At 71.9% G+C, this 56,462-nt stretch carries 51 protein-coding genes (2 of these 51 cut by a window edge); 24 read left to right on the forward strand and 27 right to left on the reverse strand.

What is annotated here, in order from left to right:
* The 4 genes from qcrB to ctaE all read right to left on the reverse strand — a co-directional run.
* Positions 1-431: the 5' portion of a cytochrome bc1 complex cytochrome b subunit gene (gene qcrB, locus ABZ948_RS02875; protein ID WP_359756638.1), read on the reverse strand. The gene continues 1,192 nt to the left of window position 1, outside the view; the window shows 431 of its 1,623 coding nt (coding positions 1-431); it begins with the start codon at positions 429-431; its stop codon lies off the left edge, out of view.
* A complete protein-coding gene (gene qcrA, locus ABZ948_RS02880) occupies positions 428-1,501 on the reverse strand; it encodes a cytochrome bc1 complex Rieske iron-sulfur subunit (RefSeq protein ID WP_359756640.1) in 1,074 nt (357 codons plus the stop codon). Before qcrA ends, qcrB begins: the two co-directional genes overlap by 4 nt.
* A complete protein-coding gene (qcrC, locus tag ABZ948_RS02885) occupies positions 1,498-2,310 on the reverse strand; it encodes a cytochrome bc1 complex diheme cytochrome c subunit (protein WP_359756642.1) in 813 nt (270 codons plus the stop codon). The genes qcrA and qcrC overlap by 4 nt, the downstream gene beginning before the upstream one ends.
* 81 nt (positions 2,311-2,391) lie before the next feature.
* On the reverse strand, positions 2,392-3,012 hold the full coding sequence (gene ctaE, locus ABZ948_RS02890) for an aa3-type cytochrome oxidase subunit III (protein WP_031115828.1): 621 nt from the start codon (positions 3,010-3,012) through the stop codon (positions 2,392-2,394).
* Between the two features lie 145 nt (positions 3,013-3,157).
* On the opposite strand from ctaE, the gene ABZ948_RS02895 reads away from it, so the two are divergent.
* Entirely contained in the window at positions 3,158-3,559 is a 402-nt protein-coding gene (locus ABZ948_RS02895) for a response regulator (RefSeq protein WP_359756644.1), read from the forward strand.
* Between the two features lie 102 nt (positions 3,560-3,661).
* On the opposite strand, the gene ABZ948_RS02900 is transcribed toward ABZ948_RS02895, so the two are convergent.
* The 4 genes from ABZ948_RS02900 to ctaC all read right to left on the reverse strand — a co-directional run bounded on the left by ABZ948_RS02900 (position 3,662) and on the right by ctaC (position 8,142).
* Positions 3,662-4,918, reverse strand: a complete 1,257-nt coding sequence (locus tag ABZ948_RS02900; RefSeq protein WP_359756646.1) for a L,D-transpeptidase — start codon at positions 4,916-4,918, stop codon at positions 3,662-3,664.
* Positions 4,919-5,048: 130 nt separating this feature from the next.
* Positions 5,049-5,447 (reverse strand): cytochrome c oxidase subunit 4, encoded by a 399-nt coding sequence (locus ABZ948_RS02905; RefSeq protein ID WP_359756648.1) that lies wholly within the window; start codon positions 5,445-5,447, stop codon positions 5,049-5,051.
* A complete protein-coding gene (gene ctaD, locus ABZ948_RS02910) occupies positions 5,444-7,180 on the reverse strand; it encodes an aa3-type cytochrome oxidase subunit I (protein WP_359756650.1) in 1,737 nt (578 codons plus the stop codon). Before ctaD ends, ABZ948_RS02905 begins: the two co-directional genes overlap by 4 nt.
* A complete protein-coding gene (ctaC, locus tag ABZ948_RS02915) occupies positions 7,177-8,142 on the reverse strand; it encodes an aa3-type cytochrome oxidase subunit II (RefSeq protein WP_359756652.1) in 966 nt (321 codons plus the stop codon). Before ctaC ends, ctaD begins: the two co-directional genes overlap by 4 nt.
* Before the next feature lie 264 nt (positions 8,143-8,406).
* Between ctaC and ABZ948_RS02920 the strand changes: the two genes are divergently transcribed.
* Complete coding sequence (locus ABZ948_RS02920; protein WP_359756654.1) at positions 8,407-9,786, forward strand: cysteine desulfurase/sulfurtransferase TusA family protein; 1,380 nt, start codon at positions 8,407-8,409, stop codon at positions 9,784-9,786.
* A gap of 65 nt (positions 9,787-9,851) precedes the next feature.
* On the opposite strand, the gene ABZ948_RS02925 is transcribed toward ABZ948_RS02920, so the two are convergent.
* Positions 9,852-10,826: a carbohydrate kinase family protein gene (locus ABZ948_RS02925; RefSeq protein ID WP_359756656.1), complete on the reverse strand. Its 975-nt coding sequence runs from the start codon at positions 10,824-10,826 to the stop codon at positions 9,852-9,854.
* A 132-nt stretch (positions 10,827-10,958) separates the two neighbouring features.
* Between ABZ948_RS02925 and ABZ948_RS02930 the strand changes: the two genes are divergently transcribed.
* Both ABZ948_RS02930 and ABZ948_RS02935 read left to right on the forward strand, forming a co-directional pair.
* Positions 10,959-11,168 carry a hypothetical protein gene (locus ABZ948_RS02930; RefSeq protein ID WP_359756658.1) on the forward strand — a complete coding sequence of 70 codons (210 nt, stop codon included), beginning with the start codon at positions 10,959-10,961 and terminating at the stop codon, positions 11,166-11,168.
* A 146-nt stretch (positions 11,169-11,314) separates the two neighbouring features.
* The gene (locus tag ABZ948_RS02935; protein WP_359756660.1) at positions 11,315-13,216 is read left to right on the forward strand and encodes a hypothetical protein; all 1,902 of its coding nucleotides are present in this window, start codon (positions 11,315-11,317) and stop codon (positions 13,214-13,216) included.
* Between the two features lie 89 nt (positions 13,217-13,305).
* Here ABZ948_RS02935 and ABZ948_RS02940 read toward each other — a convergent pair whose 3' ends face one another.
* Complete coding sequence (locus ABZ948_RS02940; RefSeq protein ID WP_003989692.1) at positions 13,306-13,662, reverse strand: HesB/IscA family protein; 357 nt, start codon at positions 13,660-13,662, stop codon at positions 13,306-13,308.
* Positions 13,663-13,955: 293 nt separating this feature from the next.
* Here ABZ948_RS02940 and nadA point away from each other — a divergent pair, with 293 nt between their 5' ends.
* Positions 13,956-15,140: a quinolinate synthase NadA gene (nadA, locus tag ABZ948_RS02945; protein ID WP_359756662.1), complete on the forward strand. Its 1,185-nt coding sequence runs from the start codon at positions 13,956-13,958 to the stop codon at positions 15,138-15,140.
* Between the two features lie 180 nt (positions 15,141-15,320).
* Here nadA and ABZ948_RS02950 read toward each other — a convergent pair whose 3' ends face one another.
* The 5 genes from ABZ948_RS02950 to ABZ948_RS02970 all read right to left on the reverse strand — a co-directional run bounded on the left by ABZ948_RS02950 (position 15,321) and on the right by ABZ948_RS02970 (position 21,650).
* Positions 15,321-18,437, reverse strand: a complete 3,117-nt coding sequence (locus ABZ948_RS02950) for an efflux RND transporter permease subunit (protein ID WP_359756664.1) — start codon at positions 18,435-18,437, stop codon at positions 15,321-15,323.
* 160 nt (positions 18,438-18,597) lie between these two features.
* Positions 18,598-19,281, reverse strand: a complete 684-nt coding sequence (locus tag ABZ948_RS02955; RefSeq protein WP_359756665.1) for a response regulator — start codon at positions 19,279-19,281, stop codon at positions 18,598-18,600.
* The gene (locus ABZ948_RS02960) at positions 19,278-20,498 is read right to left on the reverse strand and encodes a sensor histidine kinase (protein ID WP_359756667.1); all 1,221 of its coding nucleotides are present in this window, start codon (positions 20,496-20,498) and stop codon (positions 19,278-19,280) included. The genes ABZ948_RS02955 and ABZ948_RS02960 overlap by 4 nt, the downstream gene beginning before the upstream one ends.
* 64 nt (positions 20,499-20,562) lie before the next feature.
* Positions 20,563-20,841 (reverse strand): PspA-associated protein PspAA, encoded by a 279-nt coding sequence (gene pspAA / locus ABZ948_RS02965; RefSeq protein ID WP_359756668.1) that lies wholly within the window; start codon positions 20,839-20,841, stop codon positions 20,563-20,565.
* 23 nt (positions 20,842-20,864) lie between these two features.
* Complete coding sequence (locus tag ABZ948_RS02970) at positions 20,865-21,650, reverse strand: PspA/IM30 family protein (protein ID WP_359756669.1); 786 nt, start codon at positions 21,648-21,650, stop codon at positions 20,865-20,867.
* Between the two features lie 318 nt (positions 21,651-21,968).
* Here ABZ948_RS02970 and ABZ948_RS02975 point away from each other — a divergent pair, with 318 nt between their 5' ends.
* Together ABZ948_RS02975 and ABZ948_RS02980 are read left to right on the forward strand one after the other, a co-directional pair.
* Positions 21,969-22,568 (forward strand): DUF3043 domain-containing protein, encoded by a 600-nt coding sequence (locus tag ABZ948_RS02975; RefSeq protein WP_359756670.1) that lies wholly within the window; start codon positions 21,969-21,971, stop codon positions 22,566-22,568.
* 83 nt (positions 22,569-22,651) lie between these two features.
* Positions 22,652-23,389 (forward strand): class I SAM-dependent methyltransferase, encoded by a 738-nt coding sequence (locus tag ABZ948_RS02980; RefSeq protein WP_359756672.1) that lies wholly within the window; start codon positions 22,652-22,654, stop codon positions 23,387-23,389.
* A 52-nt stretch (positions 23,390-23,441) separates the two neighbouring features.
* Here the strand turns inward: ABZ948_RS02980 and ABZ948_RS02985 are convergent, their stop codons facing one another.
* On the reverse strand, positions 23,442-23,654 hold the full coding sequence (locus tag ABZ948_RS02985) for a hypothetical protein (protein WP_031115848.1): 213 nt from the start codon (positions 23,652-23,654) through the stop codon (positions 23,442-23,444).
* A 223-nt stretch (positions 23,655-23,877) separates the two neighbouring features.
* Here ABZ948_RS02985 and ABZ948_RS02990 point away from each other — a divergent pair, with 223 nt between their 5' ends.
* A complete protein-coding gene (locus ABZ948_RS02990) occupies positions 23,878-25,077 on the forward strand; it encodes a bifunctional adenosylcobinamide kinase/adenosylcobinamide-phosphate guanylyltransferase (protein ID WP_359756674.1) in 1,200 nt (399 codons plus the stop codon).
* 35 nt (positions 25,078-25,112) lie between these two features.
* Here ABZ948_RS02990 and ABZ948_RS02995 read toward each other — a convergent pair whose 3' ends face one another.
* Positions 25,113-26,159, reverse strand: coding sequence for a class I SAM-dependent methyltransferase (locus ABZ948_RS02995; protein ID WP_359756676.1), 1,047 nt, complete (start codon positions 26,157-26,159; stop codon positions 25,113-25,115).
* Between the two features lie 175 nt (positions 26,160-26,334).
* Here ABZ948_RS02995 and cobT point away from each other — a divergent pair, with 175 nt between their 5' ends.
* Entirely contained in the window at positions 26,335-27,462 is a 1,128-nt protein-coding gene (cobT, locus tag ABZ948_RS03000) for a nicotinate-nucleotide--dimethylbenzimidazole phosphoribosyltransferase (protein ID WP_359756678.1), read from the forward strand.
* Positions 27,463-27,605: 143 nt separating this feature from the next.
* Positions 27,606-28,304 carry a hypothetical protein gene (locus ABZ948_RS03005; protein ID WP_359756680.1) on the forward strand — a complete coding sequence of 233 codons (699 nt, stop codon included), beginning with the start codon at positions 27,606-27,608 and terminating at the stop codon, positions 28,302-28,304.
* On the opposite strand, the gene ABZ948_RS03010 is transcribed toward ABZ948_RS03005, so the two are convergent.
* On the reverse strand, positions 28,244-29,008 hold the full coding sequence (locus tag ABZ948_RS03010) for a hypothetical protein (protein WP_359756681.1): 765 nt from the start codon (positions 29,006-29,008) through the stop codon (positions 28,244-28,246). The two genes, ABZ948_RS03005 and ABZ948_RS03010, sit on opposite strands and share 61 nt — an antisense overlap.
* 60 nt (positions 29,009-29,068) lie before the next feature.
* Between ABZ948_RS03010 and ABZ948_RS03015 the strand changes: the two genes are divergently transcribed.
* Positions 29,069-29,851, forward strand: a complete 783-nt coding sequence (locus ABZ948_RS03015) for an adenosylcobinamide-GDP ribazoletransferase (protein WP_359756682.1) — start codon at positions 29,069-29,071, stop codon at positions 29,849-29,851.
* A gap of 207 nt (positions 29,852-30,058) precedes the next feature.
* On the opposite strand, the gene ABZ948_RS03020 is transcribed toward ABZ948_RS03015, so the two are convergent.
* From ABZ948_RS03020 to ABZ948_RS03040, 5 genes are all read right to left on the reverse strand, one after another.
* On the reverse strand, positions 30,059-30,853 hold the full coding sequence (locus tag ABZ948_RS03020; protein ID WP_359756683.1) for an endo alpha-1,4 polygalactosaminidase: 795 nt from the start codon (positions 30,851-30,853) through the stop codon (positions 30,059-30,061).
* Positions 30,854-30,871: 18 nt separating this feature from the next.
* Positions 30,872-31,519: a spherulation-specific family 4 protein gene (locus tag ABZ948_RS03025; protein WP_359756684.1), complete on the reverse strand. Its 648-nt coding sequence runs from the start codon at positions 31,517-31,519 to the stop codon at positions 30,872-30,874.
* Positions 31,516-33,024 carry a hypothetical protein gene (locus ABZ948_RS03030; RefSeq protein ID WP_359756685.1) on the reverse strand — a complete coding sequence of 503 codons (1,509 nt, stop codon included), beginning with the start codon at positions 33,022-33,024 and terminating at the stop codon, positions 31,516-31,518. The genes ABZ948_RS03025 and ABZ948_RS03030 overlap by 4 nt, the downstream gene beginning before the upstream one ends.
* Entirely contained in the window at positions 33,021-34,544 is a 1,524-nt protein-coding gene (pelF, locus tag ABZ948_RS03035; protein WP_359756687.1) for a GT4 family glycosyltransferase PelF, read from the reverse strand. Before pelF ends, ABZ948_RS03030 begins: the two co-directional genes overlap by 4 nt.
* 98 nt (positions 34,545-34,642) lie before the next feature.
* Positions 34,643-36,676: a hypothetical protein gene (locus ABZ948_RS03040; protein WP_359756689.1), complete on the reverse strand. Its 2,034-nt coding sequence runs from the start codon at positions 36,674-36,676 to the stop codon at positions 34,643-34,645.
* 55 nt (positions 36,677-36,731) lie between these two features.
* Between ABZ948_RS03040 and ABZ948_RS03045 the strand changes: the two genes are divergently transcribed.
* The 8 genes from ABZ948_RS03045 to ABZ948_RS03080 all read left to right on the forward strand — a co-directional run bounded on the left by ABZ948_RS03045 (position 36,732) and on the right by ABZ948_RS03080 (position 47,822).
* Complete coding sequence (locus ABZ948_RS03045) at positions 36,732-36,857, forward strand: hypothetical protein (RefSeq protein WP_359756690.1); 126 nt, start codon at positions 36,732-36,734, stop codon at positions 36,855-36,857.
* Positions 36,858-37,196: 339 nt separating this feature from the next.
* Positions 37,197-38,723 (forward strand): leucyl aminopeptidase, encoded by a 1,527-nt coding sequence (locus ABZ948_RS03050; protein WP_359756691.1) that lies wholly within the window; start codon positions 37,197-37,199, stop codon positions 38,721-38,723.
* A gap of 362 nt (positions 38,724-39,085) precedes the next feature.
* Positions 39,086-40,474, forward strand: a complete 1,389-nt coding sequence (lpdA, locus tag ABZ948_RS03055) for a dihydrolipoyl dehydrogenase (RefSeq protein ID WP_359756693.1) — start codon at positions 39,086-39,088, stop codon at positions 40,472-40,474.
* Positions 40,475-40,536: 62 nt separating this feature from the next.
* Positions 40,537-42,342 carry a 2-oxoglutarate dehydrogenase, E2 component, dihydrolipoamide succinyltransferase gene (gene sucB / locus ABZ948_RS03060; RefSeq protein ID WP_359756694.1) on the forward strand — a complete coding sequence of 602 codons (1,806 nt, stop codon included), beginning with the start codon at positions 40,537-40,539 and terminating at the stop codon, positions 42,340-42,342.
* Between the two features lie 263 nt (positions 42,343-42,605).
* Positions 42,606-43,229, forward strand: coding sequence for a GntR family transcriptional regulator (locus ABZ948_RS03065; protein ID WP_359756696.1), 624 nt, complete (start codon positions 42,606-42,608; stop codon positions 43,227-43,229).
* A gap of 269 nt (positions 43,230-43,498) precedes the next feature.
* Complete coding sequence (aceE, locus tag ABZ948_RS03070) at positions 43,499-46,201, forward strand: pyruvate dehydrogenase (acetyl-transferring), homodimeric type (RefSeq protein WP_359756697.1); 2,703 nt, start codon at positions 43,499-43,501, stop codon at positions 46,199-46,201.
* A gap of 59 nt (positions 46,202-46,260) precedes the next feature.
* On the forward strand, positions 46,261-47,247 hold the full coding sequence (locus ABZ948_RS03075) for a helix-turn-helix transcriptional regulator (RefSeq protein ID WP_359756699.1): 987 nt from the start codon (positions 46,261-46,263) through the stop codon (positions 47,245-47,247).
* Positions 47,248-47,303: 56 nt separating this feature from the next.
* Positions 47,304-47,822 (forward strand): DUF4240 domain-containing protein, encoded by a 519-nt coding sequence (locus ABZ948_RS03080; protein WP_359756723.1) that lies wholly within the window; start codon positions 47,304-47,306, stop codon positions 47,820-47,822.
* Here the strand turns inward: ABZ948_RS03080 and ABZ948_RS03085 are convergent, their stop codons facing one another.
* Positions 47,823-48,047: a hypothetical protein gene (locus ABZ948_RS03085; RefSeq protein WP_359756701.1), complete on the reverse strand. Its 225-nt coding sequence runs from the start codon at positions 48,045-48,047 to the stop codon at positions 47,823-47,825.
* Positions 48,044-48,964 (reverse strand): peptidoglycan recognition protein family protein, encoded by a 921-nt coding sequence (locus ABZ948_RS03090; RefSeq protein WP_435857450.1) that lies wholly within the window; start codon positions 48,962-48,964, stop codon positions 48,044-48,046. The genes ABZ948_RS03085 and ABZ948_RS03090 overlap by 4 nt, the downstream gene beginning before the upstream one ends.
* Before the next feature lie 191 nt (positions 48,965-49,155).
* Between ABZ948_RS03090 and ABZ948_RS03095 the strand changes: the two genes are divergently transcribed.
* Entirely contained in the window at positions 49,156-50,340 is a 1,185-nt protein-coding gene (locus ABZ948_RS03095; protein WP_359756703.1) for a MarP family serine protease, read from the forward strand.
* A 16-nt stretch (positions 50,341-50,356) separates the two neighbouring features.
* Here ABZ948_RS03095 and ABZ948_RS03100 read toward each other — a convergent pair whose 3' ends face one another.
* Positions 50,357-50,845: a GNAT family N-acetyltransferase gene (locus ABZ948_RS03100; protein WP_359756705.1), complete on the reverse strand. Its 489-nt coding sequence runs from the start codon at positions 50,843-50,845 to the stop codon at positions 50,357-50,359.
* 71 nt (positions 50,846-50,916) lie between these two features.
* Here ABZ948_RS03100 and ABZ948_RS03105 point away from each other — a divergent pair, with 71 nt between their 5' ends.
* Together ABZ948_RS03105 and ABZ948_RS03110 are read left to right on the forward strand one after the other, a co-directional pair.
* A complete protein-coding gene (locus ABZ948_RS03105) occupies positions 50,917-51,813 on the forward strand; it encodes a TIGR01777 family oxidoreductase (RefSeq protein ID WP_359756707.1) in 897 nt (298 codons plus the stop codon).
* A gap of 214 nt (positions 51,814-52,027) precedes the next feature.
* A complete protein-coding gene (locus ABZ948_RS03110; protein ID WP_359756709.1) occupies positions 52,028-53,434 on the forward strand; it encodes an NAD(P)/FAD-dependent oxidoreductase in 1,407 nt (468 codons plus the stop codon).
* Between the two features lie 84 nt (positions 53,435-53,518).
* On the opposite strand, the gene ABZ948_RS03115 is transcribed toward ABZ948_RS03110, so the two are convergent.
* On the reverse strand, positions 53,519-54,991 hold the full coding sequence (locus tag ABZ948_RS03115) for an NsdA family TPR-like regulatory protein (protein ID WP_359756710.1): 1,473 nt from the start codon (positions 54,989-54,991) through the stop codon (positions 53,519-53,521).
* A 237-nt stretch (positions 54,992-55,228) separates the two neighbouring features.
* Between ABZ948_RS03115 and lipB the strand changes: the two genes are divergently transcribed.
* Both lipB and lipA read left to right on the forward strand, forming a co-directional pair.
* On the forward strand, positions 55,229-56,029 hold the full coding sequence (lipB, locus tag ABZ948_RS03120; RefSeq protein ID WP_359756712.1) for a lipoyl(octanoyl) transferase LipB: 801 nt from the start codon (positions 55,229-55,231) through the stop codon (positions 56,027-56,029).
* A gap of 95 nt (positions 56,030-56,124) precedes the next feature.
* Positions 56,125-56,462: the 5' portion of a lipoyl synthase gene (gene lipA, locus ABZ948_RS03125; RefSeq protein ID WP_359756713.1), read on the forward strand. Its footprint extends 628 nt past the window's final position; 338 of the gene's 966 nt are visible here — the first part of the coding sequence; it begins with the start codon at positions 56,125-56,127; its stop codon lies off the right edge, out of view.

A 56,462-nucleotide genomic window follows, 5' to 3' on the forward strand; every position in this document is an offset into this window, starting at 1 on the left:
TTGATCTCGCGCGGCTTGCGGAACGCGCCCGTGAAGAAGACGCGCATCATGTGCACGAACATGCCGGCGAGGAAGATGATCGCCGCCCAGTGGTGGATCTGCCGGATGAGCAGACCACCGCGCACGTCGAAGCTGATGTCCAGCGTGGAGGCGAACGCCTCCGACATCAGCTGCCCCTGGAGCGGGACGTAACTGCCGTGGTACTCCACCTCGTTCATCGACGGGTGGAAGAACAGCGTCAGGTACACACCCGTCAGGATGATGATGATGAAGCTGTAGAGGCAGATCTCACCCAGCATGAAGGACCAGTGGTCCGGGAAGATCTTGCGCATGTTGGCCTTGGCCAGGGAGTAGATCCCCAGGCGGCCGTCGGCCCAGTCGGCGACCCGCTCTCCGGCGGGCGCCTTGCGGCGTGTCTGTGCAGTGCTCATCCGCGCTCCCAGAAAGCAGGGCCGACGGGCTCGTCGAAGTCGCCGAGCGCCTGAAGATAGCCCTCGTCGTTCACGCCGATGCGGAGCTGCGGCAGGGCGTGACCGGCGGGACCGAAGATCACTCGGGCACCGTCGGAGAGGTCGAAGGTGGACTGGTGGCAGGGGCAGAGCACGTGGTGCGTCTGCTGCTCGTACAGGGAGATCGGGCAACCGACGTGGGTGCAGATCTTCGAGTACGCGACGATGCCCTCGTGCGACCACTCGAGTTCGCGCTTGTCCTTGATGTTCTCCGGCTGGATCCGGACGATCATCAGGGCGGCCTTGGCGATCTCGTTCTGGAACTCGTGGTCGTGCTCCTCCAGGCCCTCGGGCTTGGCGAAGGTCAGCGAACCGACCGCGACATCCGAGGGGCGCAGCGGCTGGTTCGTGTTCATGTTCACGAGCAGCTTGCCCTTGGACCACAGCGTGTGGCGGAGCTTGGTGCCGGGCAGCGGGCCGAGGTCGCGCAGCAGCACGACGCCGGAGAGCGGCACCAGCGTGAGCGCGCCGAGCATGGTGTTGCGGATCAGCTTGCGGCGGCCGAGCGCCGACTCCTTGGCGCCCTGCTTGAAGTCCGCGAAGACCTTCTCGCGGACCTCGGGCTCCGCCTCGATCGGGTGCCGCTCGTCGGCGATCTCCACGTCCGACATCAGGGTGCGCGCCCAGTGGACGGCGCCCGCGCCGATGCAGAACAGCGCGATGCCGAGCGTCATGCCCAGCGCGAAGTTCAGGGCGCTGATGTGGCCGAGCGGGAAGATGTAGACCGACTTGTCGACCGGGATCGCCACGAACGCGGCGATGAAGGCGATGGTGGCCAGCATCGACACCGTGAACATCAGGGCGACCGAGCGCTCGGACCGCTTGGCGGCCCGCTCGTCGACGTCCTGGATCCGGTGCTCGTGGGGCGGCAGGCCCGGGTCGGCGAACGGGTGCTTGTCGTCCGCGACGCTCACCGCGCCGTGCCCGTGCTCGTCATGCCCTGCGGACTGCGCGGCAGGCAGGTTCTCTTCTGGAATGTCTTGGCTACTCATGACTTCTTGGCCTTTGCGGTCCGGGCGGCGACCCACACGGCGACGGCGATCAGCCCGCCGAGACCGAAGACCCAGCCGAACAGGCCTTCACTGACCGGTCCGAGACCGCCCAGCTCGAGGCCGCCGGGGCTCTCGGTCTTCTCGCTGTTGACCGCGTCGAGGTACGCGATGATGTCCTTCTTGTTCTTCTCCGACAGCGTGGTGTCGGGGAAGGACGGCATGTTCTGCGGGCCGGTCTGCATGGCCTCGTAGATGTGCTTCTCGGAGACGCCCTCCAGGCTCGGCGCGTACTTGCCGTGCGTCAGGGCGCCACCCTTGCCCGTGAAGTTGTGGCACTGCGCGCAGTTGGTGCGGAACAGCTCACCGCCCTTGGCGATGTCCGCGCCCTCGGGGCTGTACTGGTCCTTCGTCGGGATGGACGGACCGGCACCCAGCGAGGCGATGTACGCCGCGAGCTGGTCGATCTCGGCCTGGGTGTAGATGTTCTTCTTCTTCGGGACCTGCGGGCCCTGCGAGGTGGCGGCCGGCATACGGCCCGTGCCCACCTGGAAGTCGACGGACGCGGCGCCCACGCCCACCAGGCTCGGCCCGTCGGAGGTGCCCTGACCGCCGGTGCCGTGGCAACTGGCGCAGCCGACCGAGTAGAGCTTCTTGCCCTCCTCGATGGCGAGGGACTGGGCGGTTGTGTCGGCCTCGGCCTTGCTCGTGGGCGCGAACACGGCGTACAGCCCCCCGCTGAAGCACAGCGCGAGGAGTAGGACGACGAGCGCCGCCATCGGATGGCGTCGTCGTGCGGAGAGCTTTTTCACGGATTACCCCGGTGTCAGGATCTTCTGCGTCGATGCTTCTGGGATGCGCGCTTCGTCGAGCACGCGCGGATGCTGGCCCTGCTACTTGATCATGTAGATCGTGGCGAAGAGGCCGATCCAGACGACATCGACGAAGTGCCAGTAGTAGGACACGACGATCGCGGCGGTCGCCTGCTCGTGGGTGAACCTCCGGGCCGCGTATGTCCGGCCCAGGACCAGCAGGAAGGCGATGAGACCGCCCGTCACGTGCAGGCCGTGGAAGCCGGTGGTCAGGTAGAAGACCGAGCCGTACGGGTCGGACGAGAGCGACAGGCCCTCGTGCTTGACCAGCTCGGTGTACTCGAAGACCTGACCGCCGATGAAGATCGCACCCATGATGAAGGTGACGATGAACCACATCCGGAGCTTCTTCACGTCACCGCGCTCGGCGGCGAAGACGCCGAGCTGGCAGGTGAGGGAGGAGAGCACCAGGATCGTGGTGTTCGTCGCCGAGAACGGGAAGTTCAGGGCGTCGGCCTTCTCATGCCAGAAGTCAGGACCGGTCACCGATCGCAGGGTGAAGTACATCGCGAAGAGGGCCGCGAAGAACATCAGCTCGGAACTCAACCAGATGATGGTTCCGACGCTGGTGAGGTTCGGCCGGTTGACCGACGGGTGCGCGTGCCCGGTTTCTACTGTCGTTGCTGTCGCCACGACCGACATTATGTCGGTCGCTTATCCCGCCCTCACTCCGGGGGGTGCCGTTCGGAGTGTCTTCGCCGGTCGTACCGCTGTTGACGTGGTGTTCAAGGGAGTAGCATCCGGCCCAACGGGCCTGTCCTTACGACGCTGACGTCACGGAGGAACAATGCAGCCGACCGCCACGGTGCTGGTCTACAGCGACGACTCCAACACCCGCGAGCAGGTGCGGCTCGCCACGGGACGGCGGCCGGCGCCGGACGTTCCCGTGGTGGAGTTCGTGGAGTGTGCGACTCCGGGGGCGGTGGTCAAGGAGCTGGACCGGGGTGGGATCGACGTCTGTGTGCTGGACGGCGAGGCCGTGCCGATGGGAGGCATGGGGGTCTGCCGGCAGATCAAGGACGAGGTGTTCGACTGTCCGCCGGTGCTGCTGCTGATCGGGCGGCCGCAGGACGCGTGGCTGGCGACGTGGAGCCGGGCGGAGGCGGCGGTGACGTTGCCGGTGGAGCCGGTGGAGTTCGCCGCCGCGCTGGCGTCCCTGTTGCGGGAGAAGGCGGCTTTGAACGCCTAGAAGCCCGGGACGTCCGGTTGTGTGGCGACCTGCGGGTGCGTGGGGGTTGTTCGCGCCCACGCGGCGGAGCCGCATATCCGATACAGCCCCGCGCCCCTTGGGTCAGACGCTCTGAGGGCGTAGACGGGCCCTGTCCGCCGGGGTGGGGCCCTCGGGGGTGCCGCCGATGAGGGCGCTGCCGGTGCGCCACTTCGACCAGTCGAGGTTCCAGTCGCCGTAGCCGTTGCCGAAGGGCGCCATCGTGTCGCCGGCGGAGTTGATGACCTTGACGATGTCGCCCTCGCGGACGTTCTCGTAGAACCACGCGGCGTTCGCGGTGCTCATGCCGGTGCAGCCGTGGCTGACGTTGGCGTAGCCCTGGGAGCCGACGGACCAGGGGGCGGCGTGGACGTACTCGCCGCTGTTGGTGACGCGGACCGAGTGGTGCACGATCAGGTCGTAGAAGTCCGAGGCGCCGATGCTGGCGCTGGTCATGCGGACGGTGCCCTCCTTGGCCAGGATGACCTTGACGCCGTTGCGCGTGTCGTAGCCGGGCATGCCCGTGGTGACCGGTATCTGGCGGACGATCTCGTCGTTCTTGTAGACGGTCATCTGGTGGGCGGCGGCGTCCGTGACGGCGATGACCTTGTCGGCCGTGGTGATGGTCAGCGGCTTGGCCTTGCCGCCCCACATGCGGTCGCCGATCTTGATGCCCTGCAGGTTGCTGCGGACCTGGATGGTGGCCTGCGTGGGCCAGTACTCCTTGGGGCGGTAGTGGAGCTTCTTGTCGTCCACCCAGTGCCAGGCGCCGTCCGTGGCGGGCGTGGAGGAGACCTTGAGGGCGCGTTCGACGACGGCCCGCTGGGCCCGGTCCTGGACCGGCTGGCTCAGCTCGGCCGTGATGGGCTGGCCGACGCCGTAGGTGCCCTTCTTGGGGCCGAAGGTGACGTCCAGGCGCTTCTTGGTGGCGGGCTTGCCGGTGTCGAAGGTGAGGACCTTGCGGCCGGGTGCGCCGTCCTCGTCCTCGGTGCTCACGCGGACCGTGTAGCTGGCGTTGGCGGCGAGCGGTGAGGTGCTGTGCCAGCGGCCTCCGTCGGCGGCGAGTTCGCCGGCCACGTGGCGTCCGGAGGCGTCGTAGGCCGTGACGTCCGTGATGCGCCCGTCGGAGTCCTCGGCGACCACTTCCAGGGGCTTGTCCGGGTCGGCCTTCTTGCGGCCCTCGGTGGGGGCGTTGAAGGAGATCTGGTCCGCCGCGTCGTAGGGGCGGGCGGAGAGCGGGTTGCCGTCCGAGCCGCAGGCGGTGACGCCCGCGCAGAGGGCTATCACCAGCAGTGTGCAGCTGACGGCGGTGCGGGGGCGGGAGATCGCTGTGAGGCTCATGACCTCACGCTAGGAAGCCGCGTCAATGGCGGCACGCCGGGAGACTCGTACGAGTGACAAAGATTGCGGCACAAGCAGGGCCCGGACCCTCCCCACGGAGTGTCCGGGCCCTTGATGCGCTCGGCGTGTGTTACTGGGTGCGGTTCTCACCGCGGTAGTACTCGAAGACCCAGCCCCAGATGCCGATCAGGATGATCGGCAGCGAGAAGTACATCAGCCACCAGCCGATGGCGACGGCCAGGAAGGCCAGGGCGCCACCGATGGCCAGGGAGAGCGGCTGCCAGCTGTGCGGGCTGAAGAACCCGACCTCGCCGGCGTCGTCCGCGACGTCCGCCTCCTTGTTGTCCTGTGCGCCGACGTCCACCCGCTTGGCCGTGAAGCCGAGGTAGAAGCCGATCATGATGCACAGGCCGAAGGCCAGGAAGAGGGCCGTGGTACCGGCCGGCTCCTTCGACCACACGCCATAGACGACCGCCATGACGAGCACGAAGGCGCTCAGCCACATGAACATCTTGCCCTGGATCTTCACTTGCCGGCCTCCTTGCCGCCAGCCAGAGCCTTGTCGCCGTGGCCCACGTTCTCGAGCTGGTCGAGGGCGGCGATCTCCGGGTGGTGCAGGTCGAACGCCGGGGATTCACTGCGGATCCGCGGCATGGTGATGAAGTTGTGCCGCGGCGGCGGGCAGGAGGTGGCCCACTCCAGGGAGCGGCCGTAGCCCCACGGGTCGTCGACGCCGACCGGCTTGCCGTACTTGGCCGTCTTCCAGACGTTGTAGAAGAACGGCAGGATCGACATGCCGAGCAGGAACGAGCTGATCGTCGAGATCGTGTTCAGCGCGGTGAAGCCGTCGGCCGCCAGGTAGTCGGCGTAACGGCGCGGCATGCCCTCGGCGCCCAGCCAGTGCTGGACGAGGAACGTGCCGTGGAAGCCGATGAACAGCGTCCAGAAGGTGATCTTGCCGAGGCGCTCGTCGAGCATCTTGCCGGTCCACTTCGGCCACCAGAAGTGGAAGCCGGAGAACATCGCGAAGACCACGGTGCCGAAGACGACGTAGTGGAAGTGGGCCACCACGAAGTACGAGTCGGAGACGTGGAAGTCCATCGGCGGCGAGGCCAGGATGACACCGGTCAGACCACCGAAGGTGAAGGTGATCAGGAAGCCGGTCGCCCAGAGCATCGGCGTCTCGAAGGACAGCGAGCCCTTCCACATCGTGCCGATCCAGTTGAAGAACTTCACACCGGTCGGGACCGCGATGAGGAACGTCATGAAGGAGAAGAACGGCAGCAGCACACCGCCGGTGACGTACATGTGGTGCGCCCACACCGTCACGGACAGACCCGCGATCGCGATGGTCGCGCCGATCAGACCCGTGTAACCGAACATCGGCTTGCGGGAGAAGACCGGGATGACCTCACTGATGATGCCGAAGAACGGCAGGGCGATGATGTACACCTCTGGATGGCCGAAGAACCAGAAGAGGTGTTGCCACAGCAACGCGCCGCCGTTGGCGGAGTCGAAGACGTGGGCGCCGAACTTGCGGTCCGCCTCCAGGGCGAACAGGGCCGCGGCCAGGACCGGGAAGGCCAGCAGGACCAGCACACCGGTCAGCAGCACGTTCCAGGTGAAGATCGGCATGCGGAACATCGTCATGCCCGGGGCGCGCATGCAGATGATCGTGGTGATGAAGTTGACCGAGCCGAGGATGGTGCCGAAGCCGGAGAAGGCCAGACCCATGATCCACATGTCGGCGCCGATGCCCGGCGAGCGGACCGCGTCCGAGAGCGGGCTGTAGGCGAACCAGCCGAAGTCGGCCGCGCCCTGCGGGGTGAGGAAGCCGCCCACCGCGATGAGCGAGCCGAACAGGTACAGCCAGTAGGCGAACATGTTCAGCCGCGGGAACGCCACGTCCGGCGCGCCGATCTGCAGCGGCATGATCCAGTTCGCGAAGCCCGCGAACAGCGGCGTCGCGAACATCAGCAGCATGATCGTGCCGTGCATCGTGAACGCCTGGTTGAACTGCTCGTTCGACATGATCTGCAGACCAGGCCGGGCGAGCTCGGCGCGCATGAACAGCGCCATCACGCCACCGATGACGAAGAACGCGAACGACGTCGCCAGGTACAGCGTGCCGATCGTCTTGTGGTCCGTCGTCGTCAGCCACTTGACCACGACACTGCCGCGGTTCTGGCGCCGGACCGGCAGCTCGTCCTGGTAGTGGGACCCTGCCGCCGCGGCACCCTGGGGTTCGTTGAGGATGCTCACAGGTTGTTCGTCTCCCGGTTCTTCTCGTGGCTCGTCTGCGCGATGCCGGCAGGAACGTAACCGTTCTGCTGCTTGTCCACGAGGTCCTTGAGGTGCTGCTCGTAGCGCTCGGGGGAGACCACCTTCACGTTGAACAGCATCCGAGAGTGGTCGACGCCGCAGAGCTCGGCGCACTTGCCCATGAAGGTGCCCTCCTTGTTGGGGGTCACCTCGAAGGCGTTGGTGTGGCCCGGGATGACGTCCTGCTTCATCAGGAACGGCACCACCCAGAAGGAGTGGATGACGTCACGCGAGGTGAGGACGAAGCGGACCGTCTTGCCCTTGGGCAGCCACAGGGTCGGGCCCGGGTTGCCGTTCTGCGGGTTCCGCGTGCCGGGGGTGCCGCAGTCGTGGACGCCGCCGGCGCCTGCCGGGAAGTCCTCCTTGAACCGGTCCGGGATCGCGTCCAGCTCCGGGGCCTTCTTGGCGTCACCCGTCGAACCGGCGACCGGCTCGATGTAGTTGAAGCACCAGCTCCACTGGAAGCCGACCACGTTCACCGTGACGTCCGGCTTCTTCTTGAGGCTGAGCAGCTCGGACTCGTCGCGGGCGGTGAAGTAGAACAGCACCGAGACGATGATGAGCGGGACGACCGTGTACAGCGCCTCGATGGGCATGTTGTACCGGGTCTGCGGAGGAACCTCGACCTTGGTGCGGCTGCGCCGGTGGAAGAAAGCACTCCACAGGATCAGACCCCACACCAGCACGCCGACGGCGAGCGCAGCCGCCCAGGACCCCTGCCACAGGGAGAGGATCCGCGGAGCCTCTTCCGTGGTCGGGGTGGGCATACCAAGGCGGGGGAAGTCTTCCCAGTTGTACGAGCAACCGGTGGCTGTCGCCAAGACCAGGCCCGCGGTCAGTGCCTGCAGCAGCTTCCGCCGCATCGGGCGCCGCGGCGAGCGGTCGGAGCCGTTGGGACTCACGTAGCGCCTTCCCGAGAGTCTCGCCCGCGCGGATCGGCTGCGGCCTGGCCTTCTCGCTGGTCGGTCGCCGCCCTGCGTCGGGCAGGGGTTTGGATGTTTATGCGGACCAAACCCTAGCCGACGCCCTCCGGGGGTTCTCGGGGAGGGGTGCCTACTCACCCGGGGGGTTCGCTGAATTGGCGGCTGCGGGTGGTTTGTGGTTGTTCGCACAGTTCCCCGCGCCCCTTGGGGACGCTGACCCGCTCGGCGTTCTAGCGTTGCCGTGTGGGTTACTTCGATGCTGCTTCCGCTGCTCCGCTTCATCCGATCGCGCGGCAGGCCCTCCAGGCCTCGCTCGACGAGGGGTGGGCTGATCCCGCGCGCCTGTACAGGGAGGGGCGGCGGGCCCGGGTCCTGCTGGACGCGGCGCGGGAGGCCGCCGCCGAGGCGGTGGGCTGCCGGCCGGACGAGCTGGCCTTCACCTCGTCCGGAACCCGTGCCGTGCACTCGGGGATCGCCGGGGCGCTGGCCGGGCGGAGGCGGGTGGGGCGCCACCTGATCGTGTCAGCGGTCGAACACTCCTCCGTACTTCATTCGGCGGAGCTTCTCGAGGCCTCCGGGGGGACCGTCACACAGGTCCCGGTGGACCGCGCCGGACGGGTGAAGCCGTCGGCTTACGGCGAAGCCCTGCGCGCGGACACCGCGCTGGCCTGTCTCCAGTCGGCCAACCACGAGGTGGGGACCGAGCAGCCGGTGGCCGAGGTGGCCGAGGTGTGCCGGGCGGCCGGGGTGCCCTTGCTGGTGGACGCGGCGCAGTCGCTGGGGTGGGCGCGGGTGGACGGGGACTGGTCGTTGCTGACGGCGAGCGCCCACAAGTGGGGCGGGCCGTCCGGGGTCGGGCTGCTCGTCGTCCGCAAGGGCGTGCGGTTCGCCCCGCAAGGTCCGGTGGACGAGCGGGAGTCGGGTCGGGCGGCCGGTTTCGAGAACATCCCGGCGATCGTGGCGGCGGCCGCCTCGTTGCGGGCGGTGCGGGCCGAGGCGGCGGCGGAGGCCGCGCGGCTGCGGGAGCTGACGGAACGGATCCGGGCTCGGGTTCCGCACCTGGTGCCCGACGTCGAGGTGGTCGGCGATCCGGTGCGCCGGCTGCCCGGGGTGGTCACCTTCTCCTGTCTCTATGTCGACGGGGAGGCGCTGCTGCACGAGCTGGACCGGGAGGGTTTCTCCGTCTCGTCCGGATCGTCCTGCACGAGCAGCACGCTGACGCCGAGCCATGTGCTGCGGGCGATGGGCGTGCTGAGTGAGGGGAACGTGCGGGTTTCGCTGCCGGCGGGGGTGGCGGAGGAGGACGTGGAGCGGTTCCTGACCGTTCTTCCCGGGGCTGTGGCGGCGGTGCGGGAGAAGCTGGGGGCGCCGGCCGCCTCGGTGGTGGCCCGCGAGGAGGACGTCCTGGTGGTGGACTCCTTGGGCAAGCGGTGCCCGATCCCGGTCATCGAGCTGGCCAAGGTGATCGGCGACGTGCCGGTGGGCGGCCTGGTCCGGGTCCTGTCGGACGACGAGGCGGCTCGGCTGGACATCCCGGCGTGGTGCGAGATGAGGGACCAGGAGTACGTGGGGGAAGAGCCGGCGGACCAAGGAACCGCATACTTGATCCGCCGAGCGAGCTGAGTAACCCAGGGGCGCGGGGAGCTGCGCGACCAGCCCCCACGCGCCCGCAGACGAACAGCCGGTTCTCAGGCCAGGTGCGCCTGAACCTCCTGCGCGGCCTCGTCCCCGTACGCCTTGGTGAACCGCTCCATGAAGTGCCCGCGGCGCAACTGGTACTCCTGCGTCCCCACCGTCTCGATGACGAGGGTCGCCAGCATGCAGCCGACCTGCGCGGCACGCTCCAGCGAGACGCCCCAGGCCAGACCCGAGAGGAACCCGGCGCGGAAGGCGTCGCCGACACCGGTCGGGTCGGCCTTGCGCTCCTCGTCCGGCGTGCCGACCTCGATCGGGTCCGCGCCGGCACGCTCGATCCGCACGCCGCGCGCGCCGAGCGTGGTCACACGGTGGCCGACCCGCGAGAGGATCTCGGCATCGCTCCAGCCGGTCTTGGACTCGATGAGGCCCTTTTCGTACTCGTTGGAGAAGAGGTACGTCGCCCCGTCCAGCAGGATGCGGATCTCCTCGCCGTCCATGCGGGCGATCTGCTGCGAGAAGTCGGCGGCGAACGGGATGGACCGGGAGCGGCACTCCTCGGTGTGGCGGAGCATGGCCTCCGGGTCGTCCGCGCCGATGGAGACCAGGTCGAGACCGCCGACCCGGTCGGCGACGGTCTTCAGCTCGATGAGGCGGGCCTCGCTCATGGCGCCCGTGTAGAACGAGCCGATCTGGTTGTGGTCGGCGTCGGTCGTGCACACGAAGCGGGCCGTGTGCAGGGTGTCGGAGATGCGGACGGAGTCGGTGTCGACGCCGTGCCGCTCCAGCCAGGCGCGGTACTCGTCGAAGTCCGCGCCGGCGGCGCCGACCAGGATCGGCCGGGTGCCGAGCTGTCCCATGCCGAACGCGATGTTCGCGGCGACGCCGCCGCGGCGGACGTCGAGCTTGTCGACCAGGAACGACAGCGAGACCGTGTGCAGCTGGTCCGCTACGAGCTGGTCGGCGAAGCGGCCGGGGAAGGTCATGAGGTGGTCGGTGGCGATGGAGCCGGTGACTGCGATGCGCACGGCGTGGATTCTCCTGAGGGAGGCGGACCTTGACGCTTCACGCTATCGGGTGGGCGGGGCCGCTCTGAAGGCAACTAAACTACCCGATAGTAGATCTTTCTCCGCCGACTCGACCGTGCATACGGTGCCGCTATGACGAACCTCGAGGTCCAGGCCCCCACTCCCGTCGACGTCGAAGGCGACCTCGCGTCGCTCCCGGGCGACGGGGCCCGGATGGCTCCGCACTGGGCGGTTCCCGACCGGGGCGCCTCCCGGCCGGTCTCCCCGGCCCTGATCCACGGCGTGACCGTACCCCCGGCGTCGGCCCGGCTGCTCGACGCCATGTCGGACTACGGCGACTGAGCGGCGCACGCCCGGGAACCGCGAGCTCCCCCGCTGCGTCCCATCGCTGTCCCCCGTAAAGGGGAGGCGGGATACGACCCACCAGCGGCCCGAATCCGACCGGGCCGGGTCCCATGGGACAGCTGTGCAGCCGAAGGAGCGATGCGGTGAACACCGAGCGACCCGACCACGACGACGAGGCCACGGAATCGGGCGGCGCCGGCACGGCCGACGCCCCGGAGGCCGGGGCGCGGGGCTCGGCCGACGCCGGGGCTTCGGCGAAGGCCGAGGCGTCGGCGGGGGCCGCGGAGTCTGCCGGGGCTGACAAGGCCGGGGATTCGGAGGAGGCCGGTGGTGCCGCCGAGGCTCGCGGTTCTCAAGAGGCCGGTGAGTCCGACGAGGCTGTCAGTGAAGAACCCGGCAACTCCGACGAGACCGCGGACGCTTCCGACAAGGCAGAGGTTTCCGACACAGCCGCGGTCGCTTCCGACAAGGCCGTAGAGGGCTCCAAGCCCGCAGCGGCTTCCGCCACCTCGCCTGACGGCACGCCGGTCTCGGAGGCGGAGCCGGCCGGGGACGACGCGGCCCCGGAAAATCCTCCCGCATCGGACAGCGACGTCCCCCGCGACCACGAGGTCCTGGTCGGTCACGGTGGCGGGCGTCCCCGGACCCCCGCGATCATCGCCTCCGTCGCCGCCGCCGTGCTGCTGATCGGCGGTGGCGGGGCCTGGCTCGCCGCCAACGCGTCGGGCGGGTCGGGCGGCGGGACGACGTCCGGCGCGCCCGGCGGGGACGACACTCCCCCGCCGCTCGCGCTCGACGGCTACTCCGAGAGCGGCGGGAACGGCATCGCGCCCGGTGAGCCCAACCCCTACGGCGCCACCTACCGGGTCGACGGCACGCTGCCGGGCGGCCCCGGCGAGGCCCCGGTGTACCGGGCGCGGGGCGAGGTCACCAAGGCGGACGTGGCCCGGCTGGCGAAGGCCCTCGGGGTCGAGGGGACGCCGGTGGCCGAGGGCGAGGCGTGGAAGGTCGGGGCCGGTCAGGACGGTTCGGGCCCGAGTCTCCAGGTGAACAGGCAGGCACCGGGGACCTGGACGTTCAGCCGGTACGCGCCGGGCACCGACAACTGCAAGGGCACGGACACCTGCACGGCCCCGGGGAGCGACGACACCCCGGTGAGCGAGGCGGCGGCGAAGCAGGCCGCGGCGCCCGTGCTGAAGGCGGTGGGTCAGGATGACGCGAAGCAGGACGCGAGCCAGGTCATGGGCGCCCGGCGGGTGGTGAACGCCGCTCCCGAGGTCGGCGGTCTGCCCACGCACGGCTGGACGACCGACGTCACGGTCGGGTCCGACGGTGAGGTCGTCGCCGGCAGCGGTCAGCTGGCGGTCCCCGTGAAGGGGGACACCTACCCCGTGGTCAGCGCCCGGAAGGCGCTGGAGCTGATGGAAGGGCGGCCGACGAGCGACCACCGCATGGGCATAGGCGGCTGCGCGAGTGCCGTGCCGCACAAGGACCGGCTGGAGCAGCCCTGCGACTCGTCGGCGAGCGGCGCTCCGCGGCAGGACACCGTCACGGTCGAGAACGCGGTGTTCGGGCTGGCCGCGCACTTCGTGGACGGCCGTCAGGCGCTGGTGCCGTCGTGGCTGTTCGAGGTGACGGCGCCGGGTGCGAAGGACCCGTTCACGGTGACGTACCCGGCGGTCGACCCGAAGTACCTGGCCTCCCCCACGCCGAGCGGGCCGAGTGACGGGCCGACGCAGGCGCCCGGGCCGCGCGAGGTCAAGGTGGACGGCTACCGGTCCGAGGGCGCGGAGCTGACCGTGACCTTCACGGGCGGGGTGTGCGCCGACTACGACGTGCGGGCGAGCGAGGAGGGCGACGAGGTGACGGTCACGGTGACGTCGACCCCGTGGCCGGACAAGGTCTGCATCCTGATCGCCAAGCAGTTCCAGCAGACCGTGCAGCTGGACGAGCCGCTCGGTGACCGGAAGGTCGTCGGCGAGGACGGCAAGGCCGTTCCGCTGGCCAAGGAGGGCGCGCGGCTGCCGGCTCCCCCGCAGCGGTAGCGCCACCGGGTACGGCGAAGGCGGCGGCCCCGTCGGAGGGGGTCGCCGCCTTCGTCATGTCCGCTGCCGCCCGCGGCGGCCCGGCGGGCTCAGCTGAAGGAGTCGCCGCAGGCGCAGGAGCCGGTCGCGTTGGGGTTGTCGATCGTGAAGCCCTGCTTCTCGATCGTGTCCACGAAGTCGATCGTGGCGCCGCCCAGGTACGGGGCGCTCATGCGGTCGGTGACGACCTTCACACCGCCGAAGTCCTTCTCGACGTCGCCGTCGAGGGAACGCTCGTCGAAGAAGAGCTGGTAGCGCAGGCCGGAGCAGCCGCCGGGCTGGACGGCGACGCGCAGCGCGAGGTCGTCGCGGCCTTCCTGGTCGAGCAGGGTCTTGACCTTGTCCGCGGCGGCGTCGGTCAGGATGATGCCGTCGCTGACGGTGGTGGTCTCGTCCGATACGGACATCTACATCTCTCCCGGGTTGTACGGAGACTGCTTGCCGACGGGTCCAACCGGCGGGGCCGCGGATTCATTCCGGGCCGGGCGCTCGATCTCGGCTCCTTTTCATGCTCGCACACGCGCCGGGAACCGGAAAACGGCTCTTTCCCGGTCTTCGCGGGCTTTCCCGGGAATGAACGGCGGCTCACCGGGATTCACGTCACACAGACGCTATGGCCATCGTCAAAGTGACGTGAAGCAGTTATGATAGATAGCGTCAATTCGACGAAAAGTCGCCGGAAACAGAAAGGGTGCGTGTCGTGACCACCGCCCAGACCCAGGAGCTCGACGTACAGCCGACGCCCCTCGCCCTGCTGCTCCTCGGCCGTGAGGCCGACCCGAGGAGCGAGCGCGGCGTGGAGTGTCCCGGCGACCTGCCCTCGCCGTCCGACCCGGACCTGGTGGAGCGCGCGCGCCGGGCGAAGGAGAAGCTCGGGGACAAGGTCTTCGTGCTCGGCCACCACTACCAGCGCGACGAGGTCATCCAGTTCGCCGACGTGACCGGTGACTCGTTCAAGCTGGCCCGGGACGCGGCGGCGCGCCCCGAGGCCGAGTACATCGTCTTCTGCGGTGTGCACTTCATGGCGGAGTCCGCGGACATCCTGACGTCCGACGACCAGAAGGTCGTCCTGCCCGACCTCGCCGCCGGCTGCTCGATGGCCGACATGGCGACGGCCGAACAGGTCGCCGAGTGCTGGGACGTGCTGACCGAGGCCGGCATAGCCGAGCAGGTCGTGCCCGTCTCGTACATGAACTCGTCCGCCGACATCAAGGCGTTCACGGGCAAGCACGGCGGCACGATCTGCACCTCCTCCAACGCCAAGCGCGCCCTGGACTGGGCGTTCGAGCAGGGCGAGAAGGTGCTGTTCCTGCCCGACCAGCACCTCGGGCGCAACACCGCGGTCCGCGACATGGGCATGTCCCTGGAGGACTGCGTCGTCTACAACCCGCACAAGCCGAACGGCGGCCTGACCGCCGACGAGCTGCGCGCGGCGAAGATGATCCTGTGGCGCGGCCACTGCTCGGTGCACGGCCGCTTCAGCCTGGACTCGGTGAACGACGTGCGCGAGCGCATCCCCGGCGTGAACGTCCTGGTGCACCCCGAGTGCAAGCACGAGGTCGTGGCCGCGGCGGACTACGTCGGTTCGACGGAGTACATCATCAAGGCCCTGGAGGCCGCGCCGGCCGGCTCCAAGTGGGCCATCGGCACGGAGCTGAACCTGGTCCGCCGCCTGGCGAACCGTTTCGCGCCCGAGGGCAAGGAGATCGTCTTCCTCGACAAGACGGTCTGCTTCTGCTCGACCATGAACCGCATCGACCTCCCCCACCTGGTCTGGGCCCTGGAGTCGCTGGCCGAGGGCAAGCTCGTCAACCGCATCGAGGTGGACAAGGAGACGGAGGCGTTCGCGAAGCTGGCGCTGGAGCGGATGCTGGCCCTGCCGTAGCCGTCGCCCTGCCCGTCGTCACCCCGAGTGCGGTTTCCGCTCGGGGTGCGCGGGATCCAGGCTGAAGACGGTGCCCTCGGGGGTGGCAAAATCGCGCGCCGAGGCGCTATAGGTCATTGCGACTGAGACTCCGGGTCCCGCACCTTGTGCGGGACCCGGTCGTCTTCCGGGGTGACAGCGTCACACGCCCGCGGGCTCCGGCTCCGCCGCGTCCGTCCGCTGGGGCGGGAGGCCCTTCTTCGCCGCGCGCTTCTTCGCCCGGCGCTCCTTGCGGAGTTCGAGCATCGCGTACAGCGTCGGGACCAGCAGCAGCGTCAGCAGGGTCGACGTGACCAGGCCGCCGATCACGACCACGGCCAGCGGCTGGGCGATGAAGCCGCCCTCGCCGGTGATGCCGAGGGCCATCGGGAGCAGGGCGAAGATCGTCGCCAGGGCGGTCATGAGGATGGGCCGCAGACGGTGCCGGCCGCCCTCGACCACGGCCTCGACGACGCCGTAGCCCTGCTTGCGGTACTGGTTGATCAGGTCGATCAGCACGATCGCGTTCGTCACCACGATGCCGATCAGCATCAGCATGCCGATCATCGCGGGGACGCCCATCGGCGTGCCGGTGGCCACCAGCAGGCCGATCGCGCCGGTGGCGGCGAACGGGATGGAGACGAGCAGGATCAGCGGCTGGACCAGGGACCGGAAGGTGCCGACCAGCAGCATGAAGACGATCGCGATGGCCGCCAGCATGGCCAGGCCCAGGTTGGCGAACGCCTCGTCCTGGTCCTCGGAGACACCGCCGATCGACGCCGTGGCACCGTCGGGGAGCTTCAGCGCGTTGATCTCGGACTGGAGCTTGGTGCTCACCGCGCCGGTGTTGTCACCGGTCGGCTTCGCGGTGATGGTGGCGGCGCGCTGGCCGTCGATGCGGGTCATGGAGACCGGGCCGTCGACCAGCTTCACGGTCGCGATGTCGCCGAGCTTCACCGCGCCCAGCCGCAGGTCCTGAAGCTGCTTCAGGGTCTGCGCGGGCTTCGCCGAGCGGATGACGACGTCGCGCTCGGTGTCGTCCAGGACGGCCTTGGCCGCCGGGGTGCCGCGGACCGCCTGGGCGACGACGGCGCCGAGGGTCTGGTCGGTGAAACCGGCCGCGGCCGCCTTGTCGTTGGCCTTGACCGAGATGCGCGGGACGCTCGTCGCCAGGTCGCTGGTGACGTCCGTGACGTCGTCGAGGGAGGCGACCGTCTTGCGGACCTCCTCGGACGCCGTGCGCAGCACCTCGGCGTCGGCGGCCTTCACCACGACGCTCAGGTCCTGGGCGCCGAAGCCGTCACCGGCGGCGACGGTGGTGGTGCCGATGCCCTTCAGCCCGGCGAGGCCCTTCTCGATGCTGTCCTGGACGTCCTCGGCCGACGCCGAGTCGTCCAGCATCACCTGGTAGGAGGCCTGGTTGGTGTCCGTGCCACCGCCGAAGGCGGCCATGAAGCCGGACGAGCCGACCGTGACCTGGTAGTCCTTCACGCCCTTGGTGTCGGCGAGCAGCCGTTCGACCTTCTTGGCCTGGGTGTCGGTGGCCGCGAGGCTGGTGCCGGGCTTCAGCTCCTGCTTGACGGTGAGGACCTCGACCTCGCCCTGGTCGAAGAAGTTCGTCTTCAGCAGCGGCGCCATGCCGAACGTGCCGACGAGGACGACGATCGCGAGGGCCACGCTGGTGAGGCGGCGGCGGGTGGCGAAGCGCAGGACCGGGACGTAGATGCGCTGCAGGCGGCTCCTGGCCTCCTTCTCCTCCGCGAGCCGGCGCGCCTCGTCCGCGTCCTCGGGGGTGCCCTTGGGCGGGCGCAGGAACCAGTACGACAGGACCGGGACGACCGTCAGGGAGACGAGCAGGGACGCCAGCAGGGCGGCCGTGACGGTGAGGCTGAACGAGCCGAACAGCTCGCCGACCATGCCGCCGACCAGGCCGATCGGCAGGAACACGGCGACGGTGGTGAGGGTGGAGGACGTCACCGCGCCCGCGACCTCGCGCACCGCGTTGAGGATGGCCGAGTGGCGCTCCTCGCCGTAGCCGAGGTGGCGCTTGATGTTCTCCAGGACCACGATCGAGTCGTCGACGACCCGGCCGATGGCGATGGTCAGGGCGCCCAGCGTGAGGACGTTCAGCGACAGGTCGCGGGTCCACAGCACGATCAGGGCGAGGACCACGGACAGCGGGATGGACACCGCCGTCACGAGGGTGGAGCGGATCGAGGCCAGGAAGACCAGGATCACCAGGACGGCGAAGAGCAGACCGAGCGCGCCCTCGGTGGTCAGGCCCTTGATGGACTTGGACACGGCCGGGCCCTGGTCGCTGACGACCGTGAGGGTCGCGCCGGAGCCGAGGTCCTCGCGCAGGTCGGGAAGCTTGTCCTGGACGGCGTCGGAGATGGCGACCGCGCTGCCGTCCCGGTCCATGGTGACGGCGACGGCGAGGCTGGGCTTGCCGTCGGTGCGGGTGATGGAGTCGGCCGGGGCCTCCTGCTGCTTCACCGTGGCGACGTCACCGAGGCGCACCGGCTTGCCCTTGCCGGGCTCGCCCGTGACCATCAGGTCCTGGATCTGCTCCAGCGAGGTGAAGCCGCCGCCGACCTGGACGGTGCGGTTGGAGCCGCCCTCGTCGAAGGAGCCGGCCGGGACGGTCGCGCCGCCGGCCTGGAGCGCCTCGGAGAGGGACTGCGAGGTCAGCCCGGCCTTCGCCAGCTTGGCGTCGTCGGGCGTGACGGTGACCTGGAGGTCCCGCACGCCGTCGACGGTGACCTGGCCGACGCCGTCGATGCTCTTCAGGTCCGGTACGACGGTCCTGTCGAGCTGGTCGGCCAGGGCCTGCGCGTCCCGGTCGGAGGTGACGGCGAGGACGACGGTCGGCATGTCGTCCGTCGAACCGGCGACGATCTGCGGGTCCACGTCGTCCGGGAGCTGGGCGCGGGCCCGGTTGACGGCCTGCTGGACGTCGGCGACCAGCTGCTCGGTGCCGTTGCCGTAGTCGAAGGACGCCATGATCACGGCGTTGCCCTCGCTGGCGGTGGAGGTGACGCCGCTGATGCCGTCGACGGCTTCGAGGCTGTCCTCGATGGGTTCGACGACCTGCTTCTCGACCACGTCCGGGGACGCGCCCTGGTACGGCGCCAGCACGGACACCATGGGCAGTTCGATGGTGGGCAGCAGTTGCTGCTTGAGCTGGGGTATCGCGATCGCTCCGAAGACGAGCGCGATGATCGACATCAGCCCTATCAGGGCCCGTTGCGCGAGGCTGAATCTCGACAGCCAGGACATGGGTCAGGGTCTCTCTTCTGTTTAACGGCAGAAGCGGCAGCGGGCGCACAGATGAGCGCCCGCCCCTACACCCTGAGCCATGGAAGGGGGCCGATTCGTAGGCCCCAGGTCCATTTCCTTATGCGGCGCATACTCCCGCCGCAGTACGCCCGGCTGGAACTCACTCCACCCTTGGACGGACCAGGCCGGATTCGTACGCAATCACCACGAGCTGGGCCCGGTCCCGGGCGCCCAGCTTGGCCATGGCCCGGTTGACGTGCGTCTTCACCGTCAGCGGGCTGACCTCCAGCCGCTCGGCGATCTCGTCGTTGGAGTGGCCGCCGGCGACCTGGACCAGCACTTCCCGCTCCCGTCCGGTGAGCGAGTCGAGCCGCTCACCCCGGGCCGGATCGCGGTCGCCGTCGGCCGGGTCCTCCTGGGCGAGGAACCGGGCGATCAGGCCCGTGGTGGCCGCCGGGGACAGCAGGGCCTGCCCGCCGGCCGCGGTCCGGATGGCGTTCAGCAGCTCCTCGGGCTCGGAGCCCTTGCCGAGGAAGCCGGAGGCACCGGCGCGCAGCGACTGCACGACGTAGTCGTCGACCTCGAACGTCGTCAGGATGACCACGCGCACGTCGGCGAGTTCCGGGTCGGCGCTGATCATGCGGGTCGCGGCCAGGCCGTCGGTGCCGGGCATGCGGATGTCCATGAGGACGACGTCGGCGCGCTGCTCCTTCGTCAGCCGGACCGCCTCCGCGCCGTCGGACGCCTCGCCGACCACCTCCATGTCGGGCTCGGAGTCGACGAGCACGCGAAAGGCGCTGCGGAGCAGTGCCTGGTCGTCGGCGAGCAGGACACGGATCGTCATGCGGGGTCCTCCCCGGTCGGTGTGCGGTTCTTGACCGGCAGGATCGCATGGACGCGGAAGCCGCCTCCGTAGCGGGGACCGGTGGTGAGGGCGCCGCGCAGGGCGCTGACTCGCTCGCGCATGCCGAGCAGCCCGTGGCCGCCGCCGCTGTCCGGGTCGGCGTCCTCGCCGCTGCCGTCGTCGAGCACGGTGATCTCGATGTTCGGTCCGACGCGTACGACGCTGACCTCGGCCTTGGCCTGGGGGCCCGCGTGCTTCTGCACGTTCGTCAGGGCCTCCTGGATGATCCGGTAGGCGGCCAGGTCGACGGCCGCCGGAAGGGCGGTGCCCTGGTCCGCGCGGGCGACCTCGATGTGCAGTCCGGCGCTGCGGAAGGTGCCGGTGAGTTCGTCGAGGCGGTCCAGGCCGGGGGCGGGTTCGGTGGGGGCCTCCGGGTCGCCGGACTGCCGGAGCAGGCCGACCGTGGCGCGCAGTTCGTTGAGCGCGGAGCGGCTGGCCTCGCGGACGTGGGCGAGGGCCTCCTTGGCCTGGTCGGGGCGCTTGTCCATGACGTGGGCGGCGACGCCGGCCTGGACGTTGACCAGGGCGATGTGGTGGGCGACGACGTCGTGCAGGTCGCGGGCGATGCGCAGGCGTTCCTCGGCGACCCGGCGGCGGGCCTCCTCCTCGCGGGTGCGTTCGGCGCGCTCGGCGCGCTCGCGGATGGCCTGGACGAAGGCGCGGCGGCTGCGGACGGCGTCGCCGGCGGTGGCGCCGATGCCGGTCCAGGCGAAGATCGCGAGGTTCTCCTGGGCGTACCAGGGCAGTGGCCCGGCGGACATGGCCGCCCCGGTCAGCACGGTCATGGTGAGCAGGCCGACGCGCCAGGTGGTGGGGCGGTCGGTGGTGGAGGCGACGGTGTACAGGGCGATGACCGCGGACATGGCGACCGGGGCGCGGGGATCGCCGGTGATGGACTCGACGACGGAGAGGGTGCCGGTGAGGGCGAGGACCGCCATGGGGGCGCGGCGGCGGAAGGCCAGGGCGAAGGCGCCGAGGGCCATGAGGACGAGGCTGAGGGCGTCGGGGGTGCGCAGGGACCAGGTGACGCTGTCGGGGTGGCGGGGTTCCACGAAGGAGGCGGCGACCATGCAGACCAGGACGGCCGCGGCCAGGACCGCGTCCACGGCCAGGGGGTGCGCCTTGGCCTGACACTTGGCCCGCTGGAGGGTGCTCACGAGCAGCCACGGTAGCCGGGCCGGGGGCTCGGCCCCCAGCCCCCCACCGGCACGAACCCCCTCGTCAGCCCGGGATCAGGCCGTCGTCGCTCAGGAGTTCCCTGACTTCCTCCAGCGTCGCGTCGGGGGACGGCAGGATCAGCTCGGAGGGCTCCAGGGAGTCGTCCGGGAGGGGTTCGCCCAGGTCGCGGACCTTGGCGAGCAGGGCCTGGAGGGTGCGGCGGAAGCCGGGGCCGTCGCCGTTCTCCATTTCCGCCAGGAGCTCGTCGTCCAGCTTGTTCAGCTCGGCGAGGTGGCCGTCGGCCAGCACCACCTGCCCCTCCCCCATGATCCGTACGATCATGTCGCCCTCCTAGGCGTGGGCCCCTACTGCTTGTCGAAGCGCGGGGTGTCCTGCGGCTGCTGCTGGGACTGCTGCTGGCTCGTGCCACCCTCGAGGGCCTGCTGCCCACCGCTCGGGCCGCCGGCCAGCTCGGCCTTCATGCGCTGCAGCTCCAGCTCTACATCCGTACCACCGGAGAGCCGGTCCAGCTCGGCCTGGATGTCGTCCTTGTGCATGCCGGAGGGGTCGTCCAGGGCACCGGAGGCGAGCAGTTCGTCGATCGCGCCGGCGCGGGCCTGGAGCTGGGCCGTCTTGTCCTCGGCGCGCTGGATCGCCAGGCCTACGTCGCCCATCTCCTCGGAGATGCCGGAGAAGGCCTCGCCGATCCGGGTCTGTGCCTGGGCCGCCGTGTACGTAGCCTTGATCGTCTCCTTCTTCGTGCGGAAGGCGTCGACCTTGGCCTGGAGCCGCTGGGCCGCGAGGGTGAGCTTCTCCTCCTCGCCCTGGAGCGTCGCGTGCTGGGTCTCCAGGTCGGTCACCTGCTGCTGGAGGGCGGCGCGGCGGGAAAGCGCTTCGCGGGCCAGGTCCTCCCGGCCCAGCGCGAGCGCCTTGCGGCCCTGGTCCTCCAGCTTGCCGGACTGCGACTGCAGCTGGTTCAGCTGGAGCTCCAGGCGCTTGCGGGAGGTCGCCACGTCGGCTACGCCGCGGCGGACCTTCTGGAGCAGCTCCAGCTGCTTCTGGTACGAGTAATCGAGGGTCTCGCGCGGGTCCTCGGCCCGGTCAAGGGCCTTGTTCGCCTTCGCGCGGAAGATCATCCCCATACGCTTCATGACACCGCTCATGGGCTTCGCGCGCCCCCTTCTGACCGACTCCGGTTCCAGCTCCAGCGACAGAACCCACAGTACGGGCCCTGCATCCATTACCGCACTGTTCGGGGACGGATGCGCTCATCCCCAAGGACGACTGCGTGCGCTCCCGCTCCGGCGTAGGGAGTAGGTGGTCCCCGGGGTTACCGGAGGCGTACATCCCGGGGAACGGCCGGGCGCGTACACAACGTCCCCTCTGTCCCCTTACAGACGACTGGCGTTGCCGGATCGTTCCCCACCGGACTGGGGTCCATGCCCGGGAAGCCCTTACCCTTGGGTTTTGTGTTCCGTAGCCGTGCGAAGGATGAGAAGGCCCAGGCAGCCGACAAGGCGCCGGTGACCGACTCCAGTCAGCCCCGTCACCCCGAGGCCCCCAAGGGCCGCCCCACGCCCAAGCGCAGCGCGGCCCAGTCGCAGCGCCGCAGCGTGGCCAACACGTCGATGACGCGCAAGGAGGCCGCCAAGCGGCAGCGGGAGGAGCGCCGTGCCGCGCTGGAGCGCCAGCGCCAGGCGCTGGCGAGCGGCGACGAGCGGTACCTGCCCGCCCGTGACAAGGGACCGGTCCGCCGGTTCGCGCGCGACTTCATCGACTCGCGGTTCAACATCGCGGAGTTCTTCCTGCCGATGGCCGTCGTCATCCTCGTGCTGAGCATGGTGCGGGTGGCCGCGCTGCAGAACATCGCGCTGCTGCTGTGGCTCGTGGTGATCGTGCTGATCGTGCTCGACTCGTTCGTCACGGCCTTCCGTCTGAAGAAGCAGCTGAACGAGCGCTTCGCGGGTGAGAACAGGCGCGGCGCCGTCGCCTACGCCCTGATGCGCTCCCTCCAGATGCGCCGGCTCCGGCTGCCGAAGCCGCAGGTCAAGCGCGGAGAGCGGCCCTGACCACGACGCCGTTCTCCGGGGGTGCGGCGGATGCCTGGCTGGACCGGCTGGGCGGGCTGCGCGATGTCGTCCGTCAGGAGCTGGTGGCCCGCCAGCTGGACGAGCAGATAGTCGGGCGTTTTCCGGTCGGACGGCGGCTGCGGGTGCTCGACGTGGGGATGGGCCAGGGCACGCAGGCGCTGCGGCTGGCCCGGGCCGGGCACCAGGTGACCGGCCTGGAGCAGGACCCCAAGATGATCGCCGTGGCCCGCGAGTCCCTCGCCGGGGAACCGGAGGGCATCCGGGAGCGGATGCGGATCATCGAGGGCGACGGGCGGGACACCGGTGTGCACTTCCTGCCGGGCAGCTTCGACGTGGTGCTCTGCCACGGCGTGCTGATGTATGTCGAGGAGCCCGACCCGCTGCTGGCGGGCCTGGCGCGGATGCTCGCGCCCGGCGGGCTGCTGTCCCTGCTCGTGCGCAACGGGGACGCGCTCGCGATACGGCCGGGGCTGTCCGGCGACTGGGCGGGGGCGCTGGCCGCGTTCGACACGACCGCCTACCTCCCCCATTCTCGAACGGACTCGAACGGGGGGACCCCCATCCGGCTGGGGCTCGACGTACGGGCCGACCGGCTGAAGGACCTCACGGCGACGCTCGCGGGCATCGGGGCGCCGCTGCACGCCTGGTACGGGGTGCGCGTGTTCACGGACACGGCGGCGGACGGCGCCGAGGTCCCGGCCGACGTCGAGACGCTCCTCGCGGTCGAGGAGAAGGCCGGGCGGACGGATCCCTACCGCGGGGTGGCGGCGCTGCTGCACCTGTGCGGCGTACGGGGCTGACGCCGGGGGCGCCGCGGGTGGGCGAGGGCCGTCGGCCCCCGCCCCCGGGGGCTCACGCCTCGGCCGCGTGCAGGCTCATCGGCCCGTAGATCTCCGTGGCGTCCTCGAACAGCCGCACCTGGTCGGCGCCGCCCTCCTTCAGTGCCTTCCAGTGCTCCCCGATCCAGGACTCGGCGTCCCCCTGGGTGGGGAACTCCTCCGGCGGCACCGCGGGCTCGACCTCCGTCCCGTCGGTCTTCTCGAACCGCCACGTCCATGCCGCCATGTACGCCTCCCATGTGTGTGAGCACACTGCACAGCGAAAAGCCGGATCTTGGTCCGGCTCCTGACCAGAGCCTATGCGCTCCGCTGGGTGGGGCGGGATATGTGGTCGGGTGTGCGGGTTATTGGGCGTGTGCGGGCCGTGGGGGCTGGTCGCGCAGTTCCCCGCGCCCCTGATGGGGCGTTGCCGACACGCGTGTTGGATGGTCGCGGGTGAGAATCGGGGCGTGGAACTGACTCTGCTCGGCACCGGTGCACCCGCGGGGCTCCCCCGCCCCGACTGTCCCTGCGCGGTCTGTGCGGCCGCCCTCGGGCCGGATGCGCGGGCGGCCACCGCGCTGCTCGTGGACGGGGCGCTGCTGCTCGACCTGACGCCCGGGGCGGCGTTCGCGGCGGCCCGGGCGGGCCGCTCCCTGACCGGTGTGCGGCAGGTGCTGCTGTCGCATCCGCACGACGGGCCCGCGGTGGAGGTGCCCGCCGGGCTGCCGCAGCCCGGGCGGGTGCCGGACCGGCGGGAGTTGACGCTGCTCACGGGGCACCGGGTCCGGGCGGTGGCCCTGGACGCGCCGGGCACGGGGTACGCGGTGACCGGGCCGGAGGGGCAGCGGCTGCTGTACCTGCCGCCGGGCGGGGCGCCGGCGGGTCTGGAGGAGCCGGCCGAGTCGTACGACATGGTGCTCGCGGACGTCGTGGGGCGACCGGACGCGCTGGCGAAGCTGCGGGCGGTGGGGGCGGTGGGGCCGACGACGGATGTGGTCGCCGTCCATCTGGACCACGACGTGCCGCCGGGCCCGGAGCTCGGGCGGCGGCTCGCGGCGGCCGGGGCGCGGGCCGTGCCCGACGGGGTGACGCTGGCGGTGGGCGCGTACGAGGACGTGCCGGACGTGCCGCGGCGGACGCTGGTGCTGGGCGGGGCGCGGTCGGGCAAGTCGGTGGAGGCCGAGCGGAGGCTGGAGGCCTTCCCGGACGTGCTGTACGTGGCGACGGGCGGGTCGCGCAACGGGGACACCGAGTGGTCGGCGCGGGTGGCCGCGCACCGGGACCGGCGGCCGGGGTCGTGGCAGACGGTCGAGACGTGCGATCTGGTGCCGTTGCTGGAGTCGGAGGGGCCGCCCGTGCTCATCGACTGCCTGTCGCTGTGGCTGACGGACGCGATGGACGCGGCCGGGGCGTGGGACGACGCGGTGTGGGCGGAGCGCGGGGAGAAGGTGCTGCGGGAGCGGGTGCGGGAGCTGACGGAGGCCGTGCGCGCGACCCGGCGGACCGTCGTCGCCGTGTCGAACGAGGTGGGCTCGGGGATCGTGCCGTCGACCGCGTCGGGCCGGCGGTACCGGGATGAACTCGGGCGGCTGAACGCGGGGTTCGCGGACGAGTGCGAGCACGTGCTGCTGGTGGTGGCGGGGCAGGCGGTGGTGCTGCGGGGGTGAGGCGGCACGATGGCCCGCAGCGGCGCCTGCCGCGGCTAAGCGGGCTTCCGCGCGATCAGCCGGTACGTGTTCGCGAGGCGGGTGCGGCGGGCGAGGGGGGCCAGGACGTGGTCCGCCACCGCCGCCACGGCCACGAGCGGGACGCCGGCTCGCAGCAGGGCCTCGCGCAGATGCTGCTGGGCCAGGGGCGGGGGGATGGCCCGCCAGGGGGTGTCGGGGGCCGGGAGGGTGTGGGAGAGGGCCAGGGCCAGGGCGCCCGAGAGGTCGTGCGGGAGGTGCACCGGGCGGTGGTCCAGCACGACGATGGCGCAGCCGAGCGCCTCCAGTTCGGCTCCGAGGTTCCGCGGTGGGAGCAGGTGGAGGTGGCGGGGCTGGTCGTAGGCGAGCCACCAGCGGCCCAGCAGGGCGGCGAAGGCGCTGCGGGGGTTCAGGGTCTCCACCAGGAGGTGGCCGCCGGGGCGCAGCACGGAGAGGGCCGCCCGGAGTTCCGCCCGGGGGTCCGCCGTGCCCTCCAGGTGGTGCAGCATGCTGACCACGTCGTAGCGGGCGCGCAGCGCCGTCGTGATGCGCGGGTCGGTCAGGCGGCCGACGTGGGCCTCCTCGACGCGGTCGGCCGAGCGGGCCCGGACCACGCGGGGGGTCGGGTCCAGGCCGTCGAACGCGGTGTAGGGGAAGAACTCCCGGGCCGTCGCCGGGAAGCGGGCGTGACCCGTGCCCACGTCCAGCCAGCTCTCCGGCTCGCCGAACCGCCGCATCGCACGGGCGGCCGAGCGGTGCCGGCGCCGGCTGCCGCGCGCCGCGAGCAGGGCGTCGGCCACCTGGTCCCTGGGCGCTCCGCGCACGGTCCGGTGGTAGAGGGCGAGGCCCTCCACGGTGAGGCGGGGGTTCTGGAAGGTGTGGCCGCAGTCCCGGCACTCGTCGACGGTGAAGCTGCCCGGCTTGTACTGCCGCAGGTCACCGGTGCGCAGCCGGTTCCGCAGCCGGGCGGAGCCGCACCAGGGGCAGTCCTCGCGGCGCGATTCGTGGACGCGGGCGGTCGCTTGGGGGGTGGGGAGTGCGGAGGGGGCGGGATGTGCGGGCATGGGCGGCTCCCGGGCGAGGGCGTGCGGCACGGACGTACGGCGATCCGGTACCGCGTACGACAATCCGCTGCAAAACGGAACGTATGGGATGCCGATCTTGGGTGCAACGACGCCGTCCCGGCGGAGTCGTGATGTGCCGCCGTGCTGTTCGACCGGGGCCGGTACTGTTCGGCGAATGAGCTCGCTTAATCTCGACGACTTCACCGATCTGATCGAGCGTCCGGACGGCGGGATCCGCCGTGACGCCGAGGCGCGCCGGGAGCGACAGATCGTGCCGCCCGGGGCCCTGGGCCGCCTCGACGACCTGGGTGAGTGGCTGGCGGCGGCGCAGTCCGCCGTGCCGGTGCGGCCGATCGAGCGGCCGCGGGTGGTGCTCTTCGCCGGGGACCACGGCGTCGCCGAGCTCGGCGTGTCGGCCCGGCCCGCGGGCAGCGCCGCGGAGTTGGTGCGCGAGGTGCTGGAGGGCGGCCGGCCGGTGTCGGTGCTCGGGCGGCGGCTGGGCGTGCCGGTGCGGATCGTCGACATGGCTCTGGACTGCGACCCCGAGTCCCTGCCCGAGGACGTCGTGCGGCACCGGGTGCGGCGGGGCAGCGGCCGGATCGACGTCGAGGACGCGCTGACGCCGGAGGAGGCCGAGGCGGCGTTCCGGGCCGGGGTCGCGGTGGCCGACGAGGAGGCCGACTCGGGTACGGACCTGGTGGTGCTGGGCGATGTCAGCGTCGGCGGGACCACGGCGGCGGGCGTGCTGGTCGCGGCGCTGTGCGGGGTCGACGCGTCGGTCGTCACCGGCCGGGGCGGGCTGGCGATCGACGACCTGGCGTGGATGCGCAAGTGCGCGGCGATCCGTGACGCGCTGCGCCGGGCCCGGCCGGTGCTCGGGGACCAGTTGCAGCTGCTGGCGACGGTGGGCGGAGCCGACCTCACGGCGATGACGGGCTTCCTGCTGCAGAGCGCGGTGCGGAAGATGCCGGTGGTGCTCGACGGGGTCGTCACGGCCGCGTGCGCGCTGGTCGCGCAGCGGATCGCGTTCCGGGCGCCGGACTGGTGGCTGGCCGCGCACGACAGCGGGGAGCCCGGGCAGGCCAAGGCACTGGACCGGATGGCCCTGGAACCGCTGCTCACCCACGGGGTGACCGTCGGGGAGGGCGCCGGGGGCCTGCTGGCGCTGCCCTTGGTGCAGGCGGCGGCCGCGCTGGCGGCGGAGCTGCCAGAGAAGCCGAAGGAGTCGGAGTCCCGGGCGGAGCCGGAGGCCCCCGAGGCCGCCGAGGCCGTCGAGAGCCCCGAGGCTCCCGCCGGGCAGTAGCGCGGGCGGGAACGCGCGGGAGAGCCAGGTCACGCGGGCCCCGCTCAACTTCGTCCCGTTCCGGTCGGTCTTGGTACGTGGTGTCGGCTCCGCCGAGTCGCAGACACCCCTGACCTGCCGACGCACGGACGAGGACGACCTGGATGACCACGCTCGCCCGCTGGGCCCGCGCCGAATGGGGTCCCCTGTACGCCGCGGTGCGCGGGCCGCTGCGGGAGCGGCGGTGGCGGGCCGTGCCGATGGCGGTCGCGGCCGTGTGCCTCACGGCCGTGCTGCACGTCGTGCACCACCAGGCGTGGGGCTACGGGTTCGTGCAGGACGTCGGTGCCGTACGGGCCGAGGATCCCCTGTGGCTCGCGCTGTTGCGGACCCCGCTGTCGCTGTTCGTGCCCGCGCTGGATCTGCCGGTGTGGGGCGCGCTGGCGCAGATCCTGCTGGTGTTCGGCGTCGCGGAGCTGTGCCTGGGCTGGAAGCGGGCCCTGGCGATCGCCTATCTCGCCACGCTCGCGGGCACGCTGTACGCGCGTCTGGGCATCTGGCTGGGCCCCGGCGCCCCGCTGGGCCTGCCCGCCTCGGACGCGTGGGTGGTGGACGCGGGGCCGTCCGCGGCGGTGGTGGGCCTGGCCGTCTTCCTGGGCCTGCGGTACCGGGCCCAGGTCACGGCGGGTGCGGTGATCGCGGCGATGGTGGTCGAGGTCGCGCTGAAGGAGAACCTCGCGGGCAAGGAGCACCTCGCGGCGATCGCGGCCGTGCTGGTGCTGTGCGCGGTGGGCGAGTCGCGTCAGCGGCGTTCGAGGGTCCGGGCCGGTTCGGGGTCGGGCGCGCCGCCGAGCCAGTCCTGAAAGGCGCGCCTGGGGCCCGCCCAGCGGCGGTCGTGGTGGTAGGCGCGCAGTCCGGACCTGGCCCGGGCGCGGGGCCGGCGCCGGTAGAAGCGCTTGGCCCACGGGGAGCCCGGGCGGGCCAGCCGTACGGCGGCGACCAGGGCGACGAGGGGCACGATCACGCCGAGGACCGCGAGGCGGACCTTGCCCTTGAACAGGGCGATGAGGGCGAACGCGAAGTTCACGACGACGTTCGCGATGACGGCGGCGCGGTTCTGCTGCTGGTCCTCGGAGAGGTCGTTGACGCCGAGGGGCGAGAAGCCGATCAGGAGCAGGCCGACGAGGGCGGCGGTGAGGACGACCATCTCGACGCTCTGGCGGCCGGCCGGGCTCCAGTAGACGTCGGCGAGGTGCAGGACCAGGGCGAACTCGTCGAGGACGAGGCCCGCGCCGATGCCGAAGATCACCGCGGCCAGCGCCGAGCCGAAGCCGTGCTGTCCGCCCGCCACCGCGCCGAAGCCGCCGACGATCGTCAGGACGACGCCGGGGACGACGTGGTGGACGTGGACGCCGCCGCTGCCGCTGATGTTGCGGAAGGGGCCCTTGCCGGCCCTGATGAGGCGGGTGATCGTCCGGGTGATCAGGAACGTCAGCACGAAGGAGACGAGGGCGAGGAGCAGCGGCAGTTTGCCGGGTTCGATGATGTTTCGCTCCAGCCATTCCATATGGGAACTTTATCCTTGGCCGGCGTCCCCGCTCTCCTGACCGGCCGGTAGCCTGCGCCGGTGCCCAGTTCCTCGCCCCTCGACGGTGTCCGCTTCGCCTTCGGCACGCTCACGGTGTTCCCGGTCCGGGTGACCCGGTGGGACCGGGAGGCGGCGCGCGGCGGCATGCTGTGCGCTCCGCTGGCCGGGCTGGCGGTCGGTGCCGCTGCCGCCGCCGCGGGGCTGGTGCCGCTGTTCCTCGGCGCGGGCCCGCTGCTCGCCGCCGTGGCCGGCGTCGCCGTGCCGGCCGTCCTCACCCGGGGGCTGCATCTCGACGGGCTCGCGGACACCGCCGACGGGCTGGGCAGCGGCAAGCCCGCCGAGGACGCGCTGCGGATCATGAAGCAGTCGGACATCGGTCCGTTCGGCGTCATCACGCTCGTCCTGGTGCTGCTCGCGCAGGTCGCCGCGCTCGCCCAGGCCTACGACGCCTCCTGGGCCCGGGGCGCGTGCGCCGCCGTCGTCTCCGGGACCCTCGCGCGGCTGGCCCTGACGCTGGCGGCCCGGGCCGGGGTGCCGCCGGCGCGGCCGGAGGGACTGGGGGCGGCCGTCGCGGGGGTGGTGCCGGTGCGACAGGCGCTCGTCGCCGCGGTCGCCGTCACGGCGGTGGTGGCGGCGGCCGGCGCCCTGCTCGGGCCGTACGACGTGCTCCGTACCGGCCTCGCGGCCCTGCTCTCCCTGGCCGCCGCCGAGGCGCTCCTGCGGCACTGCACGCGCCGCTTCGGCGGGGTCACCGGCGATGTGTTCGGGGGGCTCGCGGAGACGGCCGCGACGACGGCGCTGGTCGTTCTGTCACTGGGCTGAAACGATCTCCCGGTCCGTCTCCTGCCCGGGCTCCGAAGCCGCCAGCTTCCTGACCGGAGCTGGGGCTGTCGCTGTGGAAGAAGTCGGTGCTCTACGCCGCGTCGGTGCTGGTGTGGGCGGTCGCCGTGGCGCTGTTCCTGCTGAACGCGCTGCCGGTCCTGCTCCCCGGCCGGCGCTCCCTCGCCGACCGGGGGGCGGGGACGACGGTCACGGGGATCGGCCTTCGCACTCCTGCCGCCACGCGCCCAGTTCGTACTTCTTGAGCAGCGAACTCAGCCGCAGCCGGCGGGACTCGGCGCAGAAGCGCCCGGTGGGCACCTCGTACTCGACGTGGAAGACCGCCTTGCCCGCCTCGGTGAACGGCTTCAGGGCCCCGCACTCGCCGTACTGGGCGCACTGCTCGTTGACCGCGAAGTCGAAGTCGCCGACCAGTTCCGGGATCTGGTCCAGGTCGTTCTTCAGCCCGACCGCCAGGCCCCGGTCGTGGGCCAGGCGGGCGATGAGGCGGTTGTAGCGGAGCTGGTCGGTGGCCGTCAGCGGGAAGCCCGTGTCGTTGCGGTAGCCGTCCATGTTGTCGGGCTCGACCGCGTCGAAGCCCTTGTCGCGGCACATGTCGATACGGGCCGCCATGAGCGGCTCCAGGACGTCGGTGCGGCGGATGTCGAGCCAGCGCTCGCCCTGCCAGCCGTTGCCCCGGCCGAGCACGTCCTTCGGGAACTTCCCCGCGTCCGGGCGGAACTCCTCCCACGCCCCCGTCGAGAGGTAGCAGATGACCTTGCGGCCGTCGTCGTGCAGCCGGGCGACCGTGTCCGCGGAGTGGTCGAAGCCGTCGATGTCGTAGACCGGCACGTCGACGGAGGTGTCCAGACGCCCGCTGAGCTGCCACTGCCAGGCGGTGCCCGGGCGGGGCTGCCAGCGGGGGCCGGGCTTGTCGTCGGGACCCTGGGTGCAGCCCGCGAGCAGCAGGACGAGCAGGGCGACGAGCAAGGACGGGCGTCTCACGGGGCGTTCTCCGCGTTCTCAGGGGTTCTCGAGGGTGTACGGCAGTGTGCCCCACGGATGATCCCCGGTTCCGGGCACCGCGCAGTGCACCGCCGCGCCCCGCGCCCGGGCCAGTCCCTCCGGGTCGGCGTCGGGCGGCACGTCGTACACCAGGTGGCACAGCCGCACGTCCGGCCCGCCCGGCCAGGGCCGGGGGTGCTGGGCGCGGTAGGACGCCCAGGTGCCCTCGAAGGTGACGAGGACGTCGGCGATGCGGGCGTAGCAGGGGTGCGGTGCCGTGCCGTGGTTGAGGACGAGGGTGCCGCAGCCGACGCCCCAGGCCGCGACCGCCAGTCTCTGGTAGTGCTCGAACTCCTCGGGCCCGGCGGGGACCTGGTCGAGGAAGGCGCCGTCGGTGCCGTACCAGTCGCGGTGCCGGGTGAGGTCGCGGACGACGTCGCCGGCGGCGCGGCGGCCGTAGTCGGTGTCGGCGTACCCGAGGACCCGGACGCCCGCCGCCGTCAGCCGGCCGGCGACCTCGGCGAACGCCGCGTCGGGGCGGTCGCCGGGGCCGCTGGCCGGGTTGAGGACCACCCCGTAGAGGCGGGGCGCCGCCGCGACGATCGCGTCCCATTCGGCGGGGCGGACGGACGGGTGCTCGTAGTACGGGACCAGGAGAGTGCTCATCGGTGAGCGGTTGCCCTCCCCAGCAGGGCGCACACCAGGGCCGCCTGCACGACGGCCGCCGTGCCGTGGACGATCACACCGGTCAGGTGCGGATCGCCGGTGCGGGTGACGAGGAGCAGGGTCTGGGCGAGGGCGGCGGCGCAGCACACCGCCGTCGCGCCGGTCACCGCGCCGAACGACTGGAGCAGCAGCCCCGTCCACAGGACCACGCCCAGCAGGAGCAGCCCGGCCAGCCGGACGCCGCCGGGGAGCGGGGCCTCGGGCCACAGGGCGGAGGCGGCCAGGCTCAGGACGAGCAGGGCGGCGAGGTAGGCGGACAGGCACTGGACGACGGTCAGGACGGTGGTCCGCCAGAAGTCCCGGGCGGTGCCGCTGGAGCGCAGTCCGGCGAGGCTGTCGCTGCGGAAGCGGTACAGCAGCCACTCGGCGGGCCCCATGCTGAGGGTGAGCGCCACGGCGGCGGGCGCGGCCACCGCGCCCTGCTCCTCGCCGGCGAGGACGTCGCCGAGCGCCGCGTACAGCACGAGCACGCCGGTGCCGAGCCCGAACAGGGCGTAGGGCAGCGAACCCGCGAGCCGGGGTCCGGCGGGCCGGGGGCGCGCGGGGCCGGTGACGAACCCGCCGAACGGGAGCAGGGCGGCGAGTCCCACGCTCCAGCCGCCCTCCCCCTTCAGGGCGGGCGCGACCTCGCGCAGTCCCAGCACCGCCACGGCCGCCAGGGAGCCCAGCAGCAGGGCCAGGCTCGCGGCCCTGGGCAGCGGGTCGACGAGGGACAGGACCGCGCCCATGGCCATCGGCGCGAGGGCGACGAGCAGGTGCCGTTCCCGGCCCATCACCAGCAGGACGGTCGCCGCCGCCAGGTAGCAGGACTGGCCGGCGGCGAAGGCGATGACGGCCGGGGCGGCGCCGCCCGCGCAGGCCAGGGCGACCAGGGAACCGAGCACCGCGCCCGCCGGGGCCCCGAGCAGCAGGGCGCGCCGGGCCGCCGTCCGGTCGCCCAGCCCCAGCCACGCGTACGCCCGGTGGGCGAGGCCCTGGTTCCACGCCCAGCCGCACAGGGCGCCGGCCAGCAGCGGGACCGTGCCCGCGGGGAGCCCGAGGTCGTCGGGGCCGGTGAACAGGGGCGCCCCGAGGACGTAGGCGAGGCCGGGCAGGGCGAAGACGACGCCGCGCAGCAGGCAGCCGAGGAGGCCGGTCCGCCAGGGGTCGGGTGCCGGGCCGTCGGGTTCGGGGTAGCGGCGTTCGACGCGTTCGTAGAGGGTCTCGGCGAGCGCGAAGGAGTTCTTCACGCCGTAGCGCTCGCGTATCTGGTCGTCGGAGAGGCCGTCGGACTCCAGGAGGGCGGCTATCTCGTCCGGGTGGACGGCCGCGGCTATGAAGTCCTCCAGGCGGTCGGCGAGTTCGTCGACCGGGTCGGGCTGGGCCCAGCTGGGGGTGCGCTGCCGGGGGATGCCGGGGAGGGTGTCCGGGCGGGAGCCCGGGGGCAGCCAGACGCTTCCGCTCACCAGCCCGCTCCGTCCGTCGCGACGGACGCGTACCAGGGGTCGCGCAGTTCCAGGGTCCAGTCGGCCACGGTCTCCAGCGTCGGCTCGTACACCTCGTCCTCGCCCGCGAGTTCCTTGTAGATGGTGCGGAAGGCGTCCACCGAGCGGCGCAGGGTGAACCGGTCGATGACCCGCTGGCGGGACAACTGCCCCAGTTCCAGGCGCCGTTCGTCGTCCTTGAGCAGGGTCAGCGCGGCGGCGGCCATCTTCTCCGGCTCGCGCGGGGGCACCACCAGGCCGGTGTCGCCGACGGCCTCGCGCACGCCGCCGACGTCCGTCGACACCGTCGTACGGCCGCACGACATGGCCTCGATGATGGAGAACGGGAAGCCCTCGGAGATCGACGACAGCATGACGAGGTGCCCGGCCGCGTAGGCCCGCCAGACCTCGCTGATGCGGCCCTCGAAGGTCAGGCCGTCGGTGACGCCCAGTTCGGCGGCGAGCTTCTCCAGCCGCGTGCGGTAGGCCTCGCCGCCGGGCGGGACCGGGCCGAAGAGCCTGAGCCGGGTCGCCGGGATCTCGGCGCGCACCAGGGCGTAGGCACGGACGAGGGTCTCCAGGTCCTTGATGGGGTCGATGCGGCCGCACCAGGACAGGGTCGGGACCTCGGGCTCGGGGCCGGCGTGCGGGAAGGCGGCCGGGTCGACGCCGTTGTAGACCGTGCGGATCTTGCCGGCGTCGGCGCCGCCGCGCTCCTCCCAGCGGCGGTTGTACTGGTTGCACGGGGTGATCAGGTCGGCGGCGCGGTAGCCGTGGGAGTTCAGCTCCCGGTAGAAGCCGAGCATGAAGGCCTTCACGGGCCAGCGCTGGGCGTCGCGACGGTAGCCGAGGTAGCGCTCGCGCAGGTAGATGCCGTGCTCGGTGAGGAGGAACGGCACCCCGTCCAGGTGGCGCGCGGCGAGCGCGGGCAGGGTCGCGAGGCCGCTGCTGACGGCGTGCGCGACGGAGTCCTCGGGTATGCGCACGCCGAGCGGGCGCAGGGCGTGCTCCAGCAGGTCGGTCGCGGTGAGCGCGTCGTGCACGGTGGGGCGGGCGGCGGCCGTCGGCAGGTGCGGCATCGTCCAGATCCACATCAGCGAGCGCAGCGCCGACTCGGTGCGCAGGGCGGCCGACAGGCGTCCGTCGCGGGCGAGTTCGGCCAGCTCGTTCAGGGACTCGCCGAAGTCGGCGTGCGAGTTCGGTTCGAGGAAGGAGAGCAGGAAACGCTCGTAGGTCTCGGTGAAGCGGCGGCGGGCCCTGCCGTACGGGGAGCGTCCGCGGCCGGGGCGCGGGCCCCAGGTCGGGACCGAGGTGTGCGCGTAGACGTTGGGCGGCAGTTCCCAGGTGACGGGTTCACGGCCGCTGCCGGTGAGCGAGACGATGTGGAAGTCGACCTCGGGCATGCCCTTGACGAGCTGGTCGCACCAGGTGCTGACGCCGCCGTGGACGTGCGGGTAGGTGCCTTCCGTGAGCATGGTGACATGACGGCCTGTGCGCCTCATGCGGTGATTCCCCCTGTAGTGCGTTGTGTGCGGGGAACTGCTGCCCCGATCCCGAGTGCGGGTTCGTCGTGGCTGGTCGCGCAGTTCCCCGCGCCCCCTTAGGGCAACTTCAACGTGAGAGCCGACTGGAGTGCCGCCGGGGTCGTCCAGGCCGAGCGGGCTCCCGCGTACGGGGTGCCGAACGCGGTGGTGCCGAGCAGCTGCTGCTTCTGCGTGCCCTCCGGCGCGGTCACCGGGATCTGTGTGCCGGACGGGGCCGTGACGGTGACGGTGTCGCCGATCCGGTACGCCGTCACGCTGCCGTTCGCCAGGGCGGTCTGCCAGGCGGCGCGGCGCTGCACCTCGGTGCCGATGGCGCTGTGGCGGGGGTTCTCCAGCGGCGTGTTGCCGGCGAACAGCGCCCGGTAGTCGGCGAGGACCCGCTCCATGACCGGGTAGAGCAGCCGGTCCTCGGCCAGGTTGGACTGGTGGGCGTAGTGCGGCCGCGGGTCGCCGGCGAGGACGTGCCCGAGGGCGGTGCGGGCCTCCTGCGGGACGATGTGCTCGGCGTAGCCCGTGCCGGGGTCGAGCGGCTCGTCGAGACAGGTGGAGGTGGGGTTGTCCTCGCAGACGCCGCTGCCGCCGTCGGCCCGCGAGGTGTAGACCCAGTTGTACTCGTCGGCCATCTCGGCCGCCGTGCCCACGTTGTAGTACACGTTCATCGGGTGGCGGGGCACGGTCAGCGCGTTGCCGACGGCCCGCTGCTCGGGCTCGCGGGAGTTGTCCGAGGCGATCCACCGGATGCCGGTGTCGGCGAGGGCCCCGGCCAGGTTGGGGTTGTCGGCGGGCTGCTGGGGCAGGGTCTTCAGGCCCGAGTGCTCGCCGGTGACCAGTTCCGTGCGGTCGACGGGGAGGCCCTTGCTCACGGCCCAGTCGTGGTTGTCGCGGATCTGCGCGGCGATCTCGGCGCGGCTCATGTACCGCGTCGAGCCGTCGGCGTTCTTCGCGCAGCTCCACGGCACGGTGGAGGTGTCCTGGACGCAGCCGAGGAAGGGGTGCGTGTAGGTGTGGTTGACCCAGCGGTACTGCGCCTTGTCGGCGAGGAGCCGGTCGGTGAGGGCGTCGGCGCCGCCGTGCTCGGTCTTCCACTCCTCCCCGGAGCCGGCGTTGTAGACCATGTCCATGGTGAAGCCGTGCTCGCGCTGCCACTGGGCGGCGTAGGCGGCGTCTTCGGCGGTCATGCGGATCGGCGTGGTGCCCTCGCCGTCGCCGCCCGCGCAGTCGAAGTCGCCCGGGGTGCAGTTGCGTTCGGTGTCCCAGCGGCTGTCCGGGGCGAAGACGTCGTCGACGTGGACCGCGAAGGAGTTGCGGGTCTGCCCCAGGTGCACGCCCTGGGTCAGCCACTCGACCACGCCCCGGGCCAGCAGCCGGAACTGCTGCTGGTCGCCGTTGTAGGCGAAGGTCACCACGAGTTCGCGGCGGCCGTCGTGGGCGTACTCGCCGACGAGGCTGCCGCGGCCGGTGCCGCCGGGCACGGGGATGTCGACGTAGCTGGTGTAGCCGGCGCGCGGCCGGGCGACGTAGCCGTAACTCTCCTGGACGCCCGGCGCGTTGTCCTCGAACCGGAACGCGCCGTCGAGGTAGCCGAACCAGCCGGCCTTCCCGGCCGCGGTGACGGACGCCTCCCGCCCGTCGAGGGTGCCCGCCCAGCCGCCCTCGCTCGTGTAGTCGAGGCCGACCTCCGGGTGGGCCCAGGTGTAGGCGTCGACCTGCGGGATGCCGAACGTCTTCTCGTAGGTCTCCAGGGCGGTCTGCTCGGCGGAGCCGGCGCCGAACGGGGCCTCGTTCGGCAGGACGACGCCCTGGTACTTGGCGCGGGGCCGGCCGTTCACGGTGTCGCTCAGGAACGACTCGGTGATTCTCGGGCGGCCGGTGTCGTTCAGGTCGACGGTCGTGTACGGGATGCCCGTGCTCCTGAGCTGGGCGGTGACGGCCCGGACGGGGCTGTCGCCGTTGTCCACCACCAGCACCTTCAGGTCGATGCGCGGGTCTTCCGCGGCCGCCGCCCCGGGCGCCGTAGCCCCCGCCGTGATCAGGCCCGCCGCCGTCACCGCGGCGGCGGTCTCTCTCCATCTGCGCGCACGCTGCGCCATGGTTCCTCCCCCAGACGATCCCGGAATCCCCTTGCGGTCGAACAGAGGAGGATCCGTGGAAATCATGCAAAGCGGCGAGCAGAGCGCTCACCGGATCCCGATGAGTGTGACTCAGTTCACCGACATAGAGGATCAAGAAATGGCCACTACGCCACCGACAGGTGAACGCCCGCAGGAATGAGCGAACGGGGCCACGCGCGTAGTCTCGTCGTCGAGTGTTCGCCGCACCGGGGAAGGCCCCGTGAGACCAAGACCCTGAGGTCGGAATAGGGTCGGTCGGCGATCTCCCGTCGTCCGCCCGAAGGGCGGGCCCGGCGGGGTCTGGTGCGTGCAGCTGCAAGGCGGAGGAGGGAGTCGATGCGGAGCATCGGCGACTGACGACAACGCCGCAGATGTGCGTGCCAGACCCCGCCGGGCAGGCGGGAGATCGCCGACCGACCCTCAGGGTCGGCTGTCGGGCCCGGTCGACCCACACCGTTCGACCACAGCAACTTCACATCGGAAGCGAGATTTCACCACCGTGACTGCTCTCACTCTCAGCACCGCCGCGGCGCCCGGTCTGCGGGCCGACGCGATCGTGATCGGTGTGGCCAAGGGTGCCAAGGGGCCGGTCGTCGCACCGGGCGCCGAGGCCGTGGACAAGGCGTACGACGGCAAGCTCGCCGGCGTCCTGGAGACTCTCGGCGCCTCCGGTGCCGAGGGCGAGCTGACGAAGCTGCCCGCGCCGGCCGGCTTCAAGGCACCGCTCGTCCTGGCGGTGGGCCTGGGCGCGGTGCCGGAGAAGGACACCGACTACGACACCGAGGCCCTGCGCAAGGCCGCCGGCGTCGCCGCCCGCGCCCTGGCCGGGTCGAAGAAGGCCGCCTTCGCCCTGCCGCTGACCGACGCCGCCGACGCCGGTGCGATCGGGGAGGGCGCGCTGCTCGGCGCGTACTCCTTCGACGCGTACAAGGAGAACGGCAAGGACCCCAAGGCGAAGAACGGCAAGGCCCCCCTCGCCGAGGTCGCCCTGCTCGGCGGCAAGCCCCGCGACAAGGCGTACAAGGCGGCGGTCGAGCGTGCCGTCGCCGTGTCCGAGGAGCTCAACCGCGCCCGCGACCTGATCAACACCCCGCCGAACGACCTGAACCCCGAGTCGTTCGCCGCGATCGCCCAGGCCGCGGCCAAGGAGCACGGCATCAAGGTGCAGGTGCTCGACGAGAAGGCCCTGGTCAAGGGCGGCTACGGCGGCATCCTCGGCGTCGGGGCCGGCTCGGCCGCCGGACCGCGCCTGGTGAAGCTGTCGTACACCTCCTCCAAGGCGAAGAAGCACCTCGCCTTCGTCGGCAAGGGCATCACGTACGACTCGGGCGGCATCTCGCTGAAGCCGGCCGGTCACAACGAGACGATGAAGTGCGACATGAGCGGCGCGGCCGCGGTGTTCGCCGCGGTCGTCGCCGCCGCGCGCCTGGGCCTGGAGGTCAACGTCACCGGCTGGCTGGCCCTGGCCGAGAACATGCCCTCCGGCTCCGCGACCCGTCCGGGTGACGTGCTGCGGATGTACAGCGGCAAGACGGTGGAGGTGCTCAACACCGACGCCGAGGGCCGGCTGGTGCTGGCGGACGCCCTGTGGGCGGCGTCGCAGGAGAAGCCGGACGCGATCGTGGACGTGGCGACGCTGACCGGGGCGATGGTGCTGGCGCTGGGCAACCGGACGTTCGGGATCATGGGCAACGACGACGCCTTCCGCACGGCGCTGCACGAGGCGGCGGAGGAGGTCGGTGAGCCGGCGTGGCCGATGCCGCTGCCGGAGCACCTGCGCAAGGGCATGGACTCGCCGACGGCCGACATCGCGAACATGGGCGAGCGGATGGGCGGCGGGCTGGTCGCCGGTCTGTTCCTGCGCGAGTTCGTGGGCGAGGGCATCACCTGGGCGCACCTCGACATCGCGGGTCCGGCCTTCAACGAGGGCGGGCCGTTCGGGTACACGCCGAAGGGCGGCACGGGGTCCGCTGTGCGGACTCTGGTGCGGCTGGCCGAGCTGACGGCCGCGGGTGACCTTGGCTGAGTTCGCCTTCTAGCTCGGTCTCGCCGGTTGTGTGGCGAGTGCGGGGCGTGGGGGGCTGTTCGCGCAGTTCCCCGCGCCCCTCCAGGGCGTGACCCTGCGGGCTGGTCGCGCCCGCGCGGCGGAGCCGCAGATCGGACACAGCCCCGCGCCCCTGCGGGGCACGCCTCCCTTCGGGGCGCGGCTCATCTGAACGTGGGGCGTCTCACACAGCAGCCCGGCGTCTCCTTGTGTGCTGACAAGTGCGAAGATGGGGCTCGGCAGGACAGGGCCCCACCGAAGGGCCGAAGAACGAGCGGCCGGACACCAGCCGCCTGCCGGTCACCGAAGACCGGCTCACGGCGCACATGCATGGAGGACGTGACGTGGCGAACGACGCCAGCACCGTTTTCGACCTAGTGATCCTCGGCGGTGGCAGCGGTGGTTACGCCGCGGCCCTGCGCGGGGCGCAGCTGGGCCTGGACGTCGCCCTGATCGAGAAGGACAAGGTCGGCGGCACCTGCCTGCACCGGGGTTGCATCCCCACCAAGGCCCTGCTGCACGCGGGCGAGATCGCCGACCAGGCTCGCGAGAGCGAGCAGTTCGGTGTGAAGGCCACCCTCGAGGGCATCGACATCGCCGGGGTCCACAAGTACAAGGACGGCGTGGTCGCCGGCCTGTACAAGGGTCTCCAGGGCCTCGTCGCCTCCCGCAAGGTGACCTACATCGAGGGTGAGGGCCGCCTGTCCTCCCCCACGTCCGTCGACGTGAACGGCCGCCGGGTCCAGGGCCGCCACGTGCTGCTCGCGACCGGCTCCGTGCCGAAGTCGCTGCCGGGCCTGGAGATCGACGGCGACCGGATCATCTCCTCCGACCACGCCCTCGTCCTGGACCGCGTGCCGAAGTCCGCGATCATCCTCGGCGGCGGTGTCATCGGCGTCGAGTTCGCCTCCGCGTGGAAGTCCTTCGGTACCGACGTCACGATCGTCGAGGGCCTGAAGCACCTCGTCCCGGTCGAGGACGAGAACAGCTCCAAGCTGCTGGAGCGCGCCTTCCGCAAGCGCGGCATCAAGTTCAACCTGGGCACCTTCTTCGAGAAGGCCGAGTACACCCAGGACGGCGTCAAGGTCACCCTCGCCGACGGCAAGGAGTTCGAGGCCGAGATCCTGCTCGTCGCCATCGGCCGCGGCCCGGTCTCCCAGGGCCTGGGCTACGAGGAGCAGGGCGTCGCCATGGACCGCGGCTACGTCCTGGTCGACGAGTACATGCGCACGAACGTGCCGACCATCTCCGCCGTCGGTGACCTGGTCCCGACCCTCCAGCTCGCGCACGTCGGCTTCGCCGAGGGCATCCTGGTGGCGGAGCGTCTGGCCGGTCTGAAGACCGTTCCGATCGACTACGACGGTGTCCCGCGGGTGACGTACTGCCACCCCGAGGTCGCCTCCGTCGGCATCACCGAGGCCAAGGCCAAGGAGATCTACGGCGCGGACAAGGTCGTCGCTCTGAAGTACAACCTCGCGGGCAACGGCAGGAGCAAGATCCTGAACACCGCGGGCGAGATCAAGCTCGTCCAGGTGAAGGACGGTGCCGTCGTCGGCGTCCACATGGTCGGCGACCGCATGGGCGAGCAGGTCGGCGAAGCCCAGCTGATCTACAACTGGGAGGCGCTGCCGGCCGAGGTCGCGCAGCTCATCCACGCCCACCCGACGCAGAACGAGGCGCTCGGCGAGGCCCACCTGGCCCTGGCCGGCAAGCCCCTCCACGCGCACGACTGACCCCCTCGGTCGACGAACGCGACGACAGACTTCCGCACTTTCCGTAAGGAGCAACCGAAACCATGGCGGTTTCCGTAACCCTTCCGGCGCTCGGCGAGAGCGTCACCGAGGGCACTGTCACCCGCTGGCTGAAGGCCGAGGGTGAGCGTGTCGAGGCCGACGAGCCGCTGCTCGAGGTCTCCACCGACAAGGTCGACACCGAGATCCCCTCGCCCGCCGCCGGTGTCCTGGCCTCCATCAAGGTCGCCGAGGACGAGACGGTCGAGGTCGGCGCCGAGCTGGCCGTGATCGACGACGGCACGGGCGCGCCCGCTGCCGCCCCGGCCCCGGCCGCCGAGCCGGTCGCCGAGCCCGCTCCCGAGCCGGCCCCGGCCGCCCCGTCCACCGAGCAGGCCGCCCCGGCGCCCGCTCCCACCGCCGACGCCGCCGCCGGCGGCGGCTCCGCCGAGGGCACGGACGTCGTCCTGCCCGCGCTCGGCGAGTCCGTCACCGAGGGCACCGTCACCCGCTGGCTGAAGTCGGTCGGTGACAGCGTCGAGGCCGACGAGCCGCTACTGGAGGTGTCGACGGACAAGGTCGACACCGAGATCCCCGCTCCCGCCTCCGGCACGCTGCTGGAGATCGTGGTCGGCGAGGACGAGACCGCCGAGGTCGGCGCCAAGCTCGCCGTCATCGGCGTGGCGGGTGCCGCTCCGGCCGCCGCCCCGGCACAGGAGGCCCCGGCCGCCCCGGCCCAGCCCGAGCCCGCCCCGGCCCCGGCCGCCGCTCCGGCTCCGGCTCCGGCTCCGGCTCCGGCGCAGCCCGCCCCGGCTCCGCAGGCCCCGTCGGCCCCGGCCCCGCAGCAGCAGGTCACTCCGGCTCCCGAGCCGGCCCCGGCCGCTCCGGTGCCCGCCCCGGCTCCGGCCCAGGCCCCGGCCGCGGCCAAGCCGGCCGACGACGGTGCCTACGTCACCCCGCTGGTGCGCAAGCTCGCCGCCGAGCAGGGCGTCGACCTGTCCACCGTCAAGGGCACGGGTGTCGGCGGCCGTATCCGCAAGCAGGACGTCGTCGCCGCCGCCGAGGCCGCGAAGGCCGCCACCGCTGCCCCGGCTCCGGCCGCCGCAGCCGCTCCGGCAGCGAAGAAGGCCCCCTCCCTGGAGGCCTCCCCGCTGCGCGGCCAGACCATCAAGATGCCGCGGATCCGCAAGGTCATCGGCGACAACATGGTCAAGGCGCTGCACGAGCAGGCCCAGCTGTCCTCGGTCGTCGAGGTCGACGTCACGCGCCTGATGAAGCTGCGCGCCCGTGCCAAGGACGCGTTCGCGGCCCGTGAGGGCGTCAAGCTCTCCCCGATGCCGTTCTTCGTCAAGGCCGCGGCCCAGGCGCTGAAGGCGCACGCGCCGATCAACGCCAAGATCAACGAGGCCGAGGGGACCATCACCTACTTCGACACCGAGAACATCGGTATCGCGGTGGACTCCGAGAAGGGCCTGATGACCCCGGTCATCAAGAACGCCGGCGACCTCAACCTGGCCGGCATCGCCAAGGCCACGGCGGAGCTCGCGGGCAAGGTCCGCGCCAACAAGATCACCCCGGACGAGCTGTCCGGCGCGACCTTCACCATCTCCAACACCGGGTCGCGCGGCGCGCTCTTCGACACGATCATCGTGCCGCCGGGCCAGGTCGCCATCCTCGGCATCGGCGCCACGGTCAAGCGTCCGGCCGTCATCGACACCGAGGACGGCCCCGTCATCGGCGTCCGCGACATGACGTACCTGACCCTGTCCTACGACCACCGCCTGGTGGACGGCGCCGACGCCGCCCGCTACCTGACGGCGGTCAAGGCCATCCTGGAAGCGGGCGAGTTCGAGGTCGAGCTGGGCCTCTGACCTTCTTCTACGGCTGAACGGTGCCCCTGTCCGGAAATCTCCGGGCGGGGGCTCCGGCTTTTGTCTTTAGGGGCCGCGGGGCTGTATCGATGTGCGGCTCCGCCGCGTGGGCGCGACCAGCCACAACGGACCCGCACCCGAACGACAGGCCACACCCCCCGTGTAAGTCTCGTCTCACCTGCACCAAGACGCCCCCACCTGCCCCACCCGCGGAGCGAACCGGCCGTATTGTCTAAACGTCAAATCCCGACTGAGGAGCCCTCATGACCGCGCCCGTCATCCACTCGCTGCGCGAGCAGATCCGCGAGCACATCCTGGAGGGCATCATCAGCGGCCGCTGGCAGCCGGGCGAGCGGATCGTCGAGCGCCGGATCGCCACGGAACTGGAGGTCAGCCAGACCCCGGTCCGCGAGGCCCTGCGCGAGCTGGAGTCCCTGCGGCTCATCGAGTCCGCCCCGAACAAGGGCGTCCGCGTCCGCAACCTCACCGCCGCGGACCTGGAGGAGAGCTACCCGGTCCGGGCGGGCCTTGAGGCCATCGCGGCGGAGCTGGCGGCACAGGGCCTGGCGGAGGACTGCTCGGCGCTCGAACCCCACGTCACCGCGCTCTACGAGGCGGACCGTCTGTCCGACGGCACGGCCCAGGTCCGCCACACCGTCGCCTTCCACCGCGAACTGGTCCGCGCCGCCGGCAACTCCGTCCTGCTGCACACCTGGGAGGGCCTCGGCATCGAGGTGTTCACGGCCCTGTCGATCCGCTGGCTGGGCACGCAGCAGCAGTCGTACGCCGAGGAGCACGAGGAGCTGGTCGCCGCGTTCAAGCGCCGTGACCCCCGGATCGCCGAACTGGTGAAGGCGCACGTGCTGGGCTGCGCGCCCCGGGCGTGACACCCGAGCGCAACCCCGCTCATACGCCTCCGACCTGCGAAAACCATGCAGAAAGCCGTCACCGCGTGCCACTGTCGGAGGCACCCCGTGCCTAATTTCTCGTGATCAAGAGGTTTTGCCCCTCAACCCTTTGATCGATCATCGATCAGCGAGTTACAGTCGCCGACGGGCTTGCCACCCAAGCCTCACGCCCTGTCCTGCCAAAGACCAAGGGCACCCCCGAACCCTTACCGATGAGGGAACCCCCTTCGACTGAGGAAGGCGGCGACATGACCGACCCCAACGCCATCCAGCCGAGCGAGCTCGACCAGCTCCCGGACCGGGACCCGGAGGAGACCGCCGAATGGCAGGCCTCCCTGGACGCGGTCGCCAAGGCTGCCGGGCCGCACCGTGCCGCATACCTGATGCGCCGCACGCTGGAGCGCGCCGAGGGCGCCGGCATCGCGCTGCCGAAGCTCCTCGAGACCGACTACGTCAACTCCATCCCCACCTCCGCCGAGCCGGACGTGCCCGGTGACGAGGCGATGGAGCAGCGGATCACCGCGTGGAACCGCTGGAACGCGGCCGCGATGGTCACCCGCGGCAGCAAATACGGCGTCGGTGGCCACATCGCCACCTTCGCCTCCGCCGCCTGGCTCTACGAGACGGGCTTCAACCACTTCTTCAAGGGCAAAGAGGCCGACGGCTCCGGCGACCAGCTCTACATCCAGGGCCACGCCTCCCCCGGCATCTACGCCCGCGCGTTCCTCGACGGCCGGCTGACCGAGGAGCAGCTCGACAACTTCCGCCGCGAGGCGGGCGGCAACGGCCTGCCCTCCTACCCGCACCCGCGCCGCCTGCCCTGGCTGTGGGAGTTCCCGACCGTCTCCATGGGTCTGGGCCCGCTCTCCGCCATCTACCAGGCGCGCTTCAACCGCTACCTCACCAACCGCGGCATCAAGGACACCTCCGCCTCGCACGTGTGGGCGTTCCTGGGCGACGGCGAGATGGACGAGCCCGAGTCGACGGCGGCCCTGGCGCTGGCGGCCCGTGAGGAGCTGGACAACCTCACGTTCGTCATCAACTGCAACCTGCAGCGCCTGGACGGCCCGGTCCGCGCCAACTTCAAGATCGTGCAGGAGCTGGAGGCCCAGTTCCGCGGCGCCGGCTGGAACGTCGTGAAGACGCTGTGGGGCACGGCCTGGGACGAGCTGTTCCAGCTCGACACCACCGGAGCGCTCGTACGCCGCCTGCGCCAGGTACCGGACGCGCAGATCCAGACGTACCAGACGCGCGACGCGGCCTACATCCGCGAGGACTTCTTCGGCGCCGACCCGGCGCTGGCGGAGATGGCGAAGCTGCTGAGCGACGACAAGATCCTCGAGTGCTTCCACTTCTCGCGCGGTGGTCACGAGTCCCGCAAGGTGTACGCCGCGTACAAGGCGGCCGTCGAGCACAAGGGCGCGCCGACCGTGATCCTGGCCCAGACGGTCAAGGGCCACACCCTCGGCGAGGGCTTCGCGTCGAAGAACGCCAACCACCAGATGAAGAAGCTGACGGTGGACGAGTTCAAGAACATGCGCGACCTGCTGGAGCTGCCGATCAAGGACAGCGACTTCGTCGACGGCGTGGTGCCCTACGGCCACCCGGGCGCCGACTCCCCCGAGGTCCGCTACCTCCAGGAGCGCCGCGCCGCCCTCGGCGGTCCGGCCCCGGCCCGCCGCGTGCACCCGGTCGCGCCGCTGCCCGCCCCGGCGGAGAAGGCGTTCGCCTCCTTCGACAAGGGCTCCGGCTCCCAGAACGTGGCCACCACCATGGCGTTCGTCCGCCTGGTCAAGGACCTGGTCCGCGACAAGGAGACCGGCAAGCGCTGGGTGCCGATCGTGCCGGACGAGGCGCGCACCTTCGGCATGGAGTCGCTGTTCCCGTCGCTCGGCATCTACTCGCCGAAGGGCCAGACGTACGAGCCGGTCGACCGCGACCAGCTGATGTACTACAAGGAGGCCCAGAACGGCCAGATCCTCAACGAGGGGATCACCGAGGCCGGTTCGATGGCCGACTTCATCGCCGCTTCGACGTCGTACGCGACGCACGGCGAGGCGATGATCCCGTTCTACATCTTCTACTCGATGTTCGGCTGGCAGCGCACGGCCGACCAGATGTGGCAGCTCGGCGACCAGCTCGGCCGCGGCTTCCTCATCGGCGCCACGGCGGGCCGTACGACGCTGACCGGTGAGGGCCTGCAGCACGCCGACGGCCACTCCCCCGTCATCGCCGCGACGAACCCGGCGGCGCTGACGTACGACCCGGCGTTCGCGTACGAGGTGGCGGCCATCGTCAAGGACGGTCTGCGCCGGATGTACGGCGAGGCGGCCCCGGGTGAGGACCAGAACGTCTTCTACTACCTGACCGTCTACAACGAGCCGCTGCCGCAGCCCGCGAAGCCGTCCGTCGACGGCATCGACGAGGGCATCGTCAAGGGCCTGTACCGCTTCAACACGGCGGAGTCGGCGGGCATCACGCCTCCGGCCAACGCCCCGCGGATCCAGCTGCTCGGCTCCGGTACGGCGATCCACTGGGCGCTCAAGGCGCAGCAGTTGCTCGCCGAGGAGTGGGGCGTGGCGGCCGACGTGTGGTCGGCGACGTCCTGGAGCGAGCTGCGCCGGGACGCCCTGGAGGCGGACGAGGCGCTGCTGCGCGGCGAGGAGCGGGTGCCGTTCGTGCGGCAGGCGCTGCAGGGTGCCGAGGGCCCGGTGCTGGCGGTCTCCGACTACATGCGCCAGGTCCCGGACCAGATCGCGCAGTGGGTCGAGCAGGACTGGTCCTCGCTGGGCGCCGACGGCTTCGGCCTCTCGGACACCCGTGAGGCGGCCCGCCGCCACTTCGGTGTGGACGCCGAGTCGATCGTCGTCGCGGCCCTGGCCCAGCTCGCCAGGCGCGGCGAGGTCAAGGCGACGGCCGTGAAGGAAGCGCGCGCGAAGTACGGCCTGTGAGAACCGGCCGGTGATCGGCAGGCCCCCGCTCCGGCGGGGGCCTGCTGCATGATGTGGCCATGCGTGCTGCCCGGCTGATCAAGATGGTGTTGCTGCTCCAGTCCCGGCCCGCCATGACGGCCGCCGAGCTCGCCCGGGAGCTGGAGGTGTCGGAGCGGACGGTCACGCGGGACGCGCAGGCCCTGTCGGAGGCGGGCGTTCCGGTGTACGCGGACCGGGGCCGGGCCGGTGGCTACCGGCTGGTCGGCGGGTACCGGACGCGTCTGACGGGGCTGCACCGCAGCGAGGCCGAGGCGCTGTTCCTGTCCGGGGTGCCGGGCGCGCTGCGCGAGATGGGCCTGGAGGACGCGGCCTCGGCGGCCCGGCTGAAGGTGTCGGCGGCGCTGCTGCCGTCCCTGCGGGACGCCTCGAAGACGGCGGGGCAGCGGTTCCACCTCGACGCGCCGAACTGGTTCAAGGAGCCGCAGACGCCCGCCCTGCTGCCGGCGGTCGCGGACGCGGTCTGGGACGACCGGCGGATCACCGCCCGCTACCGGCGCGGTGAGGACGAGGTCGTCCGGGAGCTGGAGCCGTACGGGCTCGTGCTGAAGGCGGGCGTCTGGTACCTGTGCGCGCGGGTGGCCGGGGGCGCGTCCTTCCGGGTCTACCGGATCGACCGGTTCACGGCGGTTGATGCGGGCGGCGAGCGCTTCGAGCGGGAGCCGGAGTTCGATCTGCCCGCGTTCTGGGAGGAGCGGGCGGAGCAGTTCGCGCGGTCCATCCTGCGGGCGGAGGTCGTGGTGCGGCTGTCCCCCGACGGCGTGCGCAGACTGCCGTACGCCTTCGACTCGCTGTCCGCCCGGGAGGCCCTGGCGGACGCGGACGCCCCGGACGACGAGGGCTGGGTGACGGTGACCCTCCCGGTGGAGTCCGAGGAGGTCGCCCACACCCAGCTGACGGCGCTGGGCCCGGAGGTGGAGGTGCTGGCGCCGGAGAGCCTGCGCGAGCGGCTCGCCGGGGACGCGCTGCGACTGGCCGGGCTGTACCACCCCGAGGGCCGCGCATAACGATCCCGCGCACTCCGGGTGCGCCCCTGTGCCCCAGGGCCGATGCTGGACCCGTGATGGACGAGACGGAGTTCTGGGAGCTGGTGGACGACACCCGGGAGGCTGCTGAGGGCGACCCGGAGGAGCAGGCCGACCTGCTCGTGGAGCGGCTCGCGCAGCTGGACCCGGACTCGGTCCTGGACTTCGCCCGTCACTTCGAGTCCCGCTACAACCGGGCCTACCGCTGGGACCTGTGGGGCGCCGCCTGGGTGCTGCTCGACGGGGCGAGCGACGACGCCTTCGACTTCTTCCGGTGCTGGCTGATCGGCCAGGGCCGGGAGGTCTTCGAGGGCGCCGTGCACGACCCGGACGCGCTCGCCGAGCTGCTGGGCGACTTCGACGAGGAGATCGACGGGGACGGCGAGGAGCTCGGTTACGCGGCCGACGAGGCCTACGAGCAGCTCACCGGCGTGGTCGCCCCCGACCTGGAGATCCCGCCGGCGCCCCCGGAGCCGGAGGGCACCCCGGTCGACTTCGAGGACGAGCGGCTGCTCGCCGAGCGCTACCCCCGGCTGTGGGAGCGCTTCAGGGCCTGATCAGGCGGCCCGGCGGCGGGTCTGCTCGGCCGGGATGTACGCGTGCGTCTGATCGGCCTTCACCGCGTGGTGCATCGGTGCCGCGTTGGCCTGGTCGAGGGCGGAGGCGGTGACCGCCGCCGGGCCGAGGACGACGGTCGCGACCGCGCAGAGCACCGCCCAGGGGCCGCCGCGGGTGGCTCCCCGGGTGCGCGCCGCCGCGTCCTGCGTACCGCTGCTGTTCATGATCCCCACCTCCGGTCGGCTGCCTGTGGTGACGACCGTAGGGGGCCGGGGTGTGAGGACACCGCGCGTTCGCTGTGGCCCTCCTGTGTGTCCGCCGGCCGGCCCTGGAGGCGGGCCGCGAGCTGTCGGATCTCGGGCAGGCGGGCGTGCAGGGCGGCGCCCGGGCAGCTGGTCATGTAGCCGTCGTTGTGACCGGCCAGGGCGGGCAGTTCGGCGGTGGTGCCGGCCGCGTACCGGCTCAGGCCGTTGCTGGAGACCAGGCGGACGCTCGCCCGCGGGTCGGTGCCGGTCAGGCCGAGCTTCCAGGCGGACAGCGCGGCGATGGCGCGGATCATGGGCCGCGGCACGGGCAGGCCCGCGGTGAAGGTGCCGAGGGCGGCGATGCCCGTGGTGCGGTGGTTGAAGCCCTGGGTGTGGGCGCCGGTGACGGCGCGCTCGACGCCGCCGGCGCGGCCCTCGTAGACGGTGCCGCAGCGGTCGACGACGAAGTTGTAGCCGATGTCGTCCCAGTCGCGGGTGCCGGTCTGGCCGGTGTAGAGGTCCCGGATGATGCGGGGCGCGTCGGCGCAGTCGTAGCCGTTGGGCGAGTCGGTGTGGTGGACGAAGACGGCGGCGACCCGGTCGTCGTAGCGCGGGCGCGGCTGGTCGCGGGCGGCGTCGCCCAGCCACTGCGACCGGGGCACGATGTGCGGGCGCGGGGCGGTGTAGGGGGTGGCGGCGGGGCGCCTCGCGCCGGCGCGGGCGGTGGTCTCGGCGGCGTGCTCGACGCCGTACGCGCACAGCACCAGCGCGACGACGGCGGCGCAGCCCGGCAGGCAGCCGAGCGCCACCCGGGCGGCGCGCGGCAGGCCGGCTATGCCGGGCGGGCGGGCGGCGCGGTGGCCGCGTCCGCCCCGCCGTCTTCGCAGGACGCGCATGGTCCCACTGTCGGTCCGTTGCGGTCCGTCCGCGATGTGTGATGTGCCACCCGGTGGAACCATCGTCACGGTCCGCGACGTTTTTCCGTGTGCACGCGCGCGTGGCCGGTTCTGATCAACACGCGCGCGGGTGACTGATCACCGGGCCCTTCCCCCGCGTACTAAGGGGTTCCGAGAGAAAGGCGGCGTGCGTGGACCTGCTCGACATCCTGCTGTTGCTGGTCGTCCTCGCCTACGCGGCGTCCGGGTACCGGCGCGGCCTGGTGGCCGGCTGTGTGTCGCTGGCGGGCTTCGTCGGCGGCGCGGTCATCGGCGTGTGGATCCTGCCGTGGGTGATGGACCTGGTGGAGCCGGGGACGACCCGCGCGACGGTGACGGCGGTGTTCACGGTGCTGCTGCCGGCGGTGGTCGGGCACGAGCTGGCGGGGCGCCTCGCGCTGCGGCTGCGGCGCGAGCTGGACCGTGGGCCGCTCCGCGTGGCGGACGGGATCGGCGGGGCCGTGGCCAACTCCGTCGCGGTGCTGATCGTGGCGTGGGTGGCCGCGAGCGTCCTGGGCGTGTCCTCGTCGCCGCTGATCACCTCGGCGATCCGGGACTCACGGCTGCTCGGCGCGGTGCAGCAGACGATGCCGGACACGACTCCGGCCTGGTTCTCGGAGGCCACGTCCGCGCTGACTCAAGCGGGCTTCCCGCAGGTCTTCAACCCCTTCGAGAACGAGTCGACGGCCGAGGTCGCCCGTCCCTCCGGCGACAGCGTGACGCCGGCGGCCACGAACACCGCCAAGCTGAGCACGGTGAAGGTCGAGGGCGTCGCGGGCACCCAGGGCCGCGAGGGCAGCGGGTTCGTGTACGCGCGGGAGCGCGTGATGACCAACGCCCACGTGGTCGCGGGCATCGACGAGCCGACGGTGCAGATCGGCGGGGTCGGGCGGACGTACGAGGCGCGGGTGGTGCTCTTCGATCCGCAGAAGGACGTGGCCGTGCTGTACGTGCCGGGCCTGAAGGCGCCCGTGCTGCGCTTCGACGACGACGCCGAGCGCGGCGACTCCGCGGTCGTGGCGGGCTACCCGGAGGACGGCGACCTGAACCTCCAGGCGGCGACGGTCGCGAACCGGGTGCGGGCGACGGGCCAGAACATCTACAACGACGGGACGGCCGTCCGCGAGATCTACTCGATCCGCTCCACGGTCCGCCCCGGCAACTCGGGCGGTCCCCTGCTCACCACGGACGGGCGGGTGTTCGGCGTGGTCTTCGCCCGCTCCACCTCGGACGCCGAGACGGGCTACGTGCTGACGGCGGCCGAGGTCGCCTCCGACGCCGAGCGGGCGGCGGACGCGACGGCGCCAGTGGACACGGGCGAACTGGCGGCGTCGTAGCGGGCCGTCGCCGGGCTCAGAGGAAACGGCCCATGAACACGTCGTCGACGTACGCGCCGTCGAGGAAGAACTCCTCGGGCAGGGTGCCCTCGACCACGAACCCCTCGGACTCGTAGAGCGTGCGGGCCGGTGCGTTGTGGGCGAGGACGCGCAGGGTGAGGCGTCGCGCCCCCTGCCGCCGGGCCTCCTCGCACGCCGCCCGCAGCAGGGCCCGTCCGACGCCCTGGCCGCGCGACTCCTCCGCGACGGCGAGTCCCCGGATCATCCGGACGTGGGCGTTGCACGCGAGGGGCGTCGCGGTCCCCAGCCGGAGGTAGCCGGCGAGGGCTCCGTCGAGCTCGGCCACGAGGCATTCCCGCAGCGGGTCCCGCTCGCCGAAGAAGGGGCCGTACGGCGGCTCGGGGCGGGGCTGGACGGCGTGCAGCGGCGACCAGGTGTCCCGGTCGAGCCGCCCGAGGGCCTCCTCGTCGTCGGGCCGTGCGGGGCGTATGCGGGGCGTGGGCATGGCGGTCACACTACGTCGGTCCCCGCGTCCCCCAACGGGGTTTTTATGTGGTCGACCGGCAAGATTGAGCCATGCGACGCATCGCGGTGACCGGCGCATCCGGTCTCATCGGCAGCGCCCTGGTGCGGTCCCTGACCGCGGACGGGCACGAGGTGGTGCGCCTGGTGCGCCGGACGCCCCGGGCGGCGGACGAGGTCCGCTGGGATCCGGAGGGAGGGGAGGTGGACACGGCCGGGCTGGCCGGGTGCCACGCGGTGGTCAATCTGGCGGGGGCGGGGGTCGGCAACCGCCGCTGGACGGAGGCCTACAAGCAGCGGATCCGCGCCAGCCGGGTCCAGGGCACGGCGGCACTCGCCCGGGCGGTCGCCTCGCTGGACGAGAAGGACCGGCCCCGGGTCTTCGTGAACGGCAGCGCCATCGGCTACTACGGCGAGACCGGGGACCGCGCCGTCGACGAGAGCGCACCGGCGGGCCGGGGCTTCCTGCCGGAGCTGTGCGTGGAGTGGGAGGGGGCCGCGTCGCCCGCCCAGGAGGCCGGTGTCCGCACGGTGTTCACCCGGACCGGGCTGGTGGTCTCCCGCAGGGGCGGGGCCTGGGGGCGGCTGTTCCCGCTGTTCCAGGCCGGGTTGGGCGGGCGCATGGGCGACGGGCGGCAGTTCTGGTCGTTCGTCGCGCTGCACGACGAGGTCGCCGCGATCCGGCACCTGATCGACACCGACGGCCTGTCCGGGCCGTTCAACCTCACCGCGCCGAACCCGCTGACGAACCGTGAGATCACGGCGGTGATGGGGCGCGTGCTGCACCGCCCGACGCTGTTCGCCGTGCCCGCGCCCGTCCTGCGGACCGTGCTCGGCGAGATGGCCGGGGACGTGCTGGGCAGCGCCCGGGTGCTGCCGACGCGGCTGCTGGAGTCGGGGTTCCGGTTCGCCTTCCCGGAGATCGAGGGAGCGATCCGGGCCGCGCTGTGACGCCGGCCGGGGAGGTTCCGCCCCGCGCACAAGCCCCCTGCGACCACTTCATGCCCACAAGGCGTCCGTATGCGACCGCCGTGCGACCGTGCCCTGTCGATGCGCGACTCCCCCTGACCGATCACGGCCCTACCCTCGACCAGAACTCGCGTATCCCTGCGGCCTGTTGAGGGCATGACGTCTCCAGCGCCCGCGCAACCTCGAGGAGGGGCACGTGCTTGAGCCCGCGTACCAGGCGGACGTGGTCGTCGTGGGGGCCGGGGTCGCCGGACTCTCGGCCGCGCACCGGCTGACCAGCGCAGGAGTGACGACCATGGTCCTGGAGGCCGCCCACGGCGTCGGCGGCCGCATGGCGACGGAGAAGGTCGACGGCTTCCGGCTCGACCGGATCGGCCAGTTGCTGTCCACGGCGTATCCCGAACTACGGCTGACACCCGGTCTGGGCGAACTGGTGCTGCGCCCGTTCGCACCCGGTGTCCTGCTGCACGGCGACGGGCGCCACCACCGTGCAGGCGTCCAGCCGGGCGCAGGGGGCGCACGAGGCGCACTGCACGCGGTCCGCGCGCTGGCGAGTGCTCCCCGGTCGCCGTCCGCGCCCCGGCCGCCCAGGAGGCCGGTGGCCGTGCCCGGCCGGCAGGTCTCCGTGCCCCGGAGCCGGTCCGGTGCCCCGCTGGGCACGGCCGTCGACCAGGCCCGCCTCGGCGCCGCCCTGACCCGGCTCGCGGGCACACCGGCCGAGCGGCTGCTGGCCCGTCCGGAGCTGCCCGCCGGTGAGGCGCTCGCGGCGCGCGGGCTGCCCTCCCGGACGATCGACGGTTTCCTGCGGCCGCTGCTCGCCGCCCTGCTCTGCGACCCGGACCTGACCACGTCCAGCCGGTGCGCGGACCTGGCGCTGCGGGCCTTCGCGCGCGGCCGGCTGTGCGTGCCGGAGGGCGGCGCCGAGGCCCTGCCGGAACTGCTGGCCCGGACGCTGCCGGCGGGCACGGTGCACACGGGCGTGCGCGTCACGTCCGTCTCGACGACCTCGGTGACCACCGCGGAGCACGGTGAGATCCGGTGCCGGGCGGTGCTGGTGGCCACGGACGCCAGGGCCGCGGCGGAGCTGCTGCCCGGGCTGCGGGTGCCGGAGTTCCACCCGGTGACGGTGGTGCACCACACGACCGATGAGCCGCCGGGGACGGGGGCGTCGCTGTTGCTCGACGCGGACCTCGGCGGTCCCGTGGCCCACACGGCGGTGGTCAGCCGGGTCGATCCGTCCCGCGCCCCGGCCGGGCGGGCGCTGGTGTCCTCGACGGTGCTGGGACGGCCGCCGGGAGGGGTGGACACGGCGGTGCGGATGCATCTGGCGCGGCTGTACGGGATGCCGACGGCGCGGTGGGAGACGCTGGCGGTGTACCAGACGGTGGAGGCCGTGCCCGCGATGCGGCCGCCGCATGATCTGCGGCGGCCGGTGCGGTTGATCGCCGGGCTGTATGTGTGTGGGGATCACCGGGACACCAGTACGGTCCAGGGTGCTCTGCACTCCGGGCATCGGGCGTCGGCGGCGATCCTGGCGGACCTGGGGGCGGGGCGGTCGATGCATGTTGCCGACCCCGTGCCGACTGTTCCGAGGGCTGCCTAGTTTCGTCGGGTGCGGGTGCATCGTGGTTGTTCGCGCCCGCGCGGCGGAGCCGCACATCGATACAGCCCCGCGCCCCTGAGGCCCTTACCCCAACGCCGCTACCTTGTCGCGGTAGTTACGAACCGGCGCCGCGTCCTTGTACGGCTCCAGCCGCCGCTCGAAGTCCCTCACGTACTCCACCGCCCGCACCGAACGCATCTCGGCCGCCTGGCCCGCCGCCTCCGCGGCCAGCTGGCAGGCCTGGTCGAGTTCGCCGAGGCCCAGACGGGCGGTGGCGAGGACGACCCGGCAGAACAGGCGGCTGCGGGCGTAGGACGGGGCCCGCAGCTGGAGTGAGCGTTCCGCGTGCTGGGCGGCGGCGCGGAACTGCTGCAGGTCGCGGTGGCAGTGGCCGAACTCGTCGGCGAGCTGGGCCTCGTCGAAGAACTTCGCCCAGTGCGGTACGTCGTCCCCGGGCCGGGCCGTCTCCAGGGCGCGCTCGGCGCGGACCAGGGCCGCGGTGCAGGCCCGGACCTCGCCGAGCACCCCGTGCCCGCGCGCCTCGGAGGCGTGCAGCAGCGCCTGGACCACGGGCGGGCCCGAGGTGCCGACGCCCTGCTGGGCCACGCGGGCGAGCTGCACGGCCTCCCGGCCGTGGCCGAGGTAGACGGCCTGCCGGCTCATGGTGACCAGCACGTACGCGCCGTACGCCCGGTCCCCGGCCGCCTGGGCGAGCCGGAGCGCCTGCACGAAGTAGCGCTGGGCGAGGCCGTGGGCGGCGATGTCGTACGACGTCCAGCCCGCGAGCCGGGTCAGGTCGGCGGCGGCCGCGAACAGGCGGCGGCCGGTCTGCTCGCCGTAGGTGCCGCGCAGCATCGGCTCGCACTCGTGCTCCAGGTAGCGCACGAGGGCCTGGCGGGCGTGGCCGCCGCCGTAGGCGTCGTCGAGGGTGCGGAACAGCTCGCCGACGGAGCGCAGGGCGGCGATGTCCCCGGCGGTGACCCGCTGGCCGGGGCCGCGCTCGGCCTGGCCGCGCTGGCGGGGCAGGGACGGTACGCCCGGCTCGGCCGGGGGGCGGAGGGCGGGGCGGCCCTGCGCCGGGATGCGGGCGGCGGCCGGCTCGCCCCGGGCGACCTTCTCGTCGGCCCGGCCGATCAGCCAGTCCCGGCTGGGCACGACGAGCCCGGCCGGGGTGAAGGCGATCTTCCGCAGCTCGGCGTGGCTGCCGGAGTCCTTGCGCCACAGCCCGCTGACGATGTCGACGGCCTCCTCGGGGGTGGCGGCGAACTCCAGCCCCGCGTAGACGGGGGCGCAGGCGTCGAGGCCGAGGTCCTGGGCGGTGAGGCGGCGGCCCAGGCGCCGGGTGAAGACCTCGGCGATCAGGGCGGGCGTGGTGCCCCGGGGCTGCTGACCGCGCAGCCATCGGGTGACGGAGGTCTTGTCGTATCTCAGGTCGAGCCCGTGTTCGAGACCGAGCTGGTCCACGCGACGGGCGAGTCCCGCGTTGGAGAACCCCGCTTCTGCGATGAGCGCGGCGAGCTGTCGGTTGGGGGTGCGCTGCGCGGGTCGTTCCGTCATCTGCGGTGCGGTCTCCTGCCTTCCGGCCTGGTGGTGTGCGCGGATCGCCTGTGAGCAGGCGTTATGCCTTGCCGAACGGCGCGAATGTAGCGGAGAGTAAGCACGCCATCACACATTTTCCCGGACATTCATCCGATCGTGTGAGGATTGACCCCGGGACTGACGTGTTCGGGCCGGACGTACAGTGGCTTGGGCGCGATACGTGCCTTACACACCCGTCCGAGGGAGGCGCTTGCCGTGAGTGAGTTGCGGTTCGTCCGCATGGGGTTCGGTGACGAGGCCGTCGAGTACCAGGAGGCCTGGGACGAGCAGCGCCGGGTGCACGCGGCGCGCTTCGCCGACGAGGTCCCCGACACCGTACTGCTCCTGGAGCATCCCCCGGTCTACACGGCCGGGCGGCGCACGGCGGACAACGAGCGCCCCCTCGACGGCACGCCGGTCATCGACGTGGACCGCGGCGGCAAGATCACCTGGCACGGCCCGGGCCAGCTGGTCGGCTACCCGATCCAGAAGCTGCCGCGCCCCGTGGACGTCGTGGCGCACGTCCGCCGCCTCGAAGAGGCCCTGATCCGCACCTGCGCGGAGTTCGGCCTGGAGACCACCCGGGTCGAGGGCCGCAGCGGGGTGTGGGTGCTGGGCGACCCGGTCGAGCGGCGGCCGGCACTCGGCGGGCTGTCCCTGGACTTCGACCCGCGTCTGCAGGACGAGGAGTTCGACCCCCGTATGAACGGCCCGGAGTACGCCCCGTCCAACGCCGGCCAGCGCCGCGAGGACCGCAAGATCGCGGCGATCGGCATCCGGGTGGCCAAGGGCGTCACCATGCACGGCTTCGCGCTCAACGTGAACCCGGACAACAAGTGGTTCGACCGGATCATCCCGTGCGGCATCCGCGACGCGGGCGTCGCCTCACTGGCCGGTGAGCTCGGCCGGGACGTCACGATCGAGGAGGTCCTGCCGGTGGTGGAACGCCACCTGCGGGAGGTCCTGGAGAACGCCGAGCTGAAGCCGCGGGAGATCGAGCGGACTCCGGCGGCATAAAAGCCCGCGGGGAGGGGCTGACACCACACAGAGGCATTCAAATCCACGGGCGTACCCTTGAGGGCGCCGAAGAATCAAACGCTAGGGAGCCGGTCGTGTCCGCAGTCGCACCCGACGGACGCAAGATGCTGCGCCTGGAGGTCCGCAACAGCCAGACCCCCATCGAGCGCAAGCCCGAGTGGATCAAGACCCGGGCGAAAATGGGCCCCGAGTACACCAAGATGCAGAACCTCGTGAAGAGCGAGGGCCTGCACACGGTCTGCCAGGAAGCCGGCTGCCCGAACATCTACGAGTGCTGGGAGGACCGCGAGGCGACCTTCCTCATCGGCGGCGACCAGTGCACCCGGCGCTGCGACTTCTGCCAGATCGACACCGGCAAGCCCGAGGCGCTCGACCGCGACGAGCCCCGGCGCGTGGGCGAGTCCGTGGTCAC

Origin of the sequence: Streptomyces olindensis (genome assembly GCF_040645895.1) — a bacterium.
Classification (GTDB): Bacteria; Actinomycetota; Actinomycetes; order Streptomycetales; family Streptomycetaceae; genus Streptomyces; species Streptomyces olindensis.

Excerpts from the sequence above, each read along its gene's own strand:
- pelF (WP_359756687.1), bottom strand. The coding sequence starts at position 34,544 with ATGAGGCGCACAGGCCGTCATGTCACCATGCTCACGGAAGGCACCTAC.
- ABZ948_RS03085 (WP_359756701.1), bottom strand. The coding sequence starts at position 48,047 with ATGAACAGCAGCGGTACGCAGGACGCGGCGGCGCGCACCCGGGGAGCC.
- sucB (WP_359756694.1), top strand. The coding sequence starts at position 40,537 with ATGGCGGTTTCCGTAACCCTTCCGGCGCTCGGCGAGAGCGTCACCGAG.
- cobT (WP_359756678.1), top strand. The coding sequence starts at position 26,335 with ATGAGCTCGCTTAATCTCGACGACTTCACCGATCTGATCGAGCGTCCG.
- ABZ948_RS03010 (WP_359756681.1), bottom strand. The coding sequence starts at position 29,008 with ATGGAATGGCTGGAGCGAAACATCATCGAACCCGGCAAACTGCCGCTG.
- ABZ948_RS03005 (WP_359756680.1), top strand. The coding sequence starts at position 27,606 with ATGACCACGCTCGCCCGCTGGGCCCGCGCCGAATGGGGTCCCCTGTAC.
- ABZ948_RS03105 (WP_359756707.1), top strand. The coding sequence starts at position 50,917 with ATGCGACGCATCGCGGTGACCGGCGCATCCGGTCTCATCGGCAGCGCC.
- ABZ948_RS02985 (WP_031115848.1), bottom strand. The coding sequence starts at position 23,654 with ATGGCGGCATGGACGTGGCGGTTCGAGAAGACCGACGGGACGGAGGTC.
- pspAA (WP_359756668.1), bottom strand. The coding sequence starts at position 20,841 with ATGATCGTACGGATCATGGGGGAGGGGCAGGTGGTGCTGGCCGACGGC.
- ABZ948_RS02940 (WP_003989692.1), bottom strand. The coding sequence starts at position 13,662 with ATGTCCGTATCGGACGAGACCACCACCGTCAGCGACGGCATCATCCTG.
- ABZ948_RS03115 (WP_359756710.1), bottom strand. The coding sequence starts at position 54,991 with ATGACGGAACGACCCGCGCAGCGCACCCCCAACCGACAGCTCGCCGCG.
- ABZ948_RS02995 (WP_359756676.1), bottom strand. The coding sequence starts at position 26,159 with ATGCCCGCACATCCCGCCCCCTCCGCACTCCCCACCCCCCAAGCGACC.
- ABZ948_RS03065 (WP_359756696.1), top strand. The coding sequence starts at position 42,606 with ATGACCGCGCCCGTCATCCACTCGCTGCGCGAGCAGATCCGCGAGCAC.
- ABZ948_RS03080 (WP_359756723.1), top strand. The coding sequence starts at position 47,304 with ATGGACGAGACGGAGTTCTGGGAGCTGGTGGACGACACCCGGGAGGCT.
- ABZ948_RS03075 (WP_359756699.1), top strand. The coding sequence starts at position 46,261 with ATGCGTGCTGCCCGGCTGATCAAGATGGTGTTGCTGCTCCAGTCCCGG.
- ABZ948_RS02900 (WP_359756646.1), bottom strand. The coding sequence starts at position 4,918 with ATGAGCCTCACAGCGATCTCCCGCCCCCGCACCGCCGTCAGCTGCACA.
- ABZ948_RS02970 (WP_359756669.1), bottom strand. The coding sequence starts at position 21,650 with ATGAAGCGTATGGGGATGATCTTCCGCGCGAAGGCGAACAAGGCCCTT.
- ABZ948_RS02955 (WP_359756665.1), bottom strand. The coding sequence starts at position 19,281 with ATGACGATCCGTGTCCTGCTCGCCGACGACCAGGCACTGCTCCGCAGC.
- qcrA (WP_359756640.1), bottom strand. The coding sequence starts at position 1,501 with ATGAGTAGCCAAGACATTCCAGAAGAGAACCTGCCTGCCGCGCAGTCC.
- aceE (WP_359756697.1), top strand. The coding sequence starts at position 43,499 with ATGACCGACCCCAACGCCATCCAGCCGAGCGAGCTCGACCAGCTCCCG.
- ctaE (WP_031115828.1), bottom strand. The coding sequence starts at position 3,012 with ATGTCGGTCGTGGCGACAGCAACGACAGTAGAAACCGGGCACGCGCAC.
- ABZ948_RS02950 (WP_359756664.1), bottom strand. The coding sequence starts at position 18,437 with ATGTCCTGGCTGTCGAGATTCAGCCTCGCGCAACGGGCCCTGATAGGG.
- ABZ948_RS03040 (WP_359756689.1), bottom strand. The coding sequence starts at position 36,676 with ATGGCGCAGCGTGCGCGCAGATGGAGAGAGACCGCCGCCGCGGTGACG.
- ABZ948_RS03025 (WP_359756684.1), bottom strand. The coding sequence starts at position 31,519 with ATGAGCACTCTCCTGGTCCCGTACTACGAGCACCCGTCCGTCCGCCCC.
- ABZ948_RS03100 (WP_359756705.1), bottom strand. The coding sequence starts at position 50,845 with ATGCCCACGCCCCGCATACGCCCCGCACGGCCCGACGACGAGGAGGCC.
- ABZ948_RS02930 (WP_359756658.1), top strand. The coding sequence starts at position 10,959 with ATGACGAACCTCGAGGTCCAGGCCCCCACTCCCGTCGACGTCGAAGGC.
- ABZ948_RS03090 (WP_435857450.1), bottom strand. The coding sequence starts at position 48,964 with ATGCGCGTCCTGCGAAGACGGCGGGGCGGACGCGGCCACCGCGCCGCC.
- ABZ948_RS02895 (WP_359756644.1), top strand. The coding sequence starts at position 3,158 with ATGCAGCCGACCGCCACGGTGCTGGTCTACAGCGACGACTCCAACACC.